The 54,906-nt window shown below is 67.4% G+C and carries 58 protein-coding genes (1 of these 58 only partly in view); 32 read left to right on the top strand and 26 right to left on the bottom strand.

Going from position 1 to position 54,906, the window contains the following annotated elements; translation table 11 throughout:
- On the top strand, positions 1-571 hold the 3' portion of the coding sequence (locus VGN82_RS26425) for a DNA-3-methyladenine glycosylase family protein (protein ID WP_327530092.1). The gene continues 71 nt to the left of window position 1, outside the view; only the last 571 of its 642 coding nucleotides appear in the window; its start codon lies beyond the left edge, outside the window; the stop codon is at positions 569-571.
- Positions 572-595: 24 nt separating this feature from the next.
- Here the strand turns inward: VGN82_RS26425 and VGN82_RS26420 are convergent, their stop codons facing one another.
- Together VGN82_RS26420 and VGN82_RS26415 are read right to left on the bottom strand one after the other, a co-directional pair.
- The gene (locus VGN82_RS26420; RefSeq protein ID WP_327530084.1) at positions 596-1,375 is read right to left on the bottom strand and encodes an HpcH/HpaI aldolase family protein; all 780 of its coding nucleotides are present in this window, start codon (positions 1,373-1,375) and stop codon (positions 596-598) included.
- Between the two features lie 156 nt (positions 1,376-1,531).
- The gene (locus VGN82_RS26415) at positions 1,532-1,855 is read right to left on the bottom strand and encodes a DUF1476 domain-containing protein (RefSeq protein WP_327530083.1); all 324 of its coding nucleotides are present in this window, start codon (positions 1,853-1,855) and stop codon (positions 1,532-1,534) included.
- Positions 1,856-2,194: 339 nt separating this feature from the next.
- On the opposite strand from VGN82_RS26415, the gene purC reads away from it, so the two are divergent.
- The 4 genes from purC (at position 2,195) to purQ (ending at position 4,723) form a co-directional block, all read left to right on the top strand.
- Positions 2,195-2,989 (top strand): phosphoribosylaminoimidazolesuccinocarboxamide synthase, encoded by a 795-nt coding sequence (gene purC / locus VGN82_RS26410; RefSeq protein WP_327530082.1) that lies wholly within the window; start codon positions 2,195-2,197, stop codon positions 2,987-2,989.
- 29 nt (positions 2,990-3,018) lie between these two features.
- Positions 3,019-3,615, top strand: coding sequence for a hypothetical protein (locus VGN82_RS26405; protein WP_327530081.1), 597 nt, complete (start codon positions 3,019-3,021; stop codon positions 3,613-3,615).
- 82 nt (positions 3,616-3,697) lie between these two features.
- Positions 3,698-3,940: a phosphoribosylformylglycinamidine synthase subunit PurS gene (gene purS, locus VGN82_RS26400; RefSeq protein WP_327530080.1), complete on the top strand. Its 243-nt coding sequence runs from the start codon at positions 3,698-3,700 to the stop codon at positions 3,938-3,940.
- Between the two features lie 87 nt (positions 3,941-4,027).
- The gene (gene purQ, locus VGN82_RS26395) at positions 4,028-4,723 is read left to right on the top strand and encodes a phosphoribosylformylglycinamidine synthase subunit PurQ (protein ID WP_327530079.1); all 696 of its coding nucleotides are present in this window, start codon (positions 4,028-4,030) and stop codon (positions 4,721-4,723) included.
- A gap of 11 nt (positions 4,724-4,734) precedes the next feature.
- Here purQ and VGN82_RS26390 read toward each other — a convergent pair whose 3' ends face one another.
- The 4 genes from VGN82_RS26390 to VGN82_RS26375 form a co-directional block, all read right to left on the bottom strand.
- On the bottom strand, positions 4,735-5,352 hold the full coding sequence (locus tag VGN82_RS26390; RefSeq protein WP_327530078.1) for a DsbE family thiol:disulfide interchange protein: 618 nt from the start codon (positions 5,350-5,352) through the stop codon (positions 4,735-4,737).
- Positions 5,349-5,522, bottom strand: a complete 174-nt coding sequence (gene ccmD / locus VGN82_RS26385) for a heme exporter protein CcmD (RefSeq protein WP_327530077.1) — start codon at positions 5,520-5,522, stop codon at positions 5,349-5,351. The genes VGN82_RS26390 and ccmD overlap by 4 nt, the downstream gene beginning before the upstream one ends.
- Positions 5,519-6,280, bottom strand: a complete 762-nt coding sequence (locus VGN82_RS26380) for a heme ABC transporter permease (protein ID WP_327530076.1) — start codon at positions 6,278-6,280, stop codon at positions 5,519-5,521. Before VGN82_RS26380 ends, ccmD begins: the two co-directional genes overlap by 4 nt.
- 111 nt (positions 6,281-6,391) lie before the next feature.
- Positions 6,392-6,631 (bottom strand): hypothetical protein, encoded by a 240-nt coding sequence (locus VGN82_RS26375; RefSeq protein ID WP_327530075.1) that lies wholly within the window; start codon positions 6,629-6,631, stop codon positions 6,392-6,394.
- 231 nt (positions 6,632-6,862) lie between these two features.
- On the opposite strand from VGN82_RS26375, the gene VGN82_RS26370 reads away from it, so the two are divergent.
- Positions 6,863-7,105 carry a hypothetical protein gene (locus tag VGN82_RS26370; RefSeq protein ID WP_327530074.1) on the top strand — a complete coding sequence of 81 codons (243 nt, stop codon included), beginning with the start codon at positions 6,863-6,865 and terminating at the stop codon, positions 7,103-7,105.
- 29 nt (positions 7,106-7,134) lie between these two features.
- Here the strand turns inward: VGN82_RS26370 and ccmB are convergent, their stop codons facing one another.
- Together ccmB and ccmA are read right to left on the bottom strand one after the other, a co-directional pair.
- On the bottom strand, positions 7,135-7,803 hold the full coding sequence (gene ccmB / locus VGN82_RS26365; RefSeq protein ID WP_327530073.1) for a heme exporter protein CcmB: 669 nt from the start codon (positions 7,801-7,803) through the stop codon (positions 7,135-7,137).
- Positions 7,800-8,420 carry a heme ABC exporter ATP-binding protein CcmA gene (gene ccmA / locus VGN82_RS26360; RefSeq protein WP_327530072.1) on the bottom strand — a complete coding sequence of 207 codons (621 nt, stop codon included), beginning with the start codon at positions 8,418-8,420 and terminating at the stop codon, positions 7,800-7,802. Before ccmA ends, ccmB begins: the two co-directional genes overlap by 4 nt.
- A gap of 231 nt (positions 8,421-8,651) precedes the next feature.
- Here ccmA and acnA point away from each other — a divergent pair, with 231 nt between their 5' ends.
- From acnA to VGN82_RS26315, 9 genes are all read left to right on the top strand, one after another.
- Positions 8,652-11,351: an aconitate hydratase AcnA gene (gene acnA / locus VGN82_RS26355; RefSeq protein WP_327530071.1), complete on the top strand. Its 2,700-nt coding sequence runs from the start codon at positions 8,652-8,654 to the stop codon at positions 11,349-11,351.
- 249 nt (positions 11,352-11,600) lie between these two features.
- Positions 11,601-11,882, top strand: coding sequence for an acyl carrier protein (locus VGN82_RS26350; RefSeq protein WP_327530070.1), 282 nt, complete (start codon positions 11,601-11,603; stop codon positions 11,880-11,882).
- Positions 11,883-12,053: 171 nt separating this feature from the next.
- Complete coding sequence (locus VGN82_RS26345) at positions 12,054-12,521, top strand: 3-hydroxyacyl-ACP dehydratase FabZ family protein (RefSeq protein WP_327530069.1); 468 nt, start codon at positions 12,054-12,056, stop codon at positions 12,519-12,521.
- A 2-nt stretch (positions 12,522-12,523) separates the two neighbouring features.
- Positions 12,524-13,651, top strand: a complete 1,128-nt coding sequence (locus VGN82_RS26340) for a beta-ketoacyl-ACP synthase (protein WP_327530068.1) — start codon at positions 12,524-12,526, stop codon at positions 13,649-13,651.
- A 10-nt stretch (positions 13,652-13,661) separates the two neighbouring features.
- Positions 13,662-14,960 (top strand): beta-ketoacyl-ACP synthase, encoded by a 1,299-nt coding sequence (locus VGN82_RS26335; RefSeq protein WP_327530067.1) that lies wholly within the window; start codon positions 13,662-13,664, stop codon positions 14,958-14,960.
- Positions 14,957-15,703, top strand: coding sequence for an SDR family oxidoreductase (locus VGN82_RS26330; RefSeq protein ID WP_327530066.1), 747 nt, complete (start codon positions 14,957-14,959; stop codon positions 15,701-15,703). The genes VGN82_RS26335 and VGN82_RS26330 overlap by 4 nt, the downstream gene beginning before the upstream one ends.
- Before the next feature lie 27 nt (positions 15,704-15,730).
- A complete protein-coding gene (locus VGN82_RS26325; RefSeq protein WP_327530065.1) occupies positions 15,731-16,753 on the top strand; it encodes a zinc-binding dehydrogenase in 1,023 nt (340 codons plus the stop codon).
- Between the two features lie 129 nt (positions 16,754-16,882).
- Entirely contained in the window at positions 16,883-17,860 is a 978-nt protein-coding gene (locus VGN82_RS26320) for a lipid A biosynthesis lauroyl acyltransferase (RefSeq protein WP_414644409.1), read from the top strand.
- A gap of 64 nt (positions 17,861-17,924) precedes the next feature.
- On the top strand, positions 17,925-18,686 hold the full coding sequence (locus tag VGN82_RS26315; RefSeq protein WP_327530064.1) for a DUF1223 domain-containing protein: 762 nt from the start codon (positions 17,925-17,927) through the stop codon (positions 18,684-18,686).
- Between the two features lie 63 nt (positions 18,687-18,749).
- Here VGN82_RS26315 and VGN82_RS26310 read toward each other — a convergent pair whose 3' ends face one another.
- The 3 genes from VGN82_RS26310 to VGN82_RS26300 form a co-directional block, all read right to left on the bottom strand.
- Positions 18,750-19,355 carry a TPM domain-containing protein gene (locus VGN82_RS26310; RefSeq protein WP_327530063.1) on the bottom strand — a complete coding sequence of 202 codons (606 nt, stop codon included), beginning with the start codon at positions 19,353-19,355 and terminating at the stop codon, positions 18,750-18,752.
- Complete coding sequence (locus VGN82_RS26305; RefSeq protein WP_327530062.1) at positions 19,355-20,146, bottom strand: TPM domain-containing protein; 792 nt, start codon at positions 20,144-20,146, stop codon at positions 19,355-19,357. Before VGN82_RS26305 ends, VGN82_RS26310 begins: the two co-directional genes overlap by 1 nt.
- Positions 20,147-20,248: 102 nt before the next feature.
- Positions 20,249-20,857 carry a LemA family protein gene (locus VGN82_RS26300; RefSeq protein WP_327530061.1) on the bottom strand — a complete coding sequence of 203 codons (609 nt, stop codon included), beginning with the start codon at positions 20,855-20,857 and terminating at the stop codon, positions 20,249-20,251.
- A gap of 189 nt (positions 20,858-21,046) precedes the next feature.
- Here VGN82_RS26300 and ggt point away from each other — a divergent pair, with 189 nt between their 5' ends.
- A complete protein-coding gene (gene ggt / locus VGN82_RS26295; protein WP_327530060.1) occupies positions 21,047-22,813 on the top strand; it encodes a gamma-glutamyltransferase in 1,767 nt (588 codons plus the stop codon).
- 18 nt (positions 22,814-22,831) lie between these two features.
- Here ggt and VGN82_RS26290 read toward each other — a convergent pair whose 3' ends face one another.
- The 3 genes from VGN82_RS26290 to VGN82_RS26280 all read right to left on the bottom strand — a co-directional run bounded on the left by VGN82_RS26290 (position 22,832) and on the right by VGN82_RS26280 (position 25,380).
- Positions 22,832-23,308, bottom strand: coding sequence for a hypothetical protein (locus VGN82_RS26290; protein ID WP_327530059.1), 477 nt, complete (start codon positions 23,306-23,308; stop codon positions 22,832-22,834).
- A gap of 5 nt (positions 23,309-23,313) precedes the next feature.
- Entirely contained in the window at positions 23,314-24,537 is a 1,224-nt protein-coding gene (rlmN, locus tag VGN82_RS26285) for a dual-specificity RNA methyltransferase RlmN (RefSeq protein WP_327530058.1), read from the bottom strand.
- A gap of 240 nt (positions 24,538-24,777) precedes the next feature.
- Positions 24,778-25,380, bottom strand: a complete 603-nt coding sequence (locus tag VGN82_RS26280) for a hypothetical protein (protein ID WP_327530057.1) — start codon at positions 25,378-25,380, stop codon at positions 24,778-24,780.
- A 231-nt stretch (positions 25,381-25,611) separates the two neighbouring features.
- On the opposite strand from VGN82_RS26280, the gene VGN82_RS26275 reads away from it, so the two are divergent.
- Positions 25,612-26,586: an NADPH:quinone oxidoreductase family protein gene (locus tag VGN82_RS26275; protein WP_327530056.1), complete on the top strand. Its 975-nt coding sequence runs from the start codon at positions 25,612-25,614 to the stop codon at positions 26,584-26,586.
- Between the two features lie 2 nt (positions 26,587-26,588).
- Here VGN82_RS26275 and VGN82_RS26270 read toward each other — a convergent pair whose 3' ends face one another.
- Entirely contained in the window at positions 26,589-26,963 is a 375-nt protein-coding gene (locus tag VGN82_RS26270; RefSeq protein WP_327530055.1) for a YkvA family protein, read from the bottom strand.
- Positions 26,964-27,162: 199 nt separating this feature from the next.
- Here VGN82_RS26270 and VGN82_RS26265 point away from each other — a divergent pair, with 199 nt between their 5' ends.
- The gene (locus VGN82_RS26265) at positions 27,163-27,948 is read left to right on the top strand and encodes an SDR family NAD(P)-dependent oxidoreductase (protein WP_327530054.1); all 786 of its coding nucleotides are present in this window, start codon (positions 27,163-27,165) and stop codon (positions 27,946-27,948) included.
- A gap of 10 nt (positions 27,949-27,958) precedes the next feature.
- Positions 27,959-28,186 carry a toxin-antitoxin system YwqK family antitoxin gene (locus VGN82_RS26260; protein WP_327530053.1) on the top strand — a complete coding sequence of 76 codons (228 nt, stop codon included), beginning with the start codon at positions 27,959-27,961 and terminating at the stop codon, positions 28,184-28,186.
- 14 nt (positions 28,187-28,200) lie between these two features.
- On the opposite strand, the gene VGN82_RS26255 is transcribed toward VGN82_RS26260, so the two are convergent.
- Genes VGN82_RS26255 through ftsY form a run of 4 tightly spaced genes read right to left on the bottom strand, consistent with a single transcriptional unit; the run spans position 28,201 to position 31,228 of the window.
- Positions 28,201-28,935 (bottom strand): RES family NAD+ phosphorylase, encoded by a 735-nt coding sequence (locus VGN82_RS26255; protein ID WP_327530052.1) that lies wholly within the window; start codon positions 28,933-28,935, stop codon positions 28,201-28,203.
- Positions 28,929-29,342 carry an MbcA/ParS/Xre antitoxin family protein gene (locus VGN82_RS26250; RefSeq protein WP_327530051.1) on the bottom strand — a complete coding sequence of 138 codons (414 nt, stop codon included), beginning with the start codon at positions 29,340-29,342 and terminating at the stop codon, positions 28,929-28,931. The genes VGN82_RS26255 and VGN82_RS26250 overlap by 7 nt, the downstream gene beginning before the upstream one ends.
- 57 nt (positions 29,343-29,399) lie before the next feature.
- Positions 29,400-30,014 (bottom strand): septation protein A, encoded by a 615-nt coding sequence (locus tag VGN82_RS26245; protein ID WP_327530090.1) that lies wholly within the window; start codon positions 30,012-30,014, stop codon positions 29,400-29,402.
- Positions 30,015-30,046: 32 nt separating this feature from the next.
- Positions 30,047-31,228, bottom strand: coding sequence for a signal recognition particle-docking protein FtsY (ftsY, locus tag VGN82_RS26240; protein WP_327530050.1), 1,182 nt, complete (start codon positions 31,226-31,228; stop codon positions 30,047-30,049).
- Positions 31,229-31,399: 171 nt separating this feature from the next.
- Here ftsY and VGN82_RS26235 point away from each other — a divergent pair, with 171 nt between their 5' ends.
- From VGN82_RS26235 to VGN82_RS26225, 3 genes are all read left to right on the top strand, one after another.
- Entirely contained in the window at positions 31,400-32,074 is a 675-nt protein-coding gene (locus tag VGN82_RS26235) for an RluA family pseudouridine synthase (protein WP_327530089.1), read from the top strand.
- Positions 32,075-32,165: 91 nt separating this feature from the next.
- Positions 32,166-32,819 (top strand): DUF6875 domain-containing protein, encoded by a 654-nt coding sequence (locus tag VGN82_RS26230; RefSeq protein WP_327530049.1) that lies wholly within the window; start codon positions 32,166-32,168, stop codon positions 32,817-32,819.
- Between the two features lie 56 nt (positions 32,820-32,875).
- A complete protein-coding gene (locus VGN82_RS26225; protein ID WP_327530048.1) occupies positions 32,876-34,021 on the top strand; it encodes a GNAT family N-acetyltransferase in 1,146 nt (381 codons plus the stop codon).
- Between the two features lie 7 nt (positions 34,022-34,028).
- Here VGN82_RS26225 and VGN82_RS26220 read toward each other — a convergent pair whose 3' ends face one another.
- The 4 genes from VGN82_RS26220 to VGN82_RS26205 form a co-directional block, all read right to left on the bottom strand.
- On the bottom strand, positions 34,029-34,319 hold the full coding sequence (locus tag VGN82_RS26220) for a 4a-hydroxytetrahydrobiopterin dehydratase (protein WP_327530047.1): 291 nt from the start codon (positions 34,317-34,319) through the stop codon (positions 34,029-34,031).
- Positions 34,320-34,321: 2 nt separating this feature from the next.
- Positions 34,322-34,900 carry an RNA 2',3'-cyclic phosphodiesterase gene (gene thpR / locus VGN82_RS26215; RefSeq protein WP_327530046.1) on the bottom strand — a complete coding sequence of 193 codons (579 nt, stop codon included), beginning with the start codon at positions 34,898-34,900 and terminating at the stop codon, positions 34,322-34,324.
- Positions 34,901-35,061: 161 nt separating this feature from the next.
- Positions 35,062-36,117, bottom strand: a complete 1,056-nt coding sequence (locus VGN82_RS26210; RefSeq protein ID WP_327530045.1) for an aldo/keto reductase — start codon at positions 36,115-36,117, stop codon at positions 35,062-35,064.
- Positions 36,118-36,200: 83 nt separating this feature from the next.
- Complete coding sequence (locus VGN82_RS26205) at positions 36,201-36,809, bottom strand: arylesterase (protein ID WP_327530044.1); 609 nt, start codon at positions 36,807-36,809, stop codon at positions 36,201-36,203.
- Between the two features lie 177 nt (positions 36,810-36,986).
- On the opposite strand from VGN82_RS26205, the gene VGN82_RS26200 reads away from it, so the two are divergent.
- The 4 genes from VGN82_RS26200 (at position 36,987) to VGN82_RS26185 (ending at position 41,925) form a co-directional block, all read left to right on the top strand.
- Entirely contained in the window at positions 36,987-37,715 is a 729-nt protein-coding gene (locus VGN82_RS26200) for an ABC transporter ATP-binding protein (RefSeq protein WP_327530043.1), read from the top strand.
- A 2-nt stretch (positions 37,716-37,717) separates the two neighbouring features.
- The gene (locus tag VGN82_RS26195) at positions 37,718-40,303 is read left to right on the top strand and encodes an ABC transporter permease (RefSeq protein ID WP_327530042.1); all 2,586 of its coding nucleotides are present in this window, start codon (positions 37,718-37,720) and stop codon (positions 40,301-40,303) included.
- Positions 40,304-40,524: 221 nt separating this feature from the next.
- A complete protein-coding gene (locus tag VGN82_RS26190) occupies positions 40,525-41,301 on the top strand; it encodes a Bax inhibitor-1/YccA family protein (RefSeq protein WP_327530041.1) in 777 nt (258 codons plus the stop codon).
- An 87-nt stretch (positions 41,302-41,388) separates the two neighbouring features.
- Positions 41,389-41,925 carry a GNAT family N-acetyltransferase gene (locus VGN82_RS26185; RefSeq protein WP_327530040.1) on the top strand — a complete coding sequence of 179 codons (537 nt, stop codon included), beginning with the start codon at positions 41,389-41,391 and terminating at the stop codon, positions 41,923-41,925.
- A 33-nt stretch (positions 41,926-41,958) separates the two neighbouring features.
- Here the strand turns inward: VGN82_RS26185 and VGN82_RS26180 are convergent, their stop codons facing one another.
- Complete coding sequence (locus tag VGN82_RS26180; protein ID WP_327530088.1) at positions 41,959-42,294, bottom strand: DUF2794 domain-containing protein; 336 nt, start codon at positions 42,292-42,294, stop codon at positions 41,959-41,961.
- 405 nt (positions 42,295-42,699) lie between these two features.
- Positions 42,700-43,317 carry a peroxidase-related enzyme gene (locus VGN82_RS26175; protein ID WP_327530039.1) on the bottom strand — a complete coding sequence of 206 codons (618 nt, stop codon included), beginning with the start codon at positions 43,315-43,317 and terminating at the stop codon, positions 42,700-42,702.
- A gap of 103 nt (positions 43,318-43,420) precedes the next feature.
- On the opposite strand from VGN82_RS26175, the gene VGN82_RS26170 reads away from it, so the two are divergent.
- Positions 43,421-48,283 (top strand): NAD-glutamate dehydrogenase, encoded by a 4,863-nt coding sequence (locus tag VGN82_RS26170; protein ID WP_327530038.1) that lies wholly within the window; start codon positions 43,421-43,423, stop codon positions 48,281-48,283.
- A 27-nt stretch (positions 48,284-48,310) separates the two neighbouring features.
- On the top strand, positions 48,311-48,511 hold the full coding sequence (locus VGN82_RS26165; protein ID WP_327530037.1) for a Trm112 family protein: 201 nt from the start codon (positions 48,311-48,313) through the stop codon (positions 48,509-48,511).
- Positions 48,512-48,670: 159 nt separating this feature from the next.
- On the opposite strand, the gene VGN82_RS26160 is transcribed toward VGN82_RS26165, so the two are convergent.
- Positions 48,671-49,918, bottom strand: a complete 1,248-nt coding sequence (locus VGN82_RS26160; protein ID WP_327530036.1) for a ubiquinone biosynthesis hydroxylase — start codon at positions 49,916-49,918, stop codon at positions 48,671-48,673.
- A 180-nt stretch (positions 49,919-50,098) separates the two neighbouring features.
- Here VGN82_RS26160 and tesB point away from each other — a divergent pair, with 180 nt between their 5' ends.
- From tesB to VGN82_RS26140, 4 genes are all read left to right on the top strand, one after another.
- Positions 50,099-50,962, top strand: a complete 864-nt coding sequence (tesB, locus tag VGN82_RS26155) for an acyl-CoA thioesterase II (RefSeq protein ID WP_327530035.1) — start codon at positions 50,099-50,101, stop codon at positions 50,960-50,962.
- A 239-nt stretch (positions 50,963-51,201) separates the two neighbouring features.
- Complete coding sequence (locus tag VGN82_RS26150; protein WP_038358178.1) at positions 51,202-51,540, top strand: P-II family nitrogen regulator; 339 nt, start codon at positions 51,202-51,204, stop codon at positions 51,538-51,540.
- A 30-nt stretch (positions 51,541-51,570) separates the two neighbouring features.
- Entirely contained in the window at positions 51,571-53,037 is a 1,467-nt protein-coding gene (locus tag VGN82_RS26145; RefSeq protein WP_327530034.1) for an ammonium transporter, read from the top strand.
- Positions 53,038-53,228: 191 nt separating this feature from the next.
- Positions 53,229-54,906, top strand: a 1,678-nt coding sequence (locus VGN82_RS26140; RefSeq protein ID WP_327530033.1) for a DNA translocase FtsK, incomplete at its 3' end; no start/stop codon positions are given.

Raw genomic sequence — 54,906 nt, 5'->3', positions numbered from 1 at the left:
GACCGCAATCATCGATCGGACCGGCGTTCCCCCGCTGCGCCGACGCGACGGCGGCTTTGCCGGGCTTGCCGCGATCATCGTCTCGCAGCAGCTCTCGGTCGCGAGCGCCCGCGCAGTCTTGGCGCGCGTCGAATCCGTGCTGGCTCCGCTGACGCCGGAGCGCGTCCTCGCCGCCACGGACGACGAAATGCGGCTGTCGGGCCTTTCACGGCCGAAGCAGCGCACCATGCGCGCTGTCGCCGCCGCCATTGCCGGGGGGGAGCTCGCCCTCGAGACGCTGGAAACGGCGACGCCCGAGCAGGTCCATGCGCGGATGACCGCGGTCTCGGGAATCGGGCCTTGGACCGCGGACATCTATCTGCTGTTCTGCCTTGGCCATCGCGACGGCTTCGCGGCCGGCGATCTCGCCATCCAGGAAGCGGCGCGGGTCGCCTTCGGCCTGCCCGCGCGACCGCGGGCGATCGAACTGGAGGCCTTGGCGGAGGGCTGGCGCCCCTGGCGAGGCGTCGCCGCTCGCCTGCTCTGGGCCTATTACGCGGCGCTCAAGTCCCGCGAGGGCATCAACGCCTGACGCTCCGGCGCCGCGAAGAGGCCTTCAGCGCCCGACCAGCTTCAGCGCGGCATCGGCGGCGCTGCGCAGGAAGGCGCTGTCGCTCATCACGGTGACGAGCTTCGCGCCCATGTCGAGGAAGGCCTTGGCGCGCTCGCCGGACTGCGCGTAGATCGCGACCGGCTTACCCGCCGCGGAGGCCCGCGCGATGATATGGCGGATCGCCTGGTCGACCTCGCCCGAGAGCGCATTGACCTGCTTGCCGCCCGACAGCGCGATCGAGAGATCGGAGGGGCCGACGAAGACGGCATCGATGCCGTCGAGCGCCAGGATGTCGTCGAGGATCGCCATCGCCTCGCGCGTCTCGATCATCGCGAAAGACAGCGAGAAACGGTTCGCCTCGCGCAGATAGCCGTTCTGGTCGAGGCCCGAGGCACCGAGCCCGCCATAGCTGCCCCAGCTCCGCTCGCCCATCGGCGGATACTTGGAGTACGCCGCGAAGGTTCGGGCGTCGTCCATCGTGTTGATCATCGGCGCGATCACGCCGGAGACGCCGGCATCGAACAGGCGCGAGACATTCTGAAACTCGCCGACCGCGATGCGCGCCAGCGCCGGCTTGCCGGCGGCGTTGATCAGCGGCACGGCCCTGATGACCTCGCCCAGCGTGATCGGGCCATGCTGCATATCGAGCGTGACGGCGTCGAAATTCGCCCGTGCCAGCAGGCCGGCGATGCCCGGCTCGGGCAGGCCGCACCAGGCCGATACGATCGTGTCGCCCTTGGCGAGGCGGTCGGCGAGCGAGGACAGGACGGTCTGTGTGGCCATGGCGCGTTTCATCCGTTGCAGGCCCGCACTTGGGATAGCGAGGCGGGTGCACCACGTTGGACCGGGCCGGGGCAAAAATGCAAACGGGCGCCCATGCGCCCGCTTCAATCACGCCCTGCGTTTTTCAGGCGAGCCGTATCGCTCGCCTCGTCTGGCTCAGCGGCCGGCCTGGATTTCCTCGGCCGCCTTGATCAGCAGGTCCGTCATCACGCGCCGGATCTCTTCATCCGAGACCCCGACGCCGGCACTGGCGAAATCGCCCTTGACCTTGCGCACGACGTCCTCGTCGCCGGCTTCCTCGAAATCGGCAACCACGACCGCCTTCGCATAGGCTTCCGCGTCGGCGCCGCTCTTGCCGAGCTTCTCGGCGGCCCACAGGCCGAGCAGCTTGTTGCGCCGCGCCGTCGCCTTGAAGCGCAGCTCCTCGTCGAGGGCGAACTTGTTCTCGAAGGCATCCTTGCGCTGATCGAAGGTGGTCATGCGGTTAAGTCCTCTCGCGGGGCACGGCCTGGAAGGGCTCGGGAAGGCATATCGCTGCCATATAGGATGCCGCGCCACGCGAGGCCAGTCCGGATTGCGGAGCGAGGGAGGGGCGCTGCCGCACCAAACCCGGACCGGTTTGTTGCGTTTGCAGTGCAGAAGGGCCATATAGCGGGCAATCAGGCGGCCTCGACGCTAGCCTGAACATTGAGCCGGGCGGCCGCGCGGTCTACGCTGATTCCAAACCAGATCGGAATCAGCGCGGATTCATGCCGTACCGGTTGATCAGGGGCCCAGATCCCGCCGCAGGGTAACCTGCGTCCAGAGAAAGGCCGACCTTTGGATTTCCTCAAGCCACGGTACATCCCAATGAATCGCCGCCGTCGCATCTACGAAGGCAAGGCGAAGGTCCTCTATGAGGGACCCGAGCCCGGTACGCTGATCCAGCACTTCAAGGATGACGCCACCGCCTTCAACGCCAAGAAGCACGAAGTGATCGACGGCAAGGGCGTGCTCAACAACCGCATCTGCGAGCACATCTTCTCGAACCTGAACGATATCGGCGTCCCCACGCATTTCATCCGCCGGCTGAACATGCGCGAGCAGCTCATCCGAGAGGTCGAGATCATTCCGCTCGAGGTCGTCGTGCGCAACGTCGCCGCCGGCTCGCTCTCGACCCGGCTCGGGCTCGAAGAGGGCACGCAGCTGCCGCGCTCGATCATCGAGTTCTATTATAAGAATGACGCGCTGAACGACCCGATGGTCTCGGAAGAGCACATCACGGCCTTCGGCTGGGCGACGCCGCAGGAAATCGACGACATCATGGCGCTCGCCATCCGCGTCAACGACTTCCTCTCCGGCCTCTTCCTCGGCGCCGGCATCCGCCTCGTCGACTTCAAGATGGAGTGCGGCCGCCTCTGGGAAGGCGAGATGATGCGCATCGTCGTCGCCGACGAGATCAGCCCCGATTCCTGCCGGCTCTGGGACATCAAGTCCAAGGACAAGCTCGACAAGGACCGCTTCCGCCGCGACATGGGCGGGCTGATCGAGGCCTATACCGAAGTGGCGCGCCGCCTCGGCATTCTCGGCGAGAACGAGAAGGCCGGCCCGACCGGCCCCCGGCTGGTCCAGTAAGCCAAGCGACCGGCGCTATGGGCTCCGGCATGACGTCATCGCCGACATGGAAACGGGAGCGCCTGCGCTCCCGTTTCCATGTCGCGTCCCTGCTGGCCGGATTAGCCCTGCTGGTGACCGGCTGCGCCAGCCAGTTCGGCCTCGGCATGGCGGAACTGCCGGCGTCGCAGGGTTGGGAGCCCCTGCCGATCGGAACCTGGGTCCTGAATGACGGCCTCGAAGCGCGGACCATGGTGTTCTGTCCGCGCGACGCCTGTATCAGGCAGGGCTTCGCCTCGGTCATCGCCTTTTCGGGCAGCGAAGCCGCGAAAATAGATCAGGCGCTCAAGGCCGACCCGGCGAGCCTCGCCCGCCTGTTCTCGAAGCCTCCGGAGGATGACCAGCGCAGCCGCCCGAAATCCGGGTCGAAGCGACCGGCCAAGAGCACCACCACCGTCTCGCGTTTCGAAGCAGAGGGCGTCCCCGGCATCCTGGTCGAAATCCGCGCCAAGGGCTCGTCCGGCAAGAGCGCCACGACCGCCATCCTGCGCGGCCGCGAAGGCGACCGCCTCGTCGTCGCGCTGGCCGTCGCCGAGGACGCCGAGGCAGCGCGTCGCGATGCGGTGGCCGCATGGCGCAGCCGCTGATTCACGTGAAACGGCGCGAAAAGGTTGAGCCTGAGCCGATTCGCCGCTAAGGCACCCCCACAACGCTCGTCCGGAGATCCCCATGAAAGCCCGCGTCACCGTCACCCTCAAGACCGGCGTGCTCGATCCGCAGGGCAAGGCGATCGAGGGTGCGCTGAAATCCCTCGGCATCGACGGCATCGGCTCGGTCCGCCAGGGCAAGGTCTTCGACATCGAGCTCGCCGGCGCGGACAAGGCTGCCGCCGAAAGCGCGCTCAAGGATGCCTGCGAGAAGCTGCTCGCCAACACCGTGATCGAGAACTACCGCGTCGAGATCGGCGCCTGAGCCCGCGCGTGTGATCCGGGCTTCGGCCCGCAAGACGATCGTCCACGCCGCCCGCCGCCGCGACCGCAAGCCCAGGAGCATCCGCCCGTGAAAGCCGCCGTCATCACCTTTCCCGGCTCGAACCGCGACGGCGACGTCGCCAAGGCGCTGAAGCAGGCCGGCGCGAGCGTCGCCCATGTCTGGCACGCCGACACCGAGCTCCCTGCCGGCACCGACCTCGTCGTGCTGCCCGGCGGCTTCTCCTACGGCGATTACCTGCGCACCGGCGCCATTGCCGGGCGCGCCCACATCATGGACGCGACTCGCGCCCATGCCGCCCGCGGCGGCTATGTGCTGGGCATCTGCAACGGCTTCCAGATCGCCTGCGAGGCTGGGCTCCTGCCGGGCATCCTGATGCGCAATGCCGATCTGAAATTCGTCTGCCGCCGCCAGCACCTGACGGTCGAGCGCAACGATACCCCCTTTGCCAGCGCTTATGCCAAGGGTCAGGTCATCGATGTCTGCATCGCCCATGGCGAAGGCAACTACACCGCCGATCCCGAGACGCTGGCGCGGCTCGAGGGCGAGGGGCTCGTCGCCTTCCGCTATGCCGACGCCCAGGGCAAGGTCACGAAGGAGGCGGATCCCAACGGCTCGCTCAACGGGATCGCCGGCATCTACTCGCCCGGCTTCAACGTGCTCGGCCTGATGCCCCACCCCGAGAATCTGATCGATTCGCTGACCGGCGGCACCGATGGGCGCGGCTTGTTCGCCAGCCTGGTGGGCGGCAAGAAGGCTGCCTGAAAGCGGCCTGATCAGCGGGCAGCCGTCGCCCGCGCCAGGAGCTTGCCGGCGGAGGTCGCGTCCAGCGCCCCGACATGCTTTTCAAGAATACGTCCGTCCGGCCCGATGACGAAGGTCTCGGGCACGCCATAGACGCCCCATTCGATCGCTGCACGTCCCGCCCGATCGACGCCGACGGCGGAATAGGGGTTGCCGAGCGCGCCGAGAAAGCGCCGCGCGTTCTCGGCCTCGTCCTTGTAGTTCAGCCCGACGACCGCGACCTTGCCCGCCTTCACGGCCGGCGCGTCCGCGAGCGCGACCAGGAACGGGTGTTCGACCCGGCACGGTGCGCACCAGCTCGCAAAGACATTGACGATCGTAGCTCGCCCCGCCGCGAGATCGGCCATGCCGAAGGCGGGCACGGGCTGTCCATCCCGCTGCAGCCCCTCGAGGGCGGTCAGCGTGATCGCAGGCGCCGGCCGGCCGATCAGGGCGGACGGCACCTTGCTCTTGTCGCCGGAAAACAGGCCCGCCGCGAAGACCAGCGCCAGCACCCCAAACAGGATCAGCGGCACGAGGAAGATCAGCGGCGAACGCCGGCGAGGCGCCTCCTCCACGGGGTCCTCGATTTGATGATCGACCTGGCTCATGAGGTTCGCCGCTCCGAGCGACGGCCTGCGCCGCGCTGCTCCAGATCCGCCAGCGCCCGCTTCTGCGCCCGATGATCGAGGATGACGGCCAATATCAGCCCGCCGAGCACGACGACCACGGCGGCGTAGGACGCCAGGATGAAGCCGGCATGCGGCCCGAGGCTGCTCATGCCGGCGAACCCTGGGTCGCGAGCCGGTCGAGCCGCTCGGCCTCGAGGATCGTCAGCGTCCGCACGCGCCGGCGCATGATTTCGGCCCGCATCGCGCCGAGATGCAGCGCCAGCGCCAGGCAGGTGAAGCCCGTGGCGAGGATCAGCAGCGGCCAGAGCATCGAGGGATGGATCGTCGGCCCGCCCATCCGCAGGACCGAGGCCGGCTGATGCAGCGTGTTCCACCAATCGACCGAAAACTTGATGATCGGCACGTTGACGAAACCGACCAGGGTCAGGATCGCGACCGCGCGCCCCGCTCGCGAGGGCTCGTCCAGCGTGCGCCACAGCGCCATGATGCCGAGATAGATCAGGAAGAGCACCAGCACCGAGGTCAATCGCGCATCCCAGACCCAGTACGTGCCCCACATCGGCTTGCCCCAGAAGGCGCCGGTAAGAAGGCAGATCAGCGCGAAGCCTGCACCGATCGGCGCGGCCGCCTTCTGCGCGACGTCCGCGAGCGGATGCCTCCAGACCAGCGTGCCGAGCGCCGAGAGCGACATCACCGAATAGAACATCAGTGCGAGCCAGGCGGCCGGCACATGCACGAACATGATGCGGATGGTTTCGCCCTGCTGGTAGTCGGCGGGGGCGACGAACCAGGCAAGATAGAAGCCGACCGCCAGCAACACCGCGGCCGCGCCGACAAGCCAGGGCAGCAACAGGGCGGCTAGGCGCATGAAGCGCGTCGGATTCGCGAGATCGATCAGGCCAGCCATGTCATCGCATCATGCTCGGGGCTGCCCCCACAGCTGCCGCCGCAGCTTTATCAATGCGCGCCTTCGGCAGCAATGTGCTTGCGGACCATGCGACATCGCGGACGCCTGGCCTCACGCCTCGCTGCCCGACGTGCCCTTTTTCTCGATCGGGTCGACCACGCCGAAATCCTGCGAGCGGATGCCCTCGCCCGCGACGGCAAAGCCCTCAGCTGCAAGCCCGCGGCGCAGAAGCTCCCGTACAGCCGCTGCGCGACTGGGCATCCGCTTGTCGAAGCGAAAATCCTCCAGCGCCCTCAACTCACTCGGACTCAACATGATTTGGAGACGCTCGGCCCGTTCCAGCTCCGCCATCCGTTGGCCCCTGCCTGATACCGCCAAATGAGTAAGTGGCAACGTAAGCGCATTTTGTGCAGAAACAAGACCGACAGTGCCTGTGGCTTTATGCCTATGATGATGGAGCAGCGGCTGAGCGGGCGTTGACGCAAACTACTAACTAATTGATATTGTTAGTGATTTGGTCATTTCGACCTTGCTTTTCGTAACGGATCGGATAGTGTGGCCGCGTTTCGAGGAGGACTAGCCATGCCCGAGCGTCTGTCGACCGAAATCCAGCGCGAGGTCGAGATGGCCATCCGTTCGCAGACGAACGAATCCCGCATCCTCGACGTCTACGCGACAGCGGAAGCGATCCGCCGCAAGCATCCCGTTCCTGAAATCCGTCTCGAAGACATCGCCGCGGCGGTCGCACGGCTCGGCAATCAATATGGCTGCGCGGTCGAGTTCGGCCCGCAGCATGCCGAGGCCCGCGAGATCACATCGGCCTGAAGCGGCCGATATCTGATCGATTCCGGCGCTTATTCGCCTTGCCGCAACGCCGTTGCCGCGGCGAGCGTGCCAATGACGATCGCGGCGAGCGACAGCGCACACAGGATCAGAAAGGGCGTGCTGAACGGGATCGTCCCGCCCAGTGCGGCGTTCGCGGCCGAGACGCCGAAGATCAGCACCGGCACCGTCAGTGGCGCGACCAGCACGGGCAGGATCAGCCCACCACGCCTCAAACCGGCGGTCAGCGCGGCGCCGGCCGCGCCGATGAAGCTCAAGGCGGGCGTCCCGACCAGCAGCGTCGCCGCGACGGGCAGCATCGCCTCGCCCGGCAACGCGACCAGGAGCCCGAGCAGCGGCGCCGCGAGCGCCAACGGCAGCCCCGTCGTCAACCAATGCGCCAGCCCCTTGGCCAGCACGGCGAGCTCAAGCGGCAGCATCGATGCGCGGATCAGGTCCAGCGAGCCATCCTCCTCATCCGCCTGGAACAGCCTGTCCAGGCCGATCAGCATCGACAGCAACGCTCCGAGCCAGAGGATGGCCGGCCCGATTCGCGAGAGCAGATTCAGATCCGGCCCGAGCGCGAAGGGCACCAAAACGACGATGGTCAGGAAGAAGACGAGCGCGAGTTCGCCGCCGCCGCCGGCGCGCGAGGCGAGAGCGAGATCGCGCCGGAGTATCGCAAGGAAGGCGCGGCTCACGGGCCGATCCTCAATTCGCGCGCACCGTCCAGCCCGAGCGGGCCATGCGTCGCGGCCAGGATCGCGCCGCCGTCGGCCAGATGCGCCCGCATCAGGCCGCTCAGCATGTCCTGCGCCGCGAGGTCGAGCGCCGACATCGGCTCGTCGAGCAGCCAGAACGGCCGCCGCGACACCAGGAGCCGGGCCAGTGCGACGCGCCGGCGCTGGCCGGCGGAAAGATAGCCGACCGGCAGCGCCGCGACATGCGGCAGCCCGACGACAGCCAGCGCCTCCGCCGGCGAAAGCGCAACGTCGCCGAGGAGGGCTTGCGCGAAGGCGAGGTTCTCCTGCGCGGTCAGCGCCGTCTTCAGCCCGTCGCGATGGCCGACGACATGGCTGAGTTCAATCGGCGCGATCTCGGGCGCGCCGTCGATCCGGATCGTCCCGGCGTCAGGCCGCAGCCGCCCGCACAGCATCGCGAGCAGGCTCGACTTGCCGGCACCGTTGCGCCCGGTCAGCGCGATCGCCTCGCCGGTGCCCAGACGAAAGGCGAGCCCCTCGAAGATCAGGCGCCCACCGCGGCGGCAGGCGAGATTTCCGGCTTCGATGGCGAGTTTCGGGAACGAAAATTGCGTCAAGGCCGAAGCGTCTTCCGGGGCGTCAGGTCAGGTCTGGGATGCGCTTCGTTCATGTAGCGGGCTTCTTGGAATTGCTCTATAGAACCCGTGGCTACGCCGCACGCCGATCCGGCGCGGGGCTCGGGCACTCCCGGGGCGGCGCGCGCGTCATGCGCATTAGGCCTTCGATCCGGCGATACCGCAAGGCGTCTGTCGGCTCGCGACCGCAACCCCTTATCAGGATCAGCCCGCATGGCTTCGCTCGACTCATTCAAATGCCGCCAGACACTGACTGTCGGCGACAAGACCTATGAATATTACTCCCTGCCCCTCGCCGAACAGAACGGCCTGGCCGGCATTTCCAAGCTGCCCTTCTCGATGAAGGTGCTGCTCGAGAACCTGCTCCGTTTCGAGGATGGCCGCTCGGTCTACAAGGCCGACATCGAGGCTTTCGTCGGCTGGCTGACCGACAAGGGCAAGGCCGGCAAGGAGATCGGTTTCCGCCCGGCCCGCGTGCTGATGCAGGACTTCACCGGCGTTCCCGCGGTCGTCGACCTCGCCGCGATGCGTGACGGCGTCAAGGCGCTCGGCGGCGACCCGCAGAAGATCAACCCGCTCGTGCCCGTCGATCTCGTCATCGACCATTCGGTCATCGTCGACGAGTTCGGCACGCCGAAGGCGCTCGCGCAGAATGTCGAGCTCGAGTATCAGCGCAACGAGGAGCGCTACAAGTTCCTGAAATGGGGTCAGGGCGCCTTCGACAATTTCCGCGTCGTCCCGCCCGGCACCGGCATCTGCCACCAGGTGAACCTCGAATATCTCGCCCAGACCGTCTGGACCCGTAACGAGGTCATCGACGGCAAGGAGGTCGAGGTCGCCTATCCCGACACCGTCGTCGGTACCGATTCGCACACCACCATGGTCAACGGTCTCGCCGTTCTCGGCTGGGGCGTCGGCGGCATCGAAGCGGAAGCCGCGATGCTCGGCCAGCCGCAGTCGATGCTGCTGCCCGAGGTCATCGGCTTCAAGCTGACCGGCGCACTCAAGGAAGGCATCACCGCCACCGACCTCGTGCTGACCGTCACGCAGATGCTGCGCAAGAAGGGCGTCGTCGGAAAGTTCGTCGAGTTCTTCGGCCCCGGCCTCTACAATCTGACGCTCGCCGACCGCGCGACCATCGCCAATATGGGCCCGGAATACGGTGCGACCTGCGGCTTCTTCCCGGTCGATTCCGAGACGATCGACTTCCTGACCACGACGGGCCGAAAGTCGGATCGCATCGCGCTGGTCGAGGCCTACAGCAAGGCTCAGGGCCTCTTCGCCACCCGCGAGACGGCCGATCCGGTCTTCACCGACACGCTCGAGCTCGACCTCGGCTCGGTCCAGCCCTCGATGGCCGGCCCGAAGCGCCCCGAGGGCCGCGTCGACCTCTCGGCCGTCAAGGCCGGCTTCGCCGCCGCGATGGATACCGACTACAAGAAGGGCGGCGAGATCGCCCGCCGCGTGCAGGTCGAGGGTGAGGATTTCGATCTCGGCCATGGTGACGTCGTCATCGCCGCCATCACCTCCTGCACCAACACCTCGAATCCCTCGGTGCTGATGGCGGCGGGCCTGCTCGCTCGCAATGCGGTCGCCAAGGGCCTCACGGTGAAGCCCTGGGTGAAGACCTCGCTGGCCCCCGGCTCGCAGGTCGTCGCCGAATATCTGGCCAAGTCCGGCCTCCAGACCGATCTCGACAAGCTCGGCTTCAACCTGGTCGGCTTCGGCTGCACCACCTGCATCGGCAATTCCGGCCCGCTGCCGGCGCCGATCTCGAAGACGATCAACGAGAAGGGCCTGATCGCGGGCGCCGTCATCTCCGGCAACCGCAACTTCGAGGGCCGCGTCTCGCCGGATGTGCAGGCGAACTACCTCGCCTCGCCGCCGCTGGTGGTCGCCTACGCGCTCGCCGGCTCGGTCCAGATGGACCTGACGACCCAGCCGATCGGCACGGGCTCGGACGGCAAGGACGTCTACCTGAAGGACATCTGGCCCTCCAACAAGGAGATCCAGACCTTCATCCAGCAGAACGTCACCCGCCAGATGTTCGAGACGAAATATGCCGACGTCTTCAAGGGCGACGCGCATTGGCAGGCCGTCAACGCGCCGACCAGCGAGACCTATGCCTGGGACGACGCCTCGACCTATGTGCAGAACCCGCCCTATTTCCAGGGCATGGGCAAGCAGCCGGCGCCGGTCACCGACATCAAGGGTGCGCGCATCCTCGGCCTGTTCGGCGACAAGATCACCACCGACCACATCTCCCCGGCCGGTTCGATCAAGGCGGCCTCGCCCGCCGGCGCCTACCTCACCGAGCATGGCGTCGCGGTCGCGGACTTCAACCAGTACGGCACGCGGCGCGGCAATCATGAGGTGATGATGCGCGGCACCTTCGCCAATATCCGCATCCGCAACCACATGCTCGGCCCGAACGGGCGCGAGGGCGGCTACACCATCCACTACCCGTCCAAGGAAGAGCTGCCGATCTACGACGCCTCGATGCGCTACCAGCAGGAGAAGGTGCCGCTGGTAATCTTCGCCGGCGTGGAATACGGCAACGGCTCGTCGCGCGACTGGGCCGCGAAGGGCACCAACCTGCTCGGCGTCAAGGCCGTGATCGCCCAGAGCTTCGAGCGCATCCACCGCTCGAACCTGGTCGGCATGGGCGTGGTCCCCTTCACCCTGCAGGAAGGCACCAGCTGGGCCTCGCTTGACCTGAAGGGTGACGAGACCGTCTCCATCAAGGGCCTCGCGACGGTGAAGCCGCGCCAGATGCTGGAAGCCGAGATCACCTATGCCGACGGCACGGTGAAGAATGTGCCGATTCTCTGCCGCATCGATACGCTGGACGAGATCGACTACTTCAAGAACGCCGGCATCCTGCACTACGTCCTGCGCGGCATCGCCGCGTAGGCCATAACGCCGTCAATCCCGGGCCGCGCCTGCGCGGACCCGGGATTTCTTTCGAGAGAAGCGCGTCCCGGACATGGCCGGGCCAGCCTCGGTCATGACGCCCGTGTCGGCGCGCAAGGTTGTCCTCTTCCCCCTCGCGGTGTAAGGGGGCGTCACAGTCATCCTTTGGCGGGGGGCTTGGGGCAGGCGCAGGGCTAACACCCGCGCCCGGATGTCGTCCGCCTCCATCATCACGACGGGAGCACCCGCATGTCCGCCACTTTCGAGACGGTCGCCGGAATCATTTCAGAGACCTGCGACATTCCTCGCGAGAAGATCACGCCCCAGAGCCACGCCATTGCCGATCTCGGCATCGACTCGCTCGCTTTCCTCGACATCGCCTTCGCGATCGACAAGGCCTTCGGCATCAAGCTGCCGCTCGAGCAGTGGACGCAGGAAGTGAACGAGGGCAAGGCCCCGGCCGAGCAGTATTTCGTGCTTGAGAATCTCTGCAAGCGCATCGACGACCTCGTCGCCGCCAAAGCGGCCTGAGCCAGACCACAGCGATACCCCCAGCCCCTTTCCCGAGGCGCCGACGGCGGTTCCTCGGGACGGGGGCTATGGCCGTTCAAGGCGGGCGATCTTGAGCGGAACGGCCTCAGCCGTTAGAGCATAGCCGCGCCGGAGCCGGCTGCGACGCACGTCATCGACGATCGGAAGCGCATGCGCCTCGAATATTTCGACATGATCGACAAGGTCCTGGCCTTCGAGCCGGACGAGAAGCGCATCGTGACGCGCTCGACCGTTCCGGCTGCCGACGCCAGCCCTGTCTTCGAGGGACATTTCCCCGGCCACCCGCTGGTGCCCGGCGTGCTCCTGACCGAAACCATGGCTCAAGCGTCTGGCTATCTCCTGCTCGCCCTGAACAAGCTGACGCAGATGCCCTTCCTGATGACCGTCGACAAAGCGCGCTTCCGCACCTTCGTCGAACCGGACGCCGTGCTCGACATCTCCGCCGAGCTCGTCATCGAGGGCTCCGGCTACGCCGCGACCAAGGCCAAGATCGCGATCGCCGGCAAGCCGATCTGCGACGCGGAGCTGCGCTTCCGGCTGATGCCCTTCCCCGCCGACATGCGCGGCCTGATGGAAACGCGCCTCGCCGCCATCGGCCTTGCTCCCGAACAGGCCTGATCATGCAGCGCGACGTCGTCATTACCGGAATCGGCCTCGCCTCCAGCCTTGGCGAGGGTCTCGACGTTCATGCGGCGGCGCTCGCGGCCAAGGCCGCGCCCGTCGTCGATACGACGAGCTTCGCGCCCTATCCGGTGCATGCGCTCAAGCCTCTCGAACTCGACCGGCAGATCCCGAAGAAGTCCGACCAGCGCCAGATGGAGCCCTGGCAGCGCCTCGGTGTCTATGCGGCCGGCCTCGCGCTCGACGGCGCCGGGCTCAAGGACGATGCCGAGGCCAAGGCGACGCTGCAGGTCATCGTGGCGGCCGGTGGCGGCGAGCGCGACCATGCCGTCGACGGCGCCATCCTCTCCGGCCTGCGCCACGCCAACGCTCCTGGCGCTTTCCTCAATGAACGGCTGATGGGCGATCTGCGCCCGACCCTCTTCCTGGCGCAGCTCTCGAACCTGCTGGCCGGCAACATCGCCATCGTGCACGGCATCACCGGCGCGTCGCGCACCTTCATGGGCGAGGAACAGGCCGGCGTCGACGCGATCCGCACCGCCCATGCCCGGATCGCCTCGGGACAGGCGGAAGTTATGCTGGTCGGCGGCTCCTACAATGCCGAGCGCCGCGACATGTTGCTGCTACTCGAACTGGGCGGCTATCTCCACAAGGGTGACTTCGTCCCGGTCTTTGCCCGCGAGGACGCACCCGGCCTGATCACCGGCAGCGCCTCCGCCTTCCTCGTGCTCGAATCAGCCGAGCGCGCCGCTGCCCGCGGCGCCCATGTCCATGCCAGGCTCGGCAAGGTCGTCGCCGCCCGCTCGAAGCGCCAGCCTGGCTCGGTCGAGACGGCTCTGCGCGGCCTGCTCGCCGATCTCGGTCCGGTTTCGCCCGGCGTGCTGGCGATCTCCGCCGCGTCGGGCGCCGCCGGCATCACGGCTGAAGAAGCCGCCGCCATCGCCACCTTGCCGCAGACACAGCGCATCGCGACCGGCGATCTCGTCGGCCATGCCCTCGAAGCCGCCTTCCCCGTCTCGGTCGCGCTCGCCGCCGCCGCCCTGTCGGCCGGGCAGGCGCGCGAAGCCATCGTGACCGGCGCAGGCCACTGGCGCGGCGAGGGCGCAGCCCATCTGGTCACGGCCTGAGGACGCTTCCATGAACGCGATCAACCAGACCTCCCCGCACCGCGACTCCAAGGGCCGCCCGATCGTCGCCGTTACCGGACTCGGCATCGTCACCTCGCTCGGCCAGGGCAAGGAGGCCAATTGGGAGGCTCTGACGGCCGGCAAGTCCGGCATTCACGCGATCGAACGCTTCCCGACGCAAGGCTTGCGCACCACGATCGGCGGCACCGTCGATTTCCTGTTCGAAGGCCCCTTCTCCGCGCCCGAGCTCTCGGAGAAGCTCGCGATGCTGGCCGCCGAGGAGGCCGTCGGCCAGAGCGGACTGGGCCAACCCGGCGACTTTCCGGGCGAGCTCTTCATGGCCGTGCCTCCTGTCGAGATGGAATGGCCGCAGAAGCAGGAGCTGGCAGCGGCCGTCGCTGGCGAGGTCGACTATGACGGCCTGCTGCGCGAGGCGGCGACCCTGAAACACAAGCCGATGCACGAGATGTTCCTGTTCGGCACCGTCGCCGACCATGTCGCCGACGCCTTCGGTACCAAGGGCTCGCCGATCTCGCTCTCGACCGCCTGCTCCTCGGGTGCGACCGCGATCCAGATGGGGGTCGAGGCAATACGCCGCGGCGAAACCGAGGCCGCGCTCTGCATTGGCACGGACGGTTCGATCCATGCCGAGGCGCTGATCCGCTTCTCGCTGCTGTCCGCGCTCTCGACCCAGAACGATCCGCCGGAAGGCGCCGCCAAGCCGTTCTCGAAGAATCGCGATGGCTTCGTCATGGGCGAGGGCGCCGGCGCCCTGGTCCTGGAGGATTACGACCACGCCCTGGCGCGCGGCGCGACCATCCTCGGCATCGTCGCGGGCTGCGGCGAACGCGGCGACGGCTTCCACCGCACCCGCTCGAGCCCGGACGGCAAGCCGGCCATCCTCGCCATGCAGGACGCCCTGGACGATGCCGGCCTGAAGCCCGACGACGTCGACTACATCAATGCCCATGGCACATCGACGCCCGAAAACGACAAGATGGAGGCGATGAGCTGCGCCGCCGTCTTCGGCGAGCGCATGGCCAGGCTGCCGATGTCCTCGAACAAGTCGATGCTCGGCCACACGCTGACGGCGGCCGGCGCAGTCGAGGCAGTGATCTCCTTCCTGACCATCGCCCATGGTCGCATTCCGCCGACGATCAACTACAACACGCCCGATCCGGCGATCGCGCTCGATGTCGTGCCGAATGTCGCGCGCGACGCCAAGGTCACCACGGTCCTGTCGAACTCCTTCGGCTTCGGCGGCCAGAACACCAGCCTCGTGCTGACGGCGGAGCCTGCGCGCTCATGACCCGCATTCTTGTCACCGGAGGCGCCAAGGGAGTTGGCGCGGCGATCGTGCGTGCCCTGGCCGCGGCCGGCCACGACGTCGATTTCACCTATCGCAGCTCGGGCGAGCAGGCTCTCGCCCTGGCAACCGAGATCGCGCAGGCCCATCCCGGGCGCAGCATCAACGCCCTTCCGCTCGACCTCTCCGAGAAGGCCGCGCTCGACGCTTTCTGCGAGGAGCGCGAAGGCGAAAGCTATTTCGGCCTCATCCACAATGCCGGCCAGCCCTATGATTCGCTCGCCGCGATGATGGTTCAGGACAAGGCCGAAGCGGCGATGCAGGTCAACTTCTGGGCCTTCACCCGCCTCGCCAAGAGCCTGATGCGCAACATGATCCGCGCCCGCGCCGGGCGCATCGTCGCGATCGGCTCGGTCGCCGCTTTGCGCGGCAATCCCGGCAACGCGGCCTATGCCGCCTCGAAGGGCGCCCTGATCTCCTATGCCAAGACGCTCGCGGTCGAGACCGGCAAGCGCGGCGTCACCGTCAACGTGATCGCGCCGGGCTTCGTCGATACCGACATGATGGCGCCCTATGCCGCCTATCGCGACAAGATGCAGGGCCAGATCCCGGCCGGGCGCTTCGCCAGGCCGGAGGAGGTCGCAGGCCTCGCCGCCTTCCTGATGAGCGAGCCCGCCGCCTACATCACCGGCACGGTCATTCCGATCGATGGCGGCGTGACCGCGCATCTGGGCGTCCATCGCTGATCAGCCTGTCCCGAAAGGACAAGACCCATGCGTTCCCTCCAGCTCCATGGCGATCGCGATCTCCGTCTCGAAGAGATCGATCCGCCGCCGCCGCCTGCCGCCGGTGAAGTCCAGATCCGCATCCGCGCGATCGGGCTGAACTATCTCGACATCTGGGGCTTCCGCGGCATGGCCTTCGCCAAGCGCAAGATGCCGCAGGCAGCGGGCGTCGAGGCGTCAGGCGAGATCGTCTGCGTCGGCGAGGGCGTCACGAACCTGAAGGTCGGCGACACCGTCACCGCCTATGGTGCCGATACCTGCGGGCACTGCAAGGCCTGCCGCGAGGGGCGCGACAATCTCTGCGAGAACGTCGCCGGCATCATGGGCTTCCATATCGACGGTTTCGCCCGTGAACTGCTGAACCGGGAAGCCCGCCTCGTCATCAAGGCGCCGCAAGGCGTCTCCTTCGAGGATGCCGCCTGCGCGCCGATCGGCTTCGGCACGGTCCAGCACATGCTGTTCGACAATGCCAAGCTCGAACCCGGCGAATCGGTCCTGGTCCATGCCGGCGGCTCCGGCATCGGCACCGCCGCGATCCTGATGGCCAAGGCGATCGGCTGCACGGTCTACACGACCGTCGGCGATGACGAGAAGGGCCGCAAGGCCAAGGAGCTCGGCGCCGATTACGTCATCAACTACAAGACCGAGCGCTTCGAGGGCGAGGTCCGCCAGCTGACCAAGCGCAAGGGCGTCGACGTCGTCTTCGAGCATGTCGGCGCCGATACCTGGAATGGCTCGCTGCTCTGCCTCAAGCGTGGCGGCCGGCTCGTCACCTGCGGCGCCACCTCGGGCGCCTCGACCACGATGAACCTGATGCAGCTCTTCCAGCAGCAATACCGGATCACCGGCTCCTTCGGTTGCCGCATCGAAAACATCGCGCAATCACTCGAAAAGATGGCCGGCGGCATGAAGCCCGTCATCGATTCGGTGTTTCCGCTCGCGGATTTCGAGAAAGGCCTGGCGCGCCTCGAAGGAAGGCAGGTCTTCGGCAAGGTCATCGTGACCTTCTGAAACCCAACGCACGGCATGCTGCAGCGGGCAGGACCGCCGTCGAACTTGACGAATTCGCGTTCCTGCCCCAATTCGCCGCTTTGAGCCCGGCCTCGCAGGCCATGCGGGCGAGATGGGGCCGGGCCGAACTTGAAAAGACTGAAACTGTACGCAGCGCGCGCCGGCGCCTTTGTGATGATCGGCGTGGTCCGGGCATTGTTCGCCTTCCTGCGCCTGCTCGGGCCGGAGAAGGCGAGCGATCTCGGCGGCTGGCTGCTGCGGACGGCAAGCCCGTTGATCCCGGTCAACCGCGTCGCGCTCGCCAATATCCGCGCCGCCTTTCCCGACATGCCGGAGCCCGAAGTGCGCCGCATCGCACGTGGCGCCTGGGAGAATCTCGGCCGGACCGCCGCCGAATACGCCCATCTGCGTGAGCTGTTCGACTACGACCATCTCAACCCCGATGCGCCTTCGCGCGTCGAGGTCGATGGCATCGAGCATTTCGTCGCGCTCAAGGACGACGAGAAGCCGGGCCTGATCTTCTCCGCCCATCTCGCCAATTGGGAACTGCCGGCGATCTGCGCCGAGGCCTATGGGCTCGACACCACCGCAGTCTTCCGCGCACCCAACGACCCGGCCATCGCCAGCGTGGTCCACGAGATCCGCTCCGGCGCGATGGGAGGGCTCGAGGCCGCTCGGCAGGGCGCCGCTTTCGCGATGCAGGGCGTGCTGGAGCGCAACGGCCATTTGGGCATGCTGATCGACCAGCATTTCACCCGCGGCGTCGTGGTGCCCTTCATGGGCCGGCCGGCCCTGACCAATCCGATCCTCGGCAAGTTCGCCCGCCGCTTCGAATGCCCGGTGCATGGCGTGCGCGTCATTCGCCTGCCCCGTCAGCGCTTTCGCCTGGAGCTGACGCCCGCCCTAGACCTGCCGCGCGACGCCTCCGGCGAGATCGATGTCCACGGTGCCATGGCGATGATGACGGCGGTCGTCGAGGGTTGGGTTCGTGAGCACCCCGAGCAATGGCTCTGGATGCACCGGCGCTGGCGACCCAACATGATCACGGCGGCCGCCGCCGATGCCGGCATGGCGGTTGCGCGCACCCCGGTTTTCAAGGCAACGTGATTTCCAAGTGAGAGGGATTAGGCGCTTTGGTAACGCCTGAGATCTAGAATCTCGCCGAGTTGAAATGATGATCCGTCTCGCGCAGCTCTTTTCGGCTACCGCCGCCCTGCTTGCTTTGGGCGGGGTCGTCGTGTGCGCCGATCCGGCCGAGCGTCAGCCCAAGGCGGTCGTCGAACTCTTTACCAGCCAGGGCTGCTCCTCCTGCCCACCAGCCGATGCGCTCTTCGTCGAGCTGGCCAAGAATCCGGACATGATCGCCCTGACCCTGCCGGTGACCTATTGGGACTATCTCGGCTGGAAGGACACGCTCGGGAAGGACAGCTTCGCCAAGCGCCAGAAATTCTATGCCAAGGCGCGCGGCGACGGACAGGTCTATACGCCCCAGGCCGTGATCAACGGCGTTTCCCATGTCGTCGGCTCCGACAGGGGCGAAATCGAGCGCGGGGCGAAGCAGCCGTCGGCGACCGGCTTTGTCGCGAAGATCGGCCTCAAGGAAGAGGCCGGTACGTTACAGGTGCGACTTGCGCCGCTGGACGGCCCCGTCGAGCGGACAGCCGGCGTCTGGATCGTAGCAACGACGCGCATGGTCACGGTGCCGATCACGCGCGGCGAGAACCAGGGCAAGACCGTTTCCTACGCGAATGTCGTGCGCGGCATGACGCGCATCGGCGACTGGGACGGCAAGGAGGCGACGCTGACGACCCCGCTCGCCACGACGCAAGCCCCGGAGGCCGACAGCTATGTCGTGATCGTCCAGGCGGAGCAGGCCGGCAAATACGGCATGATGCCGGGCGCGATCCTGGGTGCTGCGCGCAGCCCACGCTAGAGCATCGGCCCGGTATTGAAACGCGGCTTTCGGAAGAAGCCGATCCAAAGCCGAAGCGACCTTTCAGAGAATCACCACCTTGTTCGGCAGTTCGTCGACGTCATCGGGGGTGCGCGGCGCATGGTTCGCCAGCACCGCCCCAACCGCACGCACGGCATCGATCAGCCCGTCCCGCAGCCGGTCCCCGCGCGCAGCGGTAAGAATCGACTCGATGATCCCGTCCCAGACCGCCTGATCGACCCGGCCCTCGATGCCGATATCGGTGAGGATCTCGGCGTAGCGCTCCTGAATGGCGACATAGAGCAGCACGCCCGTGCGCCCGCGCGTTCGCGTCAGGCCGCGCGCGGTGAACTCCCGCAGCGCCACGTCATGGGCACGTCCGCGCTTGACGAAACCCGGCACGAAACGGCCGCCGCGGCCGTACCAGAGCAGCGCCACGAGCAGCAGCGCGGCGCAGACCAGCTGGGCCAGGAAGATGCGTGGCGCGCTGATGGTCGTCATAGCCAGCAACGGCCAGGGCACCAGCAGCGACAGCGAAAGCGCTACCACCACCGGCACGTTACGATAGCTCGACGCGGCATGATCGATCACTACGACGATCTCGGCCGCGGTCAGGCCCTCCGCCTGCCGCACCGCTTCGGCGATGGCATCCCGGTCGAGCTCGTCCATCACCAGTCTCCCGAGGCGCCGCCGCCGCCCGACGACCCGCCTCCCCCCGAAAAGCCGCCGCCTGAGCTCGAGCCCGAACTCCAGCCGCCGCCGCCACTCCATCCCGATCCGGTGCTCCAGCCGGAATTCTGCGGCAACGTCACCCAGCGGCCATTGCGCATCCGGTGGTGCCGCCCGCCGCCGCCCCTGCGGGATTCGTTCATGAAGGCGGCGATGAGGATGAAGACCATCAGCATCACGAAGACGATCGCGATCACGTCGACGACAGAGGCGTCATCGCTGCGGACGCTGGCGCGCCTCTGCCATTCCTCGGCATCGCCGGCGAGAATGCTGAGGATGGCGTCGACGCCACCCTCGATGCCCCCGGCGAAGTCGCCGGCCTTGAACTTCGGCGCGACCGCCGTGGTGATGATGACCTTGGAGAGCGCGTCGGTCAGTGCACCCTCGAGCCCGTAGCCGACCTCGATGCGAACCTTGCGTTCGTTCGGTGCGACCAGCAGCAGCACGCCGTTATTGGTCTTGGCCTGGCCGAGCTTCCAGAACCGGAAGAGCCCGTTAGCGTAATCCTCGATCCCAACATCCTGCAGCGAAGGCACGGTCGCGACCACGAGCTGGTCGGAGGTCTTGTCCTCATGCGCCTTGAGCTTGCCTTCGATGCGCTGGCGCGCTTCAGGCGAAATCAGGTTGGCGCCGTCGACGATTCGGCCGGTCAGAGGGGGGTAGGTCGGTTCGGCGGCAAGGGCGAGCGAAGCGGCCAAGGCCATCAGCAGCGCGAGCAATACGGCCTTCATCCTCAGGCGAAGCGCAGCGCAGGCCTGAGAATCTCCTGTAAGAGATGCTCGGGTCGAGCCCGAGCATGACGCACGCCCCGAACCCATGTGAGACATGTATCGCTAGAACTTCACCGTCGGAGGCCTCTCGGCTCCCGCCGTCGAAGTGAAGCTCTCGAGCGCCTTGGCTCCCCAGAAGAGACGCGCCCAGATCATGCCTGGGAAGGTGCGGATCTCGGTGTTGAAGGCCTGCACAGCCTGAATGTAGTCGCGCCGGGCCACGGCGACGCGGTTCTCCGTGCCTTCCAGCTGCGATTGCAGCGCAAGGAAGTTCTGGTTCGACTTCAGCTCGGGATAACGCTCGACCGTGACGAGGAGCCGCCCGAGCGCTCCCGTGAGCTGGTTCTGCGCGTCCTGATACTCCTTGAACTTGGCCGGATCGGTGATGGTCGAGGCATCGACCTTGACCTGGCTCGCCTTGGCGCGGGCTTCGACAACGGCGGTCAGCACCTCGCGCTCCTGCGCCGCATAGCCCTTCACCGTCTCGACCAGGTTCGGGATCAGGTCGGCGCGGCGCTGATACTGGTTCTGCACCTCGCCCCAACTCGCCTTGGCTTTCTCTTCCAGGGTCGGCACGTTGTTGATGCCGCAGCCGGCCAGCGCCAGCCCCAGCAGGGCGACCACTGCAACGGCAAGAGGTCGGCGAAGGATCGTGGACGGAGCGAATGACATGCCGGGGCCCCCTTGGCAGTGTCTCGGGAAACGACGGCTCGGACCTTAGCTCCCCGCGCCGCCCGCTCCAAGACGAATACCGACCGGTCGAATGCCGGCTGCCCACCTCGAAGCGCCTCCATGCAGAACTGGCGCGGGCCGACGCTTGCGCTAGTCTGTCGGCAGGATCGTCCGTGAGGAGTTCGGACCATGCTCTCGTTTTCGGGCAAGCACATCCCGCTGCGGCCTCTCGCCCTCGCCCTGCTGGTTGCAGCCATGTCGGCCGGACCGGCCGGCGCACAGGCCCTCGCACCAGCCCCGGAAGCCGCCACGGGGCGCACGGCCAAGACATATGGCACCGCCCAGCGTTTTATGGTGGCAGCGGCCAATCCGCTCGCCGCCAGCGCCGGGCGCGACATCCTGCGCGCAGGCGGTAGCGCGACCGATGCGGCGATCGCGATCCAGCTCGTCCTGAACCTCGTCGAGCCGCAGAGCTCCGGCATCGGCGGCGGCGCCTTCCTGCTCCACTGGGACGAGGCCGGAAAGAGGCTGGTCACGCTGGACGGCCGCGAGACCGCGCCACGCGCCGCCAGGCCCGATCGCTTCATCGGCCCGGACGGCAAGCCCATGCGCTTCGTCGATGCGGTCGTCGGCGGCCGCTCGGTCGGCGTGCCCGGCACGCTCAAGCTGCTGGAGGAGGCGCATCGGCGCTGGGGCCGCCTGCCATGGCGAGACGTGCTCGCCCCGGCCATCAAGCTGTCGGAGGACGGCTTTGCCATCTCGCCACGCCTGAACGGGCTCCTGTCCGGCGAGAAGAGCCTGGCGAAGGACGCTCGCGCCGCCGCCTATTTCTACGAAGCCGACGGCAAGCCGAAGGCCATCGGCACGACCCTGCGAAATCCGGCCTTCGCCGCGACCTTGCGTGCAGTTGCCCAGCAGGGAGCACAGCCCTTCTATTCCGGCGAGATTGCCCGCGACATCGTCGCGACGGTGACCAGCCATGCGACCAATCCCGGCGACATCACGCTGGACGACCTCGCCGCCTACAAGATCGAGGAGCGCGAGCCGGTCTGCGGGGCCTATCGCGTCTGGCGCATCTGCGGCATGGGCCCGCCGAGTTCGGGCGCGGTCGCGGTGCAGCAGATGCTCGGCATCCTCGAAACCAGGGATCTCGCCCGCCTCGGCCCCGGCACGGAGGCTGCGCATTGGTTCTCCGAGGCCGGTCGCCTCGCCTTCGCCGACCGCAATCTCTTTCTCGCCGACCCCGCCTTCATCGGCATCCCGCTCGCCGGCCTGATCGACCGCGACTACATCCGCTCCCGCTCAGAACTCGTCAGTCCCGAGCGCTCGATGGGCCGCGCCAAGGCCGGCGAGCCGCCGAACAAGCGCGCGCAGCTGCTGGCCCCCAGCGACGGCTTCGAGAACGGCACCAGCCACATCTCCGTCGTCGACGCCGATGGCAATGCGGTCTCGATGACCACGACGATCGAGGACGGTTTCGGCGCGCGGCTGATGACGGCCAGCGGCTTCCTGCTCAACAACGAGCTGACCGATTTCTCCTTCCTGCCCGAGGAGGACGGCAAGCCGGTCGCCAACCGTGTCGAGGGCGGCAAGCGCCCGCGCTCCTCGATGGCACCGACCCTCGTCTTCGACGCGTTCGGCCGGCTCTACGCCGTCGTCGGCTCACCCGGCGGCAGCCAGATCATCGGTTACGTCGCCAAGACGCTGGTGGCCTTGCTCGACTGGAAGATGGACCCGCAGGCCGCTGTCGACTTCGGCAATTTCGGCAGCCGCAACGGCCCGACCGAGCTGGAGAAGGGCACGGAGGCCGAAGCCTGGAAAGCCGCGCTGGAGGCCAAGGGCCACGAAGTCCGCCTGCTCGAGATGACTTCGGGCATCCAGGCCATCATCAAGACGCCGGAGGGGTTCGTCGGCGGGGCGGATGGGCGTCGGGAGGGCGTCGCGATCGGGGATTGAGCCGAGCCGCGCGCGAGATCAGGCGGCGGCCCGTTCCCCGCCCGCTCCGCGCCCCGCGATCAGCCAGTAGACGAAGCCCGTCGCCGCGCCGACGAGCACGAGCGCCCCGATGATCTGCACCTCGGCACCGGTCGGCGTGCGCGACAGCCCGAGCATGGCGAGCGGCAGCAGCGCCGCCAGCAAGCCGGTCAGCCCGCTCTGGATGAGGCCGCTGCGCAGGCCGAACAGCTCCGAACCGACTGCAACCAGCACGACCGGCGCGACAATGATCGCAAATCCGAGCCGTCCGAGCAGGGAGAAGGCCGCCACAGCCGTCGGGCCGGGATCGATGCCGCTCTCCGCAAGTCCGAACAGAGCATCGAGCAGGCGCTCGAAGCCGCCACCGATCAGCAGCGCGATCCCGGGCGAGACGACGCTCGCGACCATCATCGCGATGAGTCCGGCAGCCATCGCGATGACGAGTGCGAACGGGATCAACAGGAGCCAGCGCAACATGGCGATCAGCCGGCGACGCCGCTGTCGGCCGCGTCGCCCTGTTCCAGCATCAGCCGGGCGCGTGCGGAGAGCTTTTCGGTCTCGCTCTTGAGCTGGCCGCAGGCGGCGAGGATGTCGCGCCCGCGCGGCGTCCTGACCGGAGAGGCATAGCCGGCCCGGAAGACGATTTCGGAGAAGCGTTCGATCCGATCCCAGTCCGAGCACTCGTATTTCGTGCCGGGCCAGGGGTTGAACGGGATCAGGTTGATCTTGGCGGGAATGCCCTTGAGCAGCCGCACCAATTCGCGCGCCTCGGCATCGCTGTCGTTCACGCCCTTGAGCATCACGTATTCGAACGTGATCCGCTTCGCGTTCGACACTCCGGGATAGGTGCGGCAGGCCTCGAGCAGATCCTTGATTGGATACTTCTTGTTGAGCGGAACGAGCTCGTTGCGCAGATCGTCGCGCACCGCATGCAGCGAGATCGCCAGCATCGTACCCATCTCCTCGCCGAGCGGGCCGATCTGCGGCACAACACCGGACGTCGAGACTGTGATGCGGCGGCGCCCGAGCGAAAGCCCCTCATTGTCGGAGATGACGTCGATGGCCTCGCGCACGCCGTCGAAATTGTAGAGCGGCTCACCCATCCCCATGAAGACGATGTTGGAGACGAAGCGTCCGCCGTCATTCGGGACGAAAGCGCCGTCCGGCGCGACGCGGTTCGGGAAATCGCCGAGCCGGTCGCGTGCGACCATCAGCTGCGCGACGATCTCCTCGGTCGTCAGGTTGCGCACGAGGCGCTGCGTGCCGGTGTGGCAGAAGGTGCAGGTCAGCGTGCAGCCGACCTGGCTGGAGACGCAGAGCGTGCCGCGGTCGACCTCGGGGATATAGACGCATTCGATCTCGGCGCCGCGGTCGCGCGGGCCGGTCGGTGCCATCCGGAGCAGCCATTTGCGGGTGCCGTCGGTCGAGACTTGCTCGGCGGTGACTTCAGGCAGGTCGAGGGTGAAGCGCTCGGCCAAGGAGGCGCGCAGCCCCTTGCCGATCGTCGTCATCGCCGCGAAATCGCGCACGCCATAGTGATAGATCCAGTTCCAGAGCTGGCCGACGCGCATGCGCCGCTCCTTCTCCGGCACGCCGATCTCGGCCAGCGCCTCGGCAAGCCCGGCGCGCGTGCGCCCGACCAGCGAACGGCGCTGCAAAACGGGTTCGGCCGCTGGCGCGGCGGGTTCAAGAACGGAAACGGTCATCGGAACTCTGGCTCGGGTCGGGCATCAACGGCCCGAATATCCGCGGCTCATAGCACAAGAACGCCCAGCCGCGAAATCATGGCAGCCACGGCGCGACAGCAGGGCTGCCGCTCAGCTTCGCCAGCCTGAGGTAACTGGCGTGATGGACGAGAACCGGCGCGGAGCGGGCATGCGCCCGTGAGCACCTGAAGCGCTCGATACCGCGTCAGGCGGCCGCGCTGCGCGAACTCCGGCGCAGCGCTACTTGCACGCGTCTTCGGCGCGCTTCACGGCCTGATTCATGCCCGCGAGCGAATACTTGTCGGCGGTCGCATTGCCGCGCTTCGACGTGCCCTTGATCTCGAGCGCAGAGCCCTTGCGCAGCGAATCGAGCATGCGCGGCTCCTCGGCCGGATTCTTGAGCCACATGTTCTGGCCCTTGGCGACCAGGGCGAAGCGCTCGGAGCCGATCAGCGCCTGATGCTCGACATCCTCCTTGAGGTCGAAGTTCAGGACGAAGCTGATTTCGTTGCGCACGCCCTCGGTCGGCCGGGTTGCGACGAAGAGCAGGCCTTCGACATCCTTGAGATTGGCCGGCAGGCGGGTTTCCGCCTTCGACAGCGCGTAGCAGACCTTGGCACGGCCCTGCTGCGACGAGAACGCCTGCCACTTTCCGGCGGTCTCGAGCAGCATCGCCTGGCCCTGGCCGGCCGCAGCCGGTGCAGCTGCCGCGGCGGGCTTGGCCCGTTGCGCCATCGCGGCCGAGGAGGTGAGAGCGATGCCCACGCAAGCTGCCAGCATGGCGAGCAGGATCGTCGGGCGGGGCGAGGCGGCGACGCCGGTGCGGAGGTATGAGATATTCATGGACCGCCATCAGTCATTAAAAATCTTAACACTGCCTTTACCACACCTGCAGTGGGCGCGATGGCGGGAGGCAGGCGCATAGAGTGTCACGATCCTGGCGAAAATGCGAATGCCCGCAGCGCCCGCGAGGCTGTTTCGTTCGGCCGGAGCCCGTGCCACATTCGGGCCGGAAATCCTGCGGCTTGCGGAGCCGGTCGCAAGGTGCAGCTGGGCGCGACGGGTGACGCGACGATGAGGGCACTGCTTTGCGAGAGCCACGGGCGCGCCGAGACGCTGGTCATCCGCGACATCCCCGAACCACAGCCCGGCCCCGGCGAGATCGCCATCGCGGTCAAGGCGGCAGCGCTGAACTTCTTTGACACGCTGATCATCGAGAACCGCTACCAGACCAAGCCGGCCCTGCCCTTCTCTCCCTCTGCCGAATGCGCGGGAACGGTCGCCGCGGTCGGCGAAGGCGTCCTCGGCTGGCACGTCGGGGATCGCGTCGCCGCCTGGCTCGGCTATGGCGCGGCCCGCGAGCGCGTCGTCGTCCCGGCCACCAGCGCCGTCAGGGTGCCCGACGCCCTGGCCGATGCCCAGGCCGCTGGGCTTTTCGTCACCTACGGCACGGCGATGCACGGGTTGGTCCAGCGCGCTTCGCTGAAAGGCGGCGAGACACTGGCGATTCTCGGCGCCGCCGGTGGAGCCGGACTCGCTGCTGTCGAGATCGGAGCGCTGCTCGGCGCCCACGTCATTGCCTGCGCCTCCTCGGCCGACAAGCTCGAACTCGCCCGCGAGCACGGTGCGCAGGAGGAAATTGACTATTCGGTCGAGGACATCCGGGCCGGCCTGCGCCGGCTGACCAAGGGGCGCGGGGTCGATGTTCTCTATGACACCGTCGGCGGCGATCTGGCCGAGCCGGCCGTCCGGTCCATGGCCTGGGAGGGACGTTATCTCGTTGTCGGCTTCGCTGGCGGCGCCATTCCCAAGATCCCGCTGAACCTGCTGCTGCTGAAGGGCTGCGACCTGCGTGGCGTGTTCTGGGGCGAATTCGTGCGGCGCGAGCCATCCGCCCAGCGCCGCAACATGGAGCGGCTTCTGGGCTGGGCGGCAGGCGGCCACATCCGCGCCCATGTCCATGCCGAAATCCCGCTCGAGCGCTGGGTCGAAGCCTATGCGCTGATCGGCGACCGCAAGGCCAAGGGCAAGGTCATCCTGACGTTCTGAGGTCAGAGCTCCGCCATGGCCTTCCGGGCCCGTTCGCGATGCTCGGGCGTGATCGAGCCCGCCACGGCTGCGAGAGCAGCCGCGATCACCGCGGCGTCATCGGTGAAGCCGAGGATCGGCATGATGTCGGGCAGCGCGTCGACGGGCAGCACGAAATAGCCAAGCGCGGCGAGCAGCGTCATCCGGACACGCCGCGGGGTCGCCGGATCGCGCGTGCAGAACCAGGCCGCGAGCAGATCTTCCGAGAAGGGAATCCGCTTCGCCACGCGTTTCAGCCGGACGAGGAACTCCGAGCCGAAGCGTGCTTCGTCGCGCAGGCTCTTGCGGATCGCCGCCATCTCTTCCGCTGTGAAGCGGGAGGTGAAACCGTCGCTCATTCTGCCCCTCCTCAGGGCTGGTGATGAAGGCGGCATGATTCCCCGGTCGGAGCCCTGGCCGCAATGTCGAAAGATGTGGCCCTGCGGGAAACCCCGCACAAGAGCCCTGCCAATCGGCATGTGCGAAGAATCCGGCTTGGAGCGGCCCGGCCGGCGCCTTAAACGCTTCTCTGCACCCGACACGATCAGGACACGCCCGATGCAGCTCGATTCCTCCATCGCCGCCATCGTCACCGGCGGCGCCTCGGGCCTCGGCGAGGCCACAGCGCGCATGCTGGCCGGGCAGGGCGCCAAGGTCGCGCTGTTCGACCTCAATGCCGAGCGCGGCGAGACCGTCGCCGCCGAGGTCGGCGGCCTCTTCGTTGCGTGCGACGTGACGAGTGAGACGTCCGTCGATCAGGCGCTCGCGACGGCGCGCGCCAGCCATGGCGTCGCCCGGGTCCTGGTCAACTGCGCCGGCATTGCGCCCGGTCGCCGCATCGTCTCGAAGAAGCGCGAGACGGGCGAGCTGATCGCCCATGACAGCGCCCTGTTCGAGAAGGCGGTCGCGATCAACCTGACCGGGACCTTCCGCCTGATCGCGAAATCGGCCGCGTCGCTGGCAGCTCTCGAACCGGTGACGGCCGATGGCGGCCGCGGCGTCTTCGTCTGCACGGCCTCGATCGCAGCCGAGGACGGCCAGATCGGCCAGGCCGCTTATGCCGCCTCGAAAGCCGGCGTCGCCGGCATGACGCTGCCGATCGCCCGCGAACTCGCCTCCGTCGGCATCCGCGTCATGACGATCATGCCCGGCCTGTTCGAGACGCCCATGTTCGACGGCCTGCCCGAGGAGGCTCGTGCTTCGCTGGCCGTCTCGGTGCCGCACCCATCGCGTCTCGGCAAGCCGGCCGAATATGCGGCTCTCGTCAGAACCATTGTCGAGAACGACATGCTGAACGGCAGCGCGATCCGGCTCGATGGCGCGCTGCGCATGGCGCCGAAATAGGCGCGGCTCGATGACCGGGGCGAAACCGTTCGAGAAGCTTCACAGGGACGGCAGCCTCTGGGCCAGGGGCCAGACGATCGACGACGTCCCGACCGGCTACTGGGAATGGTTCCGCAAGGACGGCACCAGACTGCGCTCCGGCCATTTCGACGAGGGCGTGCAGGTCGGCGAATGGACGACCTATGATGTCAGGGGCGAGCCGTACAAGGTCACGCGGATGCAGGCAGCCAAGCCCTGAACGGCAGCCCCGTCCTAAATCCCGTCATCCTCCTGCACGATGCGGTAGACCGTGTTGGCGCTGCGGTCGCGATAGAGGTCCACGCGCTCGCCGTCCCAGTGATAATCGAGATGGCGCCCCTGCAGCGGGTTCGCGGCGCCATCCGGATAGAACAGCCCGACGCAGTGGCCTCCGGGCTGCCGCACGCTCGGATAAACCACCCCGTCGGACCCGGAAGCGCGCAACGCGGCGCCAAGCGGCTGGCTCTCCGAGTAATCGTCCGGGCGCAGGAAGGCGGCCGTCTCGACGTCCCGCCCACGCAGATCGTGCAACCTCGCCTTCACGTCGATCAGGATCTCGCGGAACTGCGATGTCCAGCCCGGCGGCTGCCGCGTCGCGGCCATGAAGCGTGAATGGTGGTGGATCGTTTCGAACAGCGCGACGCCGAAGGTATCGCCGGCATAGAGCACGCCGAAGCGCCCGGCCGAGAACCGACTTGGACGATCCGGGCTGACATGGGTGAAGGGAGCCATCAGCCAGCTTGCCCCGGGCCCGGCCACCCGCCGCCCCGGCGGGACGAGATCGAGATTGCCGACCGCTTCCATCAGGCGAGGATTGGTCTTCTGTTCGGCGGCGAGCAGGAGCGGCCAGTCGGCCGGGTCGGCGATGTCCTCGAACAGGTCAATCGGCGGAAACACGCTGCGGATGATCCGCACCGCTCCCCGCCAATCGATCTGGCTGATGGGAATGCCGGCCGGGTCGGTCACCATGCGCCCCGCTCGGCGTCGAGATGACGCCGGACGCGCATCAGGTCGGTCAGCTCGCCGCCCAGCATCACCTGCAGCGCGGAGCGGCCGCCGAAATCCGCATTGGCTGCCTGGATCCAGTCATAGCCGCGCTGCGGCTCGCCAAAGATGATCCGCAGCGCCTTGTGGATGCCCATCAGATTCGAGAGACGGGCCTTGCCGTCGCGCGAGATGCGGCCGATCTGGCCTGCCTTCCAGCGGCTGTAGCTACGCGTTGGCAGGTCGAGCAGCGTCGCGGCCTGCTCGTCGGTCAGCCGCCAGAGCCGGAACAGGTTGACGGCGGCGCGAAGCATCGCGGCCGCTTCCGCATCGGAGATCGGTTCGGGCGCGAAGTCAGGGGCAGCCGTATCGACCGGCAGCAATGCGCTCATGGCGGACCTCCCATTTGGCATAAAATGGGAGATGCGACGCCAAATGGCAAGGCTCCGCTATTCGGCGGCCTTCGCCGGCTTGATTTCGTGCTTCAGGATCAGCGGCGTCTGCGCCAGAGCGAACGCCATGGTCAGCGGCATCACGCCCCAGACCTTGAAGGCGACCCAGAAATCTTGGGTCTGCGTGCGCCAGACGACCTCGTTCAGCGCGGCCAACACGAAGAAGAAAAGGCCCCAGCGCAGCGTGAGCTTGCGCCAGCCTGCCTCGTCGAGCTGCAGCACCGTATCCAACACCAGCGCCAGCAGCGAGCGACCGAACCAGAGGCCGCCCAGCAGGACGCTGCCGAATAGGGCGTTCACGATGGTCGGCTTCACCTTGATGAAGAAGGCGTCGTCGAGCACGATCGTCAGCCCGCCGAACACCGTCACGACGACGGCATTGACGATCGCCATTCGCGGCAGATAGCCCATCAGCACGCGAGAGGCGGCGAGCGCCACCAGCGACGCCACGATGAAGATGCCGGTCGCGACGAAGATGCGGCGGTCGCTCGCCACGCCGAACAGCCGGTCGCCATAGGAATTCGCGAAGAAGAAGATCGCCAGCGGCCCGAATTCGAGCGCGAGCTTGAGCAGCGGGTGGACGCTCCGGGTCGTCAGCGTCCGCTCCGTCACGGCCTCGGCGGTGTCCGCACCATTGTCGCTCGTCACGCCGCCTCTCCCAATCCCGCCACGGCCTGCGCGAAGTCGCGCGCCGAGAACGGCTCCAGATCGTCGACGCTTTCGCCGACGCCGATGAAATGCACCGGCAGACCGAATTTCGCCGCCAGCGCCACGAGAATGCCGCCACGCGCCGTGCCGTCGAGCTTGGTCATCACCAGTCCGGTGACACCAGCGGTGTCGCGGAAGGCTTCGACCTGGCTGACCGCGTTCTGGCCGACGGTGGCGTCCAGCACCAGCAAAGCCGCATGCGGCGCCTCGGGGTCGAGCTTGCGGATGACGCGGACCACCTTGGCGAGCTCGTCCATCAGGCCGGCCTTGTTCTGCAGCCGCCCGGCCGTATCGACCAGCAGCACATCGGTGCCCGCGGCCTTGGCCTTCTGCAGCGCCTCGAAGGCAAGCCCCGAGGCGTCCGCGCCCTGGTTGCCGGAAACGACCTCGGCACCGGTCCGCTCGCCCCAGACCTTGAGCTGTTCGATCGCCGCCGCACGGAAGGTATCGCCAGCCGCCAGCATCACGGATTTGCCCTCTGCCCGGAACTTGGCGGCGAGCTTGCCGATCGTCGTCGTCTTGCCGGAGCCATTGACCCCGACCATCAGGATCACGAACGGCTTTTTCGTGGCGTCGATCGCAAGCGGCAGCGCGACCGGCGTCAGGATGGCCTCGACTTCGCGGGCCAGGATCGCCTTCACTTCGGACGGCTCGATCTGCTTGTCGTATCGGCCTTCACCGACGGCTTTAGCGACCCGGGCCGCGGTGGCGAGCCCGAGATCGGCCTGGATCAGGATGTCCTCGAGGTCTTCGAGCGTGCCGGCATCGAGCTTTCGCTTGGTGAAGAGATCGGTGATCCCGGTCGTCAGCGCCGAGGATGTCCGCGACAGTCCCTCGGTCAGCCGGCGCCACCAGCTCCGCTTCGGCTCCGGCGCGGCAACGACGGGCGGAGCCATCACCGGCTCGGCCTGCACGGGCGCCGGCTCCGGCATCGCGATGGGCAGGGGCGCAACCTCGCCGGTCAGCAGTTCGGGCGCGATCGGCGCGTCTTCAAGCGGTGGCTCGGCCGGCGCCTCCACAGGCACCGGCAGCGCGGCGGGCGCAGGCGCCACAGGCTCCGGCTCACTGCCGAACAATCTCGAAAAGAAGCCGCGCTTCTTCGGTTCGTTCTCGCTCATCATTCTTCCCGTGGCCTCGCCGCGCAGCGGCTCGTGCTTGCGCGACAGGGTAGGCTTCGATAGCGCAATGCCATGACAGCGCCCGATCGACCAGAGATTTCCCGCCCCGGCGAGGCCTTGGAGTCACGCCACGAGCCGCCGCTGCCGTTCCCCTTGCTCTATCGCGACGCGATGATGCTGGTGATCGACAAGCCGGCGGGCCTGCCCTCGCATCGCGGCCCCCAGGCCAAGCGGCGCGTCATCCCGGTCCTGACGGATCATCTCGACGCGCTGCGCTTCGGCCTGCCACGCCGGCCCGAAGCCGCGCATCGCCTCGACAAGGACACCTCCGGCTGCCTCATCCTCGGCCGTCATCCCCGCGCCATGGCCGAGCTCAACCAGATGTTTCGCGATGGCAGGATCGACAAGACCTATTGGGCAATCGTGCGGGGCAGTCCCGATGCCGACGAGGGGCTGATCGACCTGCCTTTGGGCAAGCGCGCGCCCGATCGCGGCTGGTGGATGAAGGTCGATCCCGACGGCCTGCCCTCGCAGACGCGCTATCGCGTGATGGGACGCGGGCAGGACGGGACCGGCCCGCTCGCCTGGCTCGAGCTGGAACCGCTGACCGGCCGCACCCATCAACTCCGCGTGCATTGCGCGGCGTCGGGTTGGCCGATGCTCGGCGACGAGATCTATGGCGACGCGCCGCGTGAGGGCGGCCCGGGCCTGCAGCTCCACGCCCGCGCCATCGCCATCCCGCTCTACCGCAAGAAGCCCGCGATCCGCATCAAGGCTCCGCCACCGCCGCATATGGAAACGGCGCTACGCTCCTGTGGCTGGGAACCAGACTTAGCAGAGGGTTAATCCCGAGGCGCCTCCTCGGCCCGGCCCGCGCAACGCTTCCCTAAGACCGCTCTGCTAGAGCTCGCTTCCGGTCGCGCCGGAGCAGAGAGCCATGGCTGAAACGCACACCATCGCGGTCGATCCTGGCAAGGCGCTTCTGAACATGGAAGCGGCGCGCGCCGAGGCCGCCCTTGCACCTGACGGCGCGCTCGCGACGCTGATCGGCTGGGTCGAGGGCTATCTGATGAGCCCGCATACCGATCTCGGCCGCACCGGCGCCGTCTGCCCCTTCACCCGGCAGGCGGCGAATCTCGACGCCGTGCGCATGGTGGTGAGCAATGCTGGTCCCGCCGACGAAGCCGAAACCTTCGCCCTGATTCGCGCCGGCTTCGCTGAGCTCGAGACGATACCGACCAAGGCATCGATGGCGCATTTCCGCACGGTGATCATCGGCTTTCCCGCTTGTGCCGGCGAGGACGGCATCGCCATGCTGCGGCGGGTGCAGGATGGTCACAAGTTCTATTCCCTGTCGCGCAACCGCATGATCGGGCTGATGTACGCGCAGTCGGAGGCGCCGGGCCTGTGGAATCCGGATTTCCGCCCGCTGCGCTCACCGTTCCCGGTGCTCGCCATCCGCCACATGGTCGAGCATGACGCGCCCTTCGCAGCGCGCCATCCGCTGCTGCTGCTGCCCTATCTTGCCCGCTTTCCATCCGCCGGCTTGAAGCGACTTTTCGCGCATATGCGACAAGCGCGCGCCTCGTGACGTCTGCGGCGGCACATCTCGCGGATACGTTGCGCACGGGTAGCGCGGGCCGAGCCGTGCGTGATGCCGAGCCCCCGATCGGCATTGGAGTGATCGACCGGCTGGATGCCTTTCTCGCATTGCGCGAGGAATGGGACGCCCTGTTCGAGCGCGCGGCCAGGCCGCATCAGGTTTTTCAAAGCCATACGGTCCTGCGCCACTGGGCCACGCATTATCTCGATGCGCGGACGCGGCTGAGCATCGTCACGCTGCGGCGAGAGGGCCGACTCGTTATGATCTGGCCGCTGGTCCGCCAGCGCCGCCTCGGCCTCGACACGCTGCGCTTCATGGGCCTGCCCATCGCCCAGTTCGGCGACGTGATGGCCGAGCAGGGCGCAGACGAAGCCACGCTCATGCGCGCGGGCTGGCGCGGCGTCCGTTCATTGCGAGCCGATCTCTTCGAGGCCCGCAAGCTCCGCGCCGACTCAGCACTGGCCCAATCTGGCCTGCTTGTTGGAGCAAGCTGCTCGGAACGGATCCTGGCACCCTTCGCCGATCTCGCCTGCCGGGTCGGGCCTGACGGCCCGAGCCAGGCTTATGCGGCGCGCGAACGCTCGAACCATCGCAGGCGGCTGCGCCGGCTCGCCGAGCGCGGGCCGCTCTCTTTCGACATGGTCCCCCCTGGTGAGGAGGCGATGAGCCTGGCGCTGGAAGCCATAGCGATGAAGCAGGTCGCGCTGGAACGTCACGGCATCATCGCACCTGCGGTCTCCGACTCGCGCTTCGCTGCATTCTTTCGGGATCTCGCCGGGGACACGTCCGGCTCCTCGCCGCTTCGGATCACCGCCATTCGCTGCAACGGAACCGCGATCGGCATCGACCTTTCGCTCGATTGCAAGGGTGCGAGCTTCGGCCATGTCATCGCGACACACCCCGATCACGAGCGGGGCGGCGTCGGCGGCATCCTCATCCATCACAGCTTCGCGATGGCGAAAGCGCGCGGGAGCGCGATCTTCGATCTGCTCGGCCCGGCGGATTCCTACAAGCTGGATCATGCCGACGGCAGCACTCCGGTCGCCGATCTCGCCTTGCCCCTGTCCCTGAAGGGCCGCCTGCTGTGTCGTCTCGGGTTGCAGCGTCTGCGGCCGACATTGAAAAGCGCGGTCAAACGCCTGCCGGCGCCGGCTACGAGGCTTCTGGCCGCCTGGCGCGCGAGGCGCTGACTGCCCGTCAGCCCGCGATCATGTCTATGGCGCGTGCCAACTTCACGTCGAGCTCCGTCAGGCCACCCACATCATGCGTCGAGAGCGTCACCTCGACGGTGCGGTAGACATTGGACCACTCCGGATGGTGGTCCATCGACTCCGCCAGCAGCGCGACTCGTGTCATCCAACCGAAGGCCTCGCTGAAGTCGCGGAAGACGAAGCGCTTGGTGATGGCCTCGCGCCCTTCGACCAGCTTCCAACCGGTCAGCGTCGTCAGCGCTTCATCGCGAGCCTCCGGACCAAGGCGTTTGGGCATCGTCATCTCCGCTGGAATTCGCCCCGCAGCGGCCGGTTCGGATAGGAGGGTCCGAGCGGATAGGCCGCCTCCAGCACATAGGGCCCGCCACCAACCGAGTCGCGCGACGACATCAAGGCGAGCCGCCTCGCGGTGAAGCTGATCGGGCGGATGATCGGGTGCAGGCTGAGATAATGCGCGACATCGATCGGCGAGGTGTCGCGCAAGCGCGCCAGCGTCACATGCGGCACGAATTTGCGCCCCTCCGGCGGCAGGCCGAGCCGGCGCGTCAGCCGCTCGAGATCGGCCTGCAGCTCGCTGAGCCGGGGCGTCGGCTGCACCCGCGCGAAGACGGCGCGCGGCTTGTCGCCGCCGAAGCTGCCGAGCGCATCCAGCGTCACCTCGAAGGGATAGCTGCGGATATCGGCCAGGAACTCGTCGAGGTCATTGGCGGTGCGTCGGTCGACATCGCCGAGGAAGCGCAAGGTGATGTGGTAGTCGGCCGGCTCGATCCAGCGTGCCCCGGCCAGCCCGCCGCGGTGCAGCGTCAGCGCCGAGGCGACCTCGGCGGGAATCTCCAGAGCTGTGAACAGCCTCGGCATGACGAATCAGTGCCAGCTTTTTGTGACTCTGGCGAGACGAAAAGCCGGGCACCTGCCGCCTTCTTCAACAGCGATCGATCGGATCACCCGTCATGGCCGGGCTCGACCCGGCCATCTCCTGCAAGAGATGCCCGGACCAAGCCCGCGGATAACGCCTGTCCTCAGGGGCAGGGATTGCCGACGAGCTGATGGATCGCGTCGATCTTCGCCTCCACCTCCGGCGAGAGCTTGACCGCGATTGAGGCAATGTCGGTCTTGAGCTGTGCCATCGTCGTTGCGCCGATGATGTTGGCGGTCACGAAGGGCCGCGCATTGACGAAGGACAGCGCCATCTGCGCCGGGTCGAGCCCCGCTTCGCGAGCGAGCGCGATGTAGCACTTGATCGCATCCTCGGAGCCGGCGGTCTGGTAGCGCTGGCCGCGGTCGAACAGCGTGGTGCGGGCCCCGGCCGGTCGCGCGCCATCGAGATATTTGCCGGTCAGGTAGCCCTGCGCCAGCGGCGAATAGGCGAGCAGGCCGACATCCTCGCGCATCGCGACCTCGGCCAAGGCCGTCTCGAAGGTGCGGTTGAGCAGGTTGTAGGCGTTCTGGATCGACTGGACCCGCGGCGTCCCGCGCAGTGCTGCGTCCTGCACGAAGCTCATCGTGCCCCAGGCGCTCTCGTTGGAGAGCCCGAGATGACGGATCTTGCCCTCCTTCACGATCTCGGCGAAGGCGTCGAGCTGCTCGGCGACCGGAGTCTCGTCATCGGGGCGCTCGAACGCCGCCTTGGAGAACCGCGTCGGGTTCGAACCCCACGGCATCGGCCGTTCGGGGAAATGGATCTGGTAGAGATCGATATAGTCGGTCTGCAGCCGCTTCAGGCTCTTTTCGACCGCCTCGCGGATCTGCTTGCGGGTGACCCGCGTCGGGCTCTTGTCGTCGCGAAACCAGGTGTTGCCGCCGCGCCCGCAGATCTTCGAGGCGAGGATGACCTTGTCGCGGTTGCCGCGCGCCTTGAACCAGCTGCCGATGATCCGCTCGGTCGAGCCCTGCGTCTCGGCCTTCGGCGGAATGGAGTAAAGCTCGGCGGTGTCGAAGAAATTCACGCCCTGGTCGAGCGCATAGTCCATCTGCTCATGGCCCTCGGCCTCGGTGTTCTGCTCGCCCCAGGTCATGGTTCCCAGGCAGATCACCGAGACCTCGAGATCGGTGCGGCCGAGACGACGATATTCCATGGCAATGCAACTCCGGAAGCGGCCGGCGGGAGGCGCACGGTCAGCAGATGGGCAGAGGAAAGGCTGGCGGGCCGACAGGCTCGTCAGGGTTTGGCCGGCAGCGTCGCGAGGAAGCGTTCGACCGTGGGCAGGATGTTGCGGACGATGACGCGGACGCCCTCGGCCGTGGGATGGAGCAGATCAGGCTGGTTGAGCGCGCGGTCGCCCGCGATGCCTTCCAGGAAGAACGGGTAAAGCACCAGCCCGTGACTCTTCGCAAGCTCGGGATAGATGCTGTCGAAGCGCGTAGCATAATCCGCGCCGAGATTGCGCGGCGCATACATGCCGGCGAGCAGCACGGGGATGCCGCGTTCCTTCAACCGGGTGATGATCGTCTCCAGCCCCTTGCGGGTGGTCGCCGGATCGAGTCCGCGCAGCGCGTCATTGGCGCCCAGCTCGAGGATGACGCCATCGGTGCCGTCGGCGACCGACCAGTCCAGCCGCTCGAGCCCGCCCTGCACCGTGTCTCCCGACACGCCGGCATTCACGATTTCGACAGCGATACCCTTCTGGCGCAGCGCTTGCTCGAGAACCGGCGGAAAGGCGGCACTGGCCGGCAGATTGTAGCCAGCCGTCAGACTGTCGCCGAGCGCCACAATTTTCAGCGTCCGTGCAGGCGCTTGTGGCGGTGTCTGGGCCAAGGTCTGAGACATGCTCGCCACCGGAAACAGAGCGCAGCAGAGTAGAAATGCGGCGCAAAGAGATTGGACAAGCGCCGGGGCACGCCCATATCGCCCGCTTGTGGGGCGCGACGGCGTTTTGCCCCGCTCGGGCCGTGATCGGATGCGAGCAGGGACGCTGATGGATATCGAAGGCAGGATCATTGGATGATGAGCGAAGTGCGCGTCCCACCGACAGAGCAGCCGGCGATCGAATTGCGGGATGTCGAACTTAGTTTGGGGCGTGCCGCCGCCCGCGTCCATATCCTCAAGGGTGTTTCTTTGTCGCTCGCCGCAGGCCAAGCGACGGGGCTCGTCGGCCCCTCCGGCTCCGGCAAATCCACCTTGTTGATGACGATGGCCGGGTTGGAGCGCCCCGATTCCGGCAGCGTCAAGGTCGCTGGCCAGGACCTCGGCGCGCTCGACGAGGATGCGCTCGCCGTGTTCCGCGGCCGTCACATCGGCATCGTCTTCCAGTCCTTCCATCTCGTTCCCACCATGACGGCACGCGAGAACGTCGCCCTGCCGCTGGAGCTGGCCGGCGCCAGCGACGCCTTCGCCCGCGCCGAGGCCGAGCTGCGCGATGTCGGACTGGGACATCGCATGGACCACTACCCGGCGCAGCTGTCAGGCGGCGAACAGCAGCGTGTCGCCATTGCCCGGGCGGTCGCGCCGGATCCGGCGATCCTCGTCGCCGACGAGCCCACCGGCAATCTCGACGAGACGACCGGACGCTCGATCGTCGACCTGATCTTCGCGCTGCGGCGCGAGCGTGGCGCGACGCTCGTCCTCGTCACCCACGACCTGTCTCTGGCTGCGCTCTGCGACCGCACCGTGCGCCTGCGCGCCGGGCGTATCGATGCACCGACCTCGTCCAGCGCTGACGCAGCGGTCGCCTGAGCATGCACGGAACCGTCAAACCCGCCCCCGTGGCGCCATCCGGCATATCCGGCTTCCAGCTCGCGCTTCGCCTCGCCTGGCGCGATCTGCGCGGCGGCCTGCGTGGCTTCGGCGTCTTCATCGCCTGCCTCGCGCTCGGCGTCATGACGATCGCGGCCGTTGCCTCCGCCTCACGCGGCCTGACCGAGGGGCTGGCACGCGAAGGCCGGCGCATTCTCGGCGGGGACGCCGCCTTCAGCCTGATCCATCGCGAGGCGACGCCCCCGGAACTCGCCTTCCTGGCCGGCAAGGGCACCGTCTCCACCATCGCGACGATGCGCGGCATGGCGAATGCCGGCGAGAAGGGCACCGCCTTGGTCGAGATCAAGGCGGTCGATGCGGGCTACCCTGCCATCGGCGAGCTCGTCACCGAGCCCCAGGCGCCGATTACGGAGCTGCTCGCGCCAAGGCAGGGCGTCTTCGGCGCGGTCGCCGACCCCGTCCTCTTCGGCCGCCTCGATCTGAAGCCCGGCGACATCATCATGGTCGGCGGCGCACGGGTGCAGCTTCGCGCCAATCTCGTCTCCGAACCCGACAAGATCGCCGCCGGCGTCGGCTTCGGCCCGCGCCTGCTGATGTCGCAGGAGGCCTTGCGCGCCACCGGCCTGCTCCAGCCCGGCAGTCTGGTACGCTGGACCTATCGCGTTTCGCTGCCGCCACAAGCGGCCGACGACAAGGCGCTCGAGGCATTGATCGCCGCCGCCGGAACCGAGCAGCGCGATGCCGGCTGGGAGATCCGTTCGCGCGCCAACGCAAATCCGGGCTTCCAGCGCAATCTCGAGCGCTTCACCCAGTTCCTGACCCTGGTCGGCCTGACGGCGCTGCTCGTCGGCGGCGTCGGCGTGGCCAATGCGGTGCGCCGCTTCGTCGAGGCCAAGAAGCTCGACTTCGCCACGATGAAGGCGGTCGGTGCCACCGGCGGCCGCGTCGTCGCCATCCATCTCACCGAAGTCATGCTGGTCGCAGGGCTGGGCACCGGCATCGGTCTCGCGCTCGGCGCGGCCGCCCCCTTTGCACTCGGCGCCGCACTGCAATCGGTGCTGCCCGTTCCCTTCGAACCGACGCTGGCGCCCGGCGAACTCTGCGTCGCGGCGCTGTACGGACTGCTGACGGCGCTGGTCTTCGCGATCCTGCCGCTCGGCCGCGCCCATGACGTGCCGGTCTCGGCCCTGTTCCGCGACCAGATCGAGCCCGATGCGCGCCGGCCACGGGTGATCTATCTCGCGATCTGCCTGCTGGCGCTGGGCGGCCTCGTCGGCGTCGCGCTCGCCTTCGCCTATGACCGGCGCATCGCGCTGATCTACATCGGCGTGATGGTCGGCATCTTCGTGCTGCTGCGCGCCGTCTCCACGGGGCTGATGGCGCTCGCCCGACGGACGCCGCGGCCGAAGAATCCCTCGCTGCGCATGGCGCTGGCCAACAGCTATCGCCCCGGCGCATTGACGCCCTCGCTGGTGCTCTCGCTCGGTCTGGGCGTCGCGCTGCTTTCGGCGCTAGCCTTCATCGACACCAGCCTGACGCGTCAGCTCACCCAGGCCCTGCCCCAGAAGGCGCCGAGCTTCTTCTTCCTCGACATTCCCAATGCGGACGCGGCCCGCTTCGACGCGGTCCTGCACGAGGAGCGCCCGGGCGCGACGCTCGCCCGCGTGCCGATGATGCGCGGCCGGATCGTCTCCGTGAACGGCGTCCGGGCCGAGGATATCAAGGCTTCCGAGCAATCCGCCTGGGTGCTCGATGGCGACCGCGGCATCACCTATTCGCAGGAGATGCCCGAGGGCTCGAAGCTCGCCGAGGGCGAGTGGTGGCCAGCCGACTATCGCGGCGAGCCGCTGGTCTCCTTCGATGCCCAGAACGCCGCCGGCATCGGGCTGAAGATCGGCGACAAGCTCACCGTCAACGTGCTCGGGCGAAACATCACCGCCCGCGTCGCCAATTTCCGCGCGGTCGAATGGCGCACGCTCGGCATCAACTTCGTGATGCTGTTCTCCCCCAACACCTTCGCCGGCGCACCCCATACCAACCTCGCCACCATTGCGCCGGCGCCCGACGGCGCGGGCAGCACGGACGCCGCGCTGCTGCGCCGGCTCGCCGTCGAGTTCCCCTCCGTGACGGCCGTTCGGGTCAAGGATGCGCTCGAGGCGGTCAACACCATCGTCGGCCAGCTCGCCACCGCCATTCGCGGCGCATCCGGCCTCGCCATCGCCGCCAGCCTACTCGTTCTGGGTGGCGCGCTTGCGGCCGGGCAGCGCGCGCGACTTTACGACGCGATGATCCTGAAGACGCTCGGCGCCACACGCCGCTTTATACTTTCGTCGTACGCCCTCGAATACGCCGCGATCGGCCTCGTCTCGGCGCTGTTCGGCGTTGTCGCGGGGGCTCTCGCGGGCTGGGGCGTCGTCACGCAAGTGATGAAGATCGAATTCGTCAGTGACCCGACCGGCGCATTACTGGCCGCGACTGCCGCGATTGGTGTTACCGTCCTGTTCGGCCTCGCCGGCACGGTAAAAATACTATCGAAAGCACCGGCTTCTCACCTGCGGAATTTATAAAGACTATCTATCGACGACTCGCGATAGACATTAAACGCGGGTAAATTTGCATGGTCTGGGCGCCGCGTTTCTATAAACGCTGGCGCCTTAACCATGCCGACCCCTTGTAAGAACCGGCAAAGCCCCTCATATTCCCGGGCATCGCCACGATTGTGCGCGACGACAGGCCATCGCCCCGGGCGATGCCGTCTTCGGAATCACTGTCAGGGGAAACTCGCTCCATGAGCAACTTCGACCGCAATGCTCCAGTCTGGGGTGCCGGCCGCGCACAGCAGACCAGCGCCGTCGAGATGGATCAGGGCCTGCGCTCGTTCATGCTCGGCGTCTACAACAACATGTCGATCGGCCTGGCCATCACCGGCCTCGCCGCGATCGGCATCTCGATGCTGGCGATCGCCGGCGTCTCGCAGACCGGCAAGGTCACGGCGCTGACGCCGCTCGGCCAGGCGCTCTATCTCAGCCCGCTGAAATGGGTCGTGATGCTGGCCCCGCTCGCCTTCATCATGTTCTTCTCGTTCAAGGCCGAGAGCATGAGCTCCTCGACCGCACGCGCCATGTTCTTCGCCTTCGCGGCGGTGATGGGCGTGTCGATGTCGTCGATCTTCGTCGTCTTCACCGGCGAGTCGATCACCAAGGTGTTCTTCATCACGGCTGCGGCCTTCGGAGCGCTGAGCCTTGCCGGCTACACCACGAAGAAGTCGCTGTCGGGCATGGGCTCGTTCCTGATCATGGGCCTGATCGGCCTCGTGATCGCCTCGGTGGTCAACCTCTTCATGCAGTCGAGCGCGCTGTCCTTCGCCATCTCGGCGATCGGCGTCCTGGTCTTCGCCGGCCTGACCGCCTGGGATACCCAGCGCCTGAAGGAGATGTATCTCTATTCCGACCTGGATGCGGAATCGGCTGCGAAGCTCTCGGTGAACGGCGCCCTGTCGCTCTACCTGAACTTCATCAACATGTTCCAGATGCTGCTCTCGCTCTTCGGCAACCGCAGCGAATGATCTGATCGGCCCAAAATCGGGCTTAGCGAGCCCCGGCCTTGCGGCCGGGGCTTTTCTTTTGGCGCGGCGATTGCGCATGATCCGGGCATGACCAAGCCTGCGATCCGCCCGGCCGTTGCCGCCGACATTCCCGCCATCGCCGAAATCTACGCCCATGCGGTGCTGCACGGGACCGCCTCGTGGGAAATCGCGCCGCCGGACGAGGCCGAGATGTTGCGACGGTTCGAGGCCGTGCTCGCCGGCGGCTATCCCTATCTCGCCGCGGAGCGCGACGGCGTGCTCCTCGGCTACGCCTATGCCGGCGCCTACCGGCCACGGCCGGCGTACCGCGCCACCGTCGAGAATTCGATCTACATCGCGCCGGGCGCGCAAGGCTCCGGTGTCGGCAGCGCCCTGCTGGGCGCCTTGATGCAAGACTGCGCCGCCCGTGGCTTTCGCCAGATGATCGCCGTGATCGGGGATGGTACCGGCGCCTCGGTCGGGTCGCGGCGCCTGCATGAGCGCGCCGGCTTCCGCCTGATCGGCGTCGCCGAGAAGGTCGGCTTCAAGCACGGTCGCTGGCTTGACCAGATGCTGATGCAGAAGGAGCTGGGCGAGGGAGACGGCACGCCGCCGATGCCATGAACGGCACCGGGCGCCCGCGGCCATCTTGGCTGATCAGCCGACCACGCTGAGCTTCTTGTCGAGCACGCGCAGCACGCGCGACAATTCGGTGCCGCGCTTCAGCACCAGCCCGGTCGCGGCAACGACCGAATAGGCGCCCTGGCGCCTGGCCAGCGCGGGATCTTTGACGATCCGGTAGAGCGGCACTTCGGAAGACCGGCGATAGACCGAGAACTGCGCCTTCTCTTTCAGGAAGTCGATCGCATAGTCGCGCCATTCTCCGGCGGCGACCATGCGGCCATAGAGGTTGAGCAGTTCCGAGAGCTCACGGCGGTCGAAGGTGACTGCGGCCGGTTTCGATACCCCCGGAAAGGGGATCACCCCGGCCATCGGCTGCGATTGCGGCGTCTCGCTATCGCTCATTGCGCCTCCCGATCCGCGGTCCCCGGGGACCGCTCTGATGCTGAGAGCGCGATGATGCTCCCGCAAGGTCGGGCTGGCAAGCAAGCCGGGCCACCTCACCGGAGGCGGCGCGCCCGCCGATCACGGCTTCGTCACTGCTGCCGCATTTTTGCCCTGTTCAGGTCAAGCGCCTGCCCTCTTGCTTCGCTCGAATGGCTTCGTTGCCTCGACGGCCCGGTTTCGTCGATCTCCGGTTTGTCAGCCCCCCAGCCCCCCGGGGATGTGATGGAGCCGGGCCATTCAATTCGAGGCCAACTCAGCGGCTGGCGTATCGCGCCGGCCGTTTTTCTTTGTCCCGGCCCGTCCCTCGGCAGGGCGATCCTGCGTCGGTCCTCAGCGCGCCTGCCGGTGATATTCGGCGTTCGGCCGCATATCGACCGCCGACGCCATCCGATTCGACATGTTGAAGAAGGCCGCGACCGCGGCGATGTCCCAGAGATCGCGCTCCGTGAAGCCGACGCCGCGCAGGGCGGCGCGATCGGCCTCGCCGACCAGATGCGGTGCCTCGGTCAGCTTCACCGCGAAGTCGAGCATGGCGCGGTGCCGCGCCGACAGCTCCGCCGCGCGATAGTTCATCGCCATCAGTTCGCCCAGCACCGGATCCTCCGAGAGCTGCCGAACCGCCGCGCCATGGGCCGTCAGGCAGTAATAGCAGCGGTTCACGCTGGAGACCGCGACCGCGATCATCTCGCGCTCCAGCTTTGACAGGCCTGACGGCGCCAGCATCAGGTCGTTGTAGAGCGCCGCGAAGGCCGAGAGCTTGGCGTCGTCATGCGCGTAGGCCACCAGCACATTCGGCACGAAACCGAGCTTCTCCAGACATTTGTCGAAATAGGCCTGATTCTCGGCCGAAAGCGTGCCGGGCTTGAGGTCGAGCGCCGTCGCAGATGCATGGGCGTCCTGCCGCGCGGGCTTTTCTCCGGGCTTCGGCTTGTCATGTTTCGTCGCCATGCTAGGTCCTGTCGTGTCGTCCGGGTCGTCGCCCTGCGCCGCGCCGAGATTGAAAGGCCGCACAGCCTATGTCATCGCTGCGGCAAAATAACAGGGGTCGACCATGGGGAAACGCTTGAGCAATGCCGCGGCTGCGGCGGTATCCGCCATCGAGGCCGCCACCGCCAACCTGTCCGGGCCGATGCCCGCCGAGTTTCCGCGCCTGCTTTATGGCCGAGCCGTCGCCGAGGATCTCGAGGCGCTGCCGCCGGAGCTGCTGGCTCGGGCCGCCGCTGCCGCCTATGAGCATCTCGCCGCGCCGCGTCGTCCCGACACGATCAACCTGCGCTTCCGCGACGAAAGCTTCGATGCCGAGGGCCGCGAGCATCAGCTGACGATTCTCGAGGTCGTCAACGAGAACAAGCCCTTCCTGCTCGATTCGACGCTCGCCGAGCTGGCGGAGCAGGGTTACGAGCCTCGTCTCGTCGCACACCCGATCCTCGCCGTCGCGCGCGCTGCCGACGGCGCTCTGATCTCGCTGGCCGGCGAGGCCGCCGGCCGCGCTCCGGAGGGCACGCGCCGCGAAAGCCTGATCCAGATCCATCTCGAGCGGATCGATTCGGCCGAGGCCCGCGATCGCCTGCGCGCCGGGCTGGAGCGCGTCTATGTCGATGTCGGGCTTGCGGTCGAGGACTGGGCGGCGATGCGCGGCCGCATCACCGAGGTGATCCAGGCCTATCGCGCCAATCCGCCGCCGCTGCCCGAGGACGAGGTCAACGAGGCCCTGCAGTTCCTCGAGTGGATCGCCGGCGACAATTTCACCCTGCTCGGCATCCGCGCCTACCGCTTCCCCAATGGCGACGCGGCCGCCGATCCGATCGAGGGCTCCGGCCTCGGCATCCTGCGCGACCCCGGCGTCAAGGTGCTGCGCAAGAATGGCGAAATGGTCACGGTGACGCCGGAGATCCGCGCCTTCCTGGCCAAGCCGCAGGCGCTGATCATCACCAAGGCGAACGTCAAGAGCCGGGTGCATCGGCGCGTCCATCTCGACTATGTCGGGGTCAAGCTGTTCACCGCGGACGGACGGCTCGACGGCGAATTGCGCATCGTCGGGCTTCTGACCTCGAACGCCTATACCGGCAGCGCGCTCGCCATTCCCTATCTGCGCCTCAAGGTGGCGCGCGTGGCCCGGAACATCGGCCTCGACCCGGCAAGCTATTCCGGCCGCGCCCTGATCAACGTGCTCGATGCCTATCCGCGCGACGAGCTCTTCCAGATCGACGCCGGGACACTCGAGAATTTCGCGCTCTCGATCCTGCAACTGACCGAGCGGCCGCGCATCCGCGCGCTGGCGCGCGTCGACGAATTCGACCGCTTCGTCTCGATCCTCGTCTTCATCCCCAAGGATCGCTACGACACGCGGGTGCGCCGCCGCGTCGGCGAATTCCTGGCCAGCATCTATCAGGGCCGGATCTCGGCTGCCTATCCGGCCTATCCGGAAGGCCCGCTCGCCCGCACGCACTACATCATCGGCCGCGACGAGGGCAAAACCCCGAGGGTCGACCGCACGACGCTCGAAGCCGGCATCGCCGCGATCGTGCGGACCTGGAGCGACGGCCTGAAGGAGGTGCTCGACCAGGAACGGGCCGGCCCGGCCGCAAGGCAGCTGGCCGAGCGCTATGCGGAAGCCTTCGGCGCCGCCTATCGTGACCGCTTCTCGCCCGCCGAGACGCTCGATGACATCGACATCCTGCAGAAGCTGAGCGCCGATCGCGCCCGCGCGGTCGATCTCTATCGCCGCGAGGGCGACCCGCCGACGCGCGCCAACCTCAAGGTGTTCTCCCGCGGCACCGCCATCTCGCTCTCGAATCGCGTGCCGGTTCTGGAGAACATGGGCTTCCGCGTCGTCAACGAGCGCACCTACAACATCACGCCGCAGCCGACGGACGGCAGCGCGACCGAGAGCGCCCGGGTCTGGCTGCACGACATGACGCTCGAGCGTGCCGACGACAGCGAGATCGACATCGCTCGCCTCGACCCCACCATCGAGGCCGCGCTGATGGCGCAGTTCCGCGGCCTTGCCGAATCGGACCGCTTCGATCAGCTCGTCCTAGCCGCGGGCCTGGCCTGGCGCGAAGCCGCGCTGCTGCGCGCGCTCGGGCGTTATCTGCGCCAGGTTGGCGCCCCCTATGCGCAGGGCTACATCGCCGACGCATTGGCCAACCATCCCGGCATTGCCTCCGGCCTCGTCGCCTATTTCACCGCCAAGTTCGATCCGCGCATTGGCGAATCCGAGCGCGCCAGGAAATCCGAGACGGCACGCAAGGGCATCGAGGAGGCCCTCGACGCCGTGACCAGCCTGGACGAGGACCGCATCCTGCGTCGCCTCGTCAACCTGATCGACGCGGCGCTGCGCACCAACTTCTTCCAGATCGGCCCGGACGGGCATCCGCGCGGCACGATCTCGATGAAGTACGACTGCGCAAAGCTCGATTCGCTGCCTCTGCCGCGCCCGCTCTACGAGATCTTCGTCTATTCGCCGCGCGTCGAGGGCGTCCATATGCGCTTCGGCAAGGTCGCGCGCGGCGGCCTGCGCTGGTCCGACCGACCGCAGGATTTCCGCACCGAGGTGCTCGGCCTCGTCAAGGCGCAGCAGGTCAAGAACGCCGTCATCGTGCCCGTCGGCGCCAAGGGTGGCTTCGTGCCGAAGCAGCTGCCGCCAGCCTCCGACCGGCAAGCCTGGCTGGCGGAGGGCACCGAGAGCTATCGTATCTTCATCCGGACCCTGTTGGAACTCACCGACAACCTCGACGGCGAAATCGTGGTGCCGCCGCCCGACACCGTGCGCCATGACGGCGACGACCCCTATCTCGTCGTCGCCGCCGACAAGGGCACCGCGACCTTCTCCGACACCGCCAACGCGCTCTCGCTAGAGAAGCATCACTGGCTCGGCGACGCCTTCGCCTCCGGCGGCAGCCAGGGCTACGACCACAAGAAGATGGGCATCACGGCGCGCGGCGCCTGGGAAGCGGTGAAGCGGCATTTCCGCGAGGTCGACATCGACATCCAGGCCACGCCCTTCACCGTCGCCGGCGTCGGCGACATGTCGGGCGACGTCTTCGGCAATGGCATGCTGCTCTCGCCCGCGATCAAGCTCGTCGCCGCCTTCGACCATCGCGATATCTTCCTCGATCCCGAGCCCGATCCGGCCAGGTCGCTCGCCGAGCGCCAGCGCCTGTTCGACCTGCCGCGCTCCTCTTGGCAGGACTACGACAAGTCGCTGATCTCGGCGGGCGGCGGCGTATTCTCGCGGCAGGCCAAGAGCATTCCGCTGACCAAGGCGCTGCGGGAACTGCTCGACATCGACAAGCCGGAGGTCTCGCCGCCCGAGCTGATGACGGCGATCCTGAAGGCCCGGGTCGACCTGCTCTGGTTCGGCGGCATCGGCACCTATATCCGCGCCTCCGACGAGAGCGACGCGCAGGTCGGAGACCGCGCCAACGACGCGATCCGGATCAGCGGCGGCGATGTCCGGGCCCGCGTCATCGGCGAGGGCGCCAATCTCGGCGTCACCCAGCGCGGCCGCATCGAGGCCGCCCGTAAGGGCGTCAGGCTCAACACCGACGCGATCGACAACTCAGCCGGCGTCAACACCTCCGACGTCGAGGTCAACATCAAGATCGCCCTGGCCGCGCCCGTGAAGGACGGACGCCTCGCCGAGGACGATCGCAACGCGCTGCTCGCCGCGATGACCGATGAGGTCGGCCTGCTCGTCCTGCGCAACAACTACTTGCAGACCTTGGCCCTCTCGCTCACTGAGTCGCAGGGCGTCGCCGCAACGCCCGGCCTGCGCCATCTCATGCAGACGCTGGAGGCTCAGGGCCGTCTCGACCGCACGGTCGAATACCTGCCGAGTGACGCGATTCTGGCCGAGCGCGAGAAGCGCGGCGAGGGGCTGACCCGGCCGGAGCTAGCGGTGCTGCTGGCCTATGCCAAGCTCTCGCTGCATGACGCGCTGCTGGAGTCCGACGTTCCCGACGATCGCTATCTGAACAGCGAGCTGGTCCGTTACTTCCCGCAGGCGCTGCGCGAGCGCTATGCGCCGGAGATCGCGAGCCACAAGCTGCGCCGCGAGATCGTCGCCACGCAATTGGCCAACGCGATCGTCAACCGCGGCGGCCCGGCGCTGGTGCCGGTGCTCTCGGCGCTGACCCATGCGCAGGCGCCGGCCATCGCCGCCGCTTATGCGATCGCGCGCGATTCCTTCGACGTGATGTCGCTCAACGGCGCGATCGATGCGCTCGACGCGAAGCTGCCCGGCAAGACCCAGCTCGGCCTCTATGCCGCCGTGCAGGAACTGGTGACCGACAGGATGGGCTGGTTCCTGCGCCGCGGCGTGGCCCGGCCCGGCTCAATCGAACCCACCGTAGCCCATTATGCCGCAGGCGTCGCAGCCCTCGCCGCCGACCTCGGCGACCTGCTTCCCGAGGCCGCGGCCCAGGCCCGCCAGGCCCGCATTGCGGTGCTGACATCGGAGGGCGTGCCAGAAGCCCTGGCCTCCCGCATCGCCAGCCTGCTCGCGCTGGCCCAGGCGACCGACATCGTCGACATCGCCGGGCAGGCCAGACGCGAGATCGGCGACGTCGCCCGGATTCATTTCGGCGTCGATTCGATCTTCGGCCTGTCGGCGCTGGCCGCTGCGGCGGCCGCCGTGCCGGCCACCGACGACTATGAGCGTCTCGCCCGCGAACGCGCCATCGAGACCCTCACCGATGCGCATGCCGGCCTGACCCGCGAGATCGCGGCAGGGGAAGGCGGCAAGGGCACGCTCGATGCCTGGCAGGATGAGCGCAAGGACGATGCGGACCGGACCCGCAGCACGGTCCAGGCGATCACCGCTTCGGGCCTGTCGCTGCCGAAGCTGATGGTCGCGGCCGGCATGCTCGCCGACCTGCCGCGCAAGAACCTGCTACAGTCAGGCGGCTGAGACGACGCACCCGACGGAACCCATGCGATGACCGATTCCAAAGCCGAAGCCACCGCCCGTATCAACCCCAAGCTGCTGGAAATCCTGGTCTGCCCGCTGACCAAGACGACGCTGGAGTACGACGCGGCCCGGCAGGAGCTGGTCAGCCGCGCGGCAAAGCTCGCCTACCCGATCCGCGACGGCATCCCGATCATGCTGCCGGAAGAGGCGCGCCAGCTGGAGGAGTGAGGACCACTCGATCGCGCCGATGTTTCACGGGAAACGCGTCGTTTGCCCGGGCAAGCGGTGAACCACGCCGATCCCGGATCGATGGCAGGACGCTGAACTCCGCGACGTCCCGGGGAGAACCCGGGAGGTTGGCATGTTGTGAGTGCAGCCAGAAGCGCCCTATAGCGCCTCGCCCCGCATCAGTCGCGGCGGCGCGCCCGCCACGCCAGCGGCCTCGCGGATGAAGAAGCGCTTCAACGCCGGCAGCCGATCGACGAGGCCCAGACCGAGATCGCGCGCCAGCCTGAGCGGCGTGGCATCGTTCGAGAACAGCCGGTTGAGCCCGTCGGTGACGGCGCCCATCGCCACGGTGTCGAAGCGGCGAGCGCGCTCATAGCCTTCGAGCACATCGGCGGTACCCGGATCGAGCCCGAGGCGGGCCGCATCGACGATCGTCTCGGCCAGCGCCGCGACGTCCTTGAGGCCGAGGTTGAGGCCCTGGCCGGCGATCGGATGAATCAGATGCGCGGCATCGCCCAGCAGCGCCAGGCGCTCGGCCACGAATCGCCGTGCCACCCCGAAGCCCAGCGGATGGGCCGAAACCGGACTCTCCAGTGCAATCTCGCCGAGTTCGAGGCCGAAACGCCGCTCGATCTCGGCCAGCATGTCGATCTCGTCGAGCGACAGCAGCGCCGGCAAATTCTCGGCCCGTTCGGTCCAGACGATCGAGGAGCGATGCCCGAACCGTCCGCCATCCGTCAGCGGAAGAATGGCGAAGGGTCCCGACGGCAGGAAATGCTCGACCGCACGCCCACCATGTGGGCGCTCATGCGCGATCGTGGCGACGAGTCCGGATTGCCCGTAATCCCAGCCGACCCAGCCGATGCCGGCCTGCTCGCGCAGCTTCGAGCGCGCGCCATCGGCAGCGACCAGCAGCCGGGCGACCTGATCCTCGCCGCCCGCGAACCTGATCGTGACACCCGTATCGCCACTGTCGAAACCGGCCACGCCTTCGGCCCGCAGGACCACGCCCGCCGCATCACACGCATCCGTCAATGCGGCCGTCAGGGCAGCGCTGCCGACCATATAGGCGAAGGGCTGTCCCGGCTCGACCTCGCCGTCGAAGGTCAGGAAGACCGGACGCACGACGTCGCCGCTGCGGCTGTCGGAAACGATCATCTCGGTCATCGGCTGGGCGGTGGCGGCGATGACGTCCCAGATGCCGAGCGCGCCCAGCATCGCACGTGCCGCCGCCGCGACCGCATAGGCCCGGTTATCGGGACGCGAGGTCTTGGTCAGCGCCGGATCGGCGACCATGATCGAATATCCGGAACCGAGCGCCTGCTTGAGTGCGAGCGCGAGCGAGAGCCCGGCGATGCCGCCCCCTGCGATCACGATCGCATCGCGGGTGTCCGACCAGACGGCCATGCTAATTCCTCCTGCGCATTCCGGGCTCGACCAAGCCGGCTTGACGGCTCGCGAGGCGTCGGTGCTGATGCGATACGTCCGGCCGAACCGTCAATCCGCCCGCTGGAGCATTTTCGAGCGAAGTGGATACCGGTTCGCGCGAAGAAAATGCGTCTAACAAGAACCTAGAGCCTTGCGACCATGTCCCAGATCAGCGCCTCCCTGATGTCGATTCTCGACCTCGAGCCGCTCGAGCGCAACCTGTTCCGCGGTCGCAGCCCGAAGTCGACCTGGCCGCGCGTCTTCGGCGGGCAGGTCATCGCGCAATCGCTCTACGCTGCCTGCAAGACGGTGGAGGGCCGCCAGCCGCACTCGTTGCACGCCTATTTCCTGCTCGCCGGCGACCCGACCATCCCGATCGTCTACGAGGTCGACCGCCTGCGCGACGGCCGCTCCTTCACGACGCGGCGCGTGCTCGCCATCCAGAAGGGCGAGGCGATCTTCGCCATGTCAGCCTCCTTCCAAGTCGAGGAACCGGGCTACGACCACCAGATGCCGATGCCGAAGGTGCCGATGCCGGAGGAACTGCCGGGGCGTGCGGAAATGCTGAGCGGCGCGCCGAGCATGCCCGCGCCGATCAAGGCCTATTACCAGCGCGAGCGGCCGATCGAGATCAGGCCGGTCGAACTCGAGCGCTACTACGGCGGCGGCAAGATGGCGCCGCGCTTCAACGTCTGGATCCGCGCCATGGAGGCCTTGCCGGACGAGCCGGCGATTCATCAGGCGGTGCTCGCCTACGCCTCGGACCTGATGCTGCTCGATTCCAGCCTGATCGCTCATGGCACGACGGTGTTCGACGGGCAGATCCAGGCTGCGAGCCTCGACCACGCGCTCTGGTTCCACCGTCCGTTCCGCGCCGATGACTGGCTGCTTTACGCGCAGGACAGTCCCTCCGCCTCGGGCGCGCGTGGGTTTTCGCGCGGACTGGTCTTCGATCGGCAGGGCAGGCTCGTCGCCTCGGTCGCCCAGGAAGGCCTGGTCCGGCCGCGTCCCGACCTAAGCTGATCATCAAATAGGCAATTGATGCCGATTTAATCAGTCGCTCAACTTCTGAGCAGACTGCTGCTCCCCGAATCACATCCGGGTCGACGAATCCGATCCCACCACGAACCCGGCCACCCCGCCGGGCCAGTTGGCACGCGCCTTGAATTGGGTGTGGCCGACGCCTGCGACTGCCAGGCGCGCGAGGCGCAACGAGATCGCCGGGGCTGACTTCCGGGCGGCGAAAACGGGGTAACCCAGCAATGAAGATCGTGATGGCTATCATCAAGCCGTTCAAGCTGGAGGAGGTGCGCGACGGGCTCACCGCCATCGGCGTGCACGGCCTGACCGTGACCGAGGTGAAGGGCTACGGCCGACAGAAGGGGCATACGGAAATCTACCGCGGCGCCGAATACGCCGTCAGCTTCCTGCCGAAGATCAAGATCGAGGTCGCCGTGGCCGACGAGCTCGTCGGCAAGGTGATCGAGGCGATCACCGCTGCGGCCCGCACCGGCCAGATCGGCGACGGCAAGATTTTCGTTTCGTCGATCGAGAAAGCCGTCCGCATCCGCACCGGCGAGACCGACGGCGACGCCCTCTGAGCACGCGATCTTCCTGAGGAGTTTTCACAGATGAATTTCAAGACCGTTAGCCGGGTCGGGCTTGTCGCGCTGGCGCTTGCCGCCGCCGGCACCGCACTCGCGCAGACCCCTGCCGCGCCCGTGCCCAACAAGGGCGACGTCGCCTTCATGATGAGTTCGACCGTGCTGGTCCTGCTCATGATCATCCCGGGCCTTGCCCTGTTCTACGGCGGCCTGGTCCGCAGCAAGAACATGCTCTCCGTCCTGACCCAGGTCTTCGCCATCGTCAGCGTCGTCACGCTGCTCTGGGTGACCTACGGCTACTCCCTCGCCTTCACCAATGGCGGCGGCCTGAACGACTATGTCGGCGGCTTCTCCAAGGCGTTCCTGCGCGGCGTCGACGCGACCACGACCGTCGGCACCTTCTCGAACGGCGTCGTGATCCCGGAATATGTCTATCTGGCCTTCCAGATGACCTTCGCCTGCATCACGCCGGCGCTGATCGTCGGTGCCTTCGCCGAGCGCATGAAGTTCTCGGCACTGCTGCTCTTCACCGTGCTGTGGGTCACCTTCATCTATTTCCCGATGGCCCACATGGTCTGGTACTGGGGTGGCCCGGACGTGGTCGGCAACGCCGCCAAGGCGCTGGCCGAGGCCGGTGCTGACGGCAAGGCCGCGGCCCAGACGGCCCTCGACGCCGTCAACGCCGATGCCGGCCTGCTCTTCAAATGGGGCGCGCTCGACTTCGCTGGCGGCACCGTGGTCCACATCAATTCTGGCATCGCCGGCCTCGTCGGCTGCATCCTGCTCGGCAAGCGCATCGGCTACGGCAAGGAGCTGATGGCTCCGCACTCGCTGACGATGACCCTCATCGGCGGCGCTCTGCTCTGGGTCGGCTGGTTCGGCTTCAACGCCGGCTCGAACCTGGAAGCCAACGGCACGGCCGCGCTGGCCATGGTCAACACCTTCGTCGCCACGGCGGCGGCGGCCGTGGCCTGGCTGTTCGTCGAATGGGCCGTCAAGGGCAAGCCCTCGATGCTCGGCATGGTCTCGGGCGCGGTCGCCGGCCTCGTCGCCGTCACGCCGGCAGCCGGTTTCGGCGGCCCGATGGGCTGCATCCTGCTCGGCCTCGTCGCCGGCACGATCTGCTTCATCTTCTGCTCCACCGTGAAGAACGCGCTGGGCTACGACGACTCGCTCGACGTCTTCGGCATCCACTGCGTCGGCGGCATCCTCGGCGCTCTGGCCACCGGCATCCTCGTCAATGTCGACCTCGGCGGCGCGGGCATCCCGGACTACACCTCGAAGCCCGGCGAACTGGCTGTCGGCGCTTACGAGTTCGGCACGGCGTTCATGGCCCAGGTCAAGGCGGTGCTGTTCACGCTCGTCTTCAGCGGCGTCGGCTCGCTGATCCTCTACAAGATCGTCGATGTGATCATCGGTCTGCGCGTCGCTCCCGATGCCGAGCGCGAGGGCCTCGACATCGCCGAGCATGGCGAGCGCGCCTATCACGACTGATCGGAACGCTCGGCGTCACACGTGAAACACTCCCCGGCGGGCGACCGCCGGGGATTTTTGTTGGAGATGGACGACGTCTGCAGAGGCGACGAGCGCGCAAGGTTAAGCGGGTCTTAACCTCGGCTTCCTAACCTGATCGCGATGGCCGATGCGACACGGCCCGCAGCCCCAGGGATGACGGCCGACCCCGCATGCGCACGATTCGACGCTCCTCTTCGCTGATGGACCGCCTGCCCGATCCGGTGCGCGAGTTCCTGTCACGTCGCGCCAGCGAGATGACCGGGCTTGCGCTGCTGGCCGTGATGGCGGCGGTCGCGCTGTCGCTCGCGACCTGGTCCGTCGATGATCCCAGCCTCAACAACGCGACCAGCGGCGCGGTCAGGAACTGGCTCGGCCGGCCCGGCGCCATGGTCGCCGACCTGCTGATGCAGCTCATCGGCCTCGGCGTCATCGCCCTGCTCTTCCCGCCGCTGATCTGGTCGCTCAGGCTGGTGCGCTTCCATCTCTTCGACCGCGGCGCCCTCAAGCTCGGGCTCTGGGTCATCGGCATTGCGGCGACGGCTGCCGTCGGCAGCGCCCTTCCGGCGACGCCGCGCTGGCCCTTGCCCACCGGCATGGGCGGCGTCATCGGCGACGGCCTGCTGTTCGGGACCCGGAACATCGCCGGCATCGCGGGCAATGCGCTCGGCGGCCTCGTCGGCTTCCTCTATGCTGGCATCGCCATTCTGGCCGTGACGGCCGCCGCCGGCTTCGGCTTCGTCAGCGACGAGGACCCGATCGTCGATGGCGACGATGCGGACGAATCCTGGTCCGAGAGTGAGGAGCGCCGCGAGGACGAGCCCGGCATCGCCGTAATCCTGATCGGCTGGCTCGCGCATGGCGCGATGGCGCTGCGCGGCATGATCCTGCGCCGCCTGCCGCAACCGCCAGCGGCCGCGGCCCAGGGCGCCCATCGCGGAGGACATGGCAGTGGACATGGCGGCGAGCCCGTTCCCGCCGCGGGCCGCGTCCGCCGCGAGCCGCAGTTCCAGGATGGCCCGCGGCGCGAGCCCGCCGCGCGCCCGACGATTCCCGCCTTCGATCCGGCTCCGCTGCCGTCTCCGCGCGGCGGCCGGGCGGCCGAGCCCGATTTCGACGCGCCCTTCGACCTGGATGATGATGAACCGCAGGACCTGCGCGACCTGAACGCCCCGCGCGTGACGGCACCACCGCCCGCGCCGAAGCCGGGCAAGCGCATGCAGCGCGAGGCCCAACCGTCGCTGCTCGACCGCGAAGAGTTCGAGCTGCCGCCCCTGACCTATCTCGCCGAGCCCAAGAAGCTGCCGGCTAACGCGATCTCGACCGACGCGCTGGAGCAGAACGCCACGCTTCTGGAGGGCGTTCTGGAAGATTTCGGCGTCCGCGGCGAGATCACGCAGGTCCGCCCCGGCCCGGTGGTGACGCTTTACGAGCTCGAGCCGGCTCCCGGTACCAAGAGCTCGCGGGTGATTTCCCTGGCCGACGACATCGCGCGCTCGATGAGCGCGATCTCGGCGCGCGTCGCGGTGGTGCAGGGCAAGAACGCGATCGGCATCGAACTGCCCAACGCCAAGCGCGAGACGGTCTTCCTGCGCGAACTGCTGGCGAGCCAGGATTTCGAGAGCTCCAAGCACAAGCTGGCGCTGGGCCTTGGCAAGACCATCGGCGGCGAGCCGGTGATCGTCGACCTCGCCAAGATGCCGCATCTTCTGGTCGCCGGCACCACCGGATCGGGCAAGTCGGTGGCGATCAACACCATGATCCTGTCGCTGCTCTACCGGCTCAAGCCCGAGCAGTGCCGGCTGATCATGGTCGATCCGAAGATGCTCGAGCTCTCCGTCTATGACGGCA

The organism is Allobosea sp. (assembly GCF_035999205.1).
GTDB lineage: Bacteria > Pseudomonadota > Alphaproteobacteria > Rhizobiales > Beijerinckiaceae > Allobosea.
Note: the sequence above shows the minus strand (reverse complement) of the source record. Positions and strands in the feature narration are given on the sequence as shown.

Bases quoted from the DNA above. Each gene is read 5' to 3' on its own strand.
- VGN82_RS26195 (WP_327530042.1), top strand. From the start codon at position 37,718: ATGCACGGAACCGTCAAACCCGCCCCCGTGGCGCCATCCGGCATATCC.
- VGN82_RS26305 (WP_327530062.1), bottom strand. From the start codon at position 20,146: ATGAAGGCCGTATTGCTCGCGCTGCTGATGGCCTTGGCCGCTTCGCTC.
- ccmD (WP_327530077.1), bottom strand. From the start codon at position 5,522: ATGAGCAGCCTCGGGCCGCATGCCGGCTTCATCCTGGCGTCCTACGCC.
- VGN82_RS26165 (WP_327530037.1), top strand. From the start codon at position 48,311: ATGACCGATTCCAAAGCCGAAGCCACCGCCCGTATCAACCCCAAGCTG.
- ftsY (WP_327530050.1), bottom strand. From the start codon at position 31,228: ATGAGCGAGAACGAACCGAAGAAGCGCGGCTTCTTTTCGAGATTGTTC.
- VGN82_RS26340 (WP_327530068.1), top strand. From the start codon at position 12,524: ATGCAGCGCGACGTCGTCATTACCGGAATCGGCCTCGCCTCCAGCCTT.
- VGN82_RS26310 (WP_327530063.1), bottom strand. From the start codon at position 19,355: ATGGACGAGCTCGACCGGGATGCCATCGCCGAAGCGGTGCGGCAGGCG.
- VGN82_RS26380 (WP_327530076.1), bottom strand. From the start codon at position 6,280: ATGGCTGGCCTGATCGATCTCGCGAATCCGACGCGCTTCATGCGCCTA.
- VGN82_RS26160 (WP_327530036.1), bottom strand. From the start codon at position 49,918: ATGGCCGTCTGGTCGGACACCCGCGATGCGATCGTGATCGCAGGGGGC.
- purS (WP_327530080.1), top strand. From the start codon at position 3,698: ATGAAAGCCCGCGTCACCGTCACCCTCAAGACCGGCGTGCTCGATCCG.
- VGN82_RS26415 (WP_327530083.1), bottom strand. From the start codon at position 1,855: ATGACCACCTTCGATCAGCGCAAGGATGCCTTCGAGAACAAGTTCGCC.
- tesB (WP_327530035.1), top strand. From the start codon at position 50,099: ATGTCCCAGATCAGCGCCTCCCTGATGTCGATTCTCGACCTCGAGCCG.
- VGN82_RS26260 (WP_327530053.1), top strand. From the start codon at position 27,959: ATGACCGGGGCGAAACCGTTCGAGAAGCTTCACAGGGACGGCAGCCTC.
- VGN82_RS26190 (WP_327530041.1), top strand. From the start codon at position 40,525: ATGAGCAACTTCGACCGCAATGCTCCAGTCTGGGGTGCCGGCCGCGCA.
- VGN82_RS26210 (WP_327530045.1), bottom strand. From the start codon at position 36,117: ATGGAATATCGTCGTCTCGGCCGCACCGATCTCGAGGTCTCGGTGATC.
- VGN82_RS26290 (WP_327530059.1), bottom strand. From the start codon at position 23,308: ATGTTGCGCTGGCTCCTGTTGATCCCGTTCGCACTCGTCATCGCGATG.
- VGN82_RS26275 (WP_327530056.1), top strand. From the start codon at position 25,612: ATGAGGGCACTGCTTTGCGAGAGCCACGGGCGCGCCGAGACGCTGGTC.
- VGN82_RS26185 (WP_327530040.1), top strand. From the start codon at position 41,389: ATGACCAAGCCTGCGATCCGCCCGGCCGTTGCCGCCGACATTCCCGCC.
- VGN82_RS26270 (WP_327530055.1), bottom strand. From the start codon at position 26,963: ATGAGCGACGGTTTCACCTCCCGCTTCACAGCGGAAGAGATGGCGGCG.
- VGN82_RS26265 (WP_327530054.1), top strand. From the start codon at position 27,163: ATGCAGCTCGATTCCTCCATCGCCGCCATCGTCACCGGCGGCGCCTCG.
- VGN82_RS26180 (WP_327530088.1), bottom strand. From the start codon at position 42,294: ATGGCCGGGGTGATCCCCTTTCCGGGGGTATCGAAACCGGCCGCAGTC.
- VGN82_RS26315 (WP_327530064.1), top strand. From the start codon at position 17,925: ATGATGATCCGTCTCGCGCAGCTCTTTTCGGCTACCGCCGCCCTGCTT.
- VGN82_RS26235 (WP_327530089.1), top strand. From the start codon at position 31,400: ATGATGCTGGTGATCGACAAGCCGGCGGGCCTGCCCTCGCATCGCGGC.
- VGN82_RS26200 (WP_327530043.1), top strand. From the start codon at position 36,987: ATGAGCGAAGTGCGCGTCCCACCGACAGAGCAGCCGGCGATCGAATTG.
- VGN82_RS26420 (WP_327530084.1), bottom strand. From the start codon at position 1,375: ATGGCCACACAGACCGTCCTGTCCTCGCTCGCCGACCGCCTCGCCAAG.
- VGN82_RS26280 (WP_327530057.1), bottom strand. From the start codon at position 25,380: ATGAATATCTCATACCTCCGCACCGGCGTCGCCGCCTCGCCCCGCCCG.
- VGN82_RS26370 (WP_327530074.1), top strand. From the start codon at position 6,863: ATGCCCGAGCGTCTGTCGACCGAAATCCAGCGCGAGGTCGAGATGGCC.
- VGN82_RS26220 (WP_327530047.1), bottom strand. From the start codon at position 34,319: ATGCCCAAACGCCTTGGTCCGGAGGCTCGCGATGAAGCGCTGACGACG.
- VGN82_RS26230 (WP_327530049.1), top strand. From the start codon at position 32,166: ATGGCTGAAACGCACACCATCGCGGTCGATCCTGGCAAGGCGCTTCTG.
- VGN82_RS26250 (WP_327530051.1), bottom strand. From the start codon at position 29,342: ATGAGCGCATTGCTGCCGGTCGATACGGCTGCCCCTGACTTCGCGCCC.
- VGN82_RS26150 (WP_038358178.1), top strand. From the start codon at position 51,202: ATGAAGATCGTGATGGCTATCATCAAGCCGTTCAAGCTGGAGGAGGTG.
- VGN82_RS26405 (WP_327530081.1), top strand. From the start codon at position 3,019: ATGACGTCATCGCCGACATGGAAACGGGAGCGCCTGCGCTCCCGTTTC.
- acnA (WP_327530071.1), top strand. From the start codon at position 8,652: ATGGCTTCGCTCGACTCATTCAAATGCCGCCAGACACTGACTGTCGGC.
- rlmN (WP_327530058.1), bottom strand. From the start codon at position 24,537: ATGACCGTTTCCGTTCTTGAACCCGCCGCGCCAGCGGCCGAACCCGTT.
- VGN82_RS26300 (WP_327530061.1), bottom strand. From the start codon at position 20,857: ATGTCATTCGCTCCGTCCACGATCCTTCGCCGACCTCTTGCCGTTGCA.
- VGN82_RS26345 (WP_327530069.1), top strand. From the start codon at position 12,054: ATGCGCCTCGAATATTTCGACATGATCGACAAGGTCCTGGCCTTCGAG.
- ggt (WP_327530060.1), top strand. From the start codon at position 21,047: ATGCTCTCGTTTTCGGGCAAGCACATCCCGCTGCGGCCTCTCGCCCTC.
- VGN82_RS26255 (WP_327530052.1), bottom strand. From the start codon at position 28,935: ATGGTGACCGACCCGGCCGGCATTCCCATCAGCCAGATCGATTGGCGG.
- VGN82_RS26145 (WP_327530034.1), top strand. From the start codon at position 51,571: ATGAATTTCAAGACCGTTAGCCGGGTCGGGCTTGTCGCGCTGGCGCTT.
- VGN82_RS26170 (WP_327530038.1), top strand. From the start codon at position 43,421: ATGGGGAAACGCTTGAGCAATGCCGCGGCTGCGGCGGTATCCGCCATC.
- VGN82_RS26325 (WP_327530065.1), top strand. From the start codon at position 15,731: ATGCGTTCCCTCCAGCTCCATGGCGATCGCGATCTCCGTCTCGAAGAG.
- VGN82_RS26375 (WP_327530075.1), bottom strand. From the start codon at position 6,631: ATGGCGGAGCTGGAACGGGCCGAGCGTCTCCAAATCATGTTGAGTCCG.
- VGN82_RS26205 (WP_327530044.1), bottom strand. From the start codon at position 36,809: ATGTCTCAGACCTTGGCCCAGACACCGCCACAAGCGCCTGCACGGACG.
- thpR (WP_327530046.1), bottom strand. From the start codon at position 34,900: ATGCCGAGGCTGTTCACAGCTCTGGAGATTCCCGCCGAGGTCGCCTCG.
- VGN82_RS26175 (WP_327530039.1), bottom strand. From the start codon at position 43,317: ATGGCGACGAAACATGACAAGCCGAAGCCCGGAGAAAAGCCCGCGCGG.
- VGN82_RS26335 (WP_327530067.1), top strand. From the start codon at position 13,662: ATGAACGCGATCAACCAGACCTCCCCGCACCGCGACTCCAAGGGCCGC.
- VGN82_RS26390 (WP_327530078.1), bottom strand. From the start codon at position 5,352: ATGAGCCAGGTCGATCATCAAATCGAGGACCCCGTGGAGGAGGCGCCT.
- VGN82_RS26350 (WP_327530070.1), top strand. From the start codon at position 11,601: ATGTCCGCCACTTTCGAGACGGTCGCCGGAATCATTTCAGAGACCTGC.
- VGN82_RS26330 (WP_327530066.1), top strand. From the start codon at position 14,957: ATGACCCGCATTCTTGTCACCGGAGGCGCCAAGGGAGTTGGCGCGGCG.